This is a genomic window from Neorhizobium alkalisoli (assembly GCF_007829835.1).
In the GTDB taxonomy this organism is placed as follows: Bacteria; Pseudomonadota; Alphaproteobacteria; order Rhizobiales; family Rhizobiaceae; genus Neorhizobium.
This window is the reverse complement of record NZ_VIWP01000005.1, coordinates 399610-455381: the sequence shown is the minus strand read 5'-3', so window position 1 is coordinate 455381 and position 55772 is coordinate 399610. Positions and strand designations below refer to the sequence as shown.

General features: G+C 61.6%; 53 protein-coding genes, 1 tRNA gene, 1 pseudogene and 1 riboswitch (2 of these 56 only partly in view). Of the genes and pseudogenes, 40 read left to right on the top strand and 15 right to left on the bottom strand.

Annotated features, from left to right (window positions below):
- Both FHW37_RS21310 and FHW37_RS21305 read right to left on the bottom strand, forming a co-directional pair.
- Window positions 1-930, bottom strand: the 5' portion of a protein-coding gene (locus FHW37_RS21310) for an ABC transporter ATP-binding protein (protein WP_145640016.1). Its footprint begins 123 nt before the window's first position; 930 of the gene's 1053 nt are visible here — the first part of the coding sequence; the start codon lies at window positions 928-930; its stop codon lies off the left edge, out of view.
- 14 nt (window positions 931-944) lie between these two features.
- Window positions 945-2063, bottom strand: coding sequence for an ABC transporter substrate-binding protein (locus FHW37_RS21305; RefSeq protein ID WP_145640014.1), 1119 nt, complete (start codon window positions 2061-2063; stop codon window positions 945-947).
- 299 nt (window positions 2064-2362) lie between these two features.
- On the opposite strand from FHW37_RS21305, the gene FHW37_RS21300 reads away from it, so the two are divergent.
- The 7 genes from FHW37_RS21300 (at window position 2363) to FHW37_RS21270 (ending at window position 8163) form a co-directional block, all read left to right on the top strand.
- Window positions 2363-3001: a cysteine hydrolase family protein gene (locus FHW37_RS21300; protein WP_246690852.1), complete on the top strand. Its 639-nt coding sequence runs from the start codon at window positions 2363-2365 to the stop codon at window positions 2999-3001.
- Entirely contained in the window at window positions 2964-4442 is a 1479-nt protein-coding gene (locus FHW37_RS21295; protein WP_145640013.1) for an MATE family efflux transporter, read from the top strand. Before FHW37_RS21300 ends, FHW37_RS21295 begins: the two co-directional genes overlap by 38 nt.
- A 37-nt stretch (window positions 4443-4479) precedes the next feature.
- Window positions 4480-5187, top strand: coding sequence for a GntR family transcriptional regulator (locus FHW37_RS21290; RefSeq protein WP_145640012.1), 708 nt, complete (start codon window positions 4480-4482; stop codon window positions 5185-5187).
- A gap of 107 nt (window positions 5188-5294) precedes the next feature.
- Complete coding sequence (locus FHW37_RS21285) at window positions 5295-5555, top strand: hypothetical protein (protein WP_145640010.1); 261 nt, start codon at window positions 5295-5297, stop codon at window positions 5553-5555.
- 121 nt (window positions 5556-5676) lie between these two features.
- The gene (locus tag FHW37_RS21280) at window positions 5677-6150 is read left to right on the top strand and encodes a PepSY domain-containing protein (protein ID WP_145640008.1); all 474 of its coding nucleotides are present in this window, start codon (window positions 5677-5679) and stop codon (window positions 6148-6150) included.
- 4 nt (window positions 6151-6154) lie between these two features.
- Entirely contained in the window at window positions 6155-6820 is a 666-nt protein-coding gene (locus FHW37_RS21275) for a response regulator transcription factor (RefSeq protein WP_145640006.1), read from the top strand.
- The gene (locus tag FHW37_RS21270; protein ID WP_145640005.1) at window positions 6817-8163 is read left to right on the top strand and encodes an ATP-binding protein; all 1347 of its coding nucleotides are present in this window, start codon (window positions 6817-6819) and stop codon (window positions 8161-8163) included. Before FHW37_RS21275 ends, FHW37_RS21270 begins: the two co-directional genes overlap by 4 nt.
- An 11-nt stretch (window positions 8164-8174) precedes the next feature.
- On the opposite strand, the gene FHW37_RS21265 is transcribed toward FHW37_RS21270, so the two are convergent.
- Window positions 8175-8801: a pyridoxamine 5'-phosphate oxidase family protein gene (locus tag FHW37_RS21265; protein ID WP_145640003.1), complete on the bottom strand. Its 627-nt coding sequence runs from the start codon at window positions 8799-8801 to the stop codon at window positions 8175-8177.
- A gap of 105 nt (window positions 8802-8906) precedes the next feature.
- Between FHW37_RS21265 and FHW37_RS21260 the strand changes: the two genes are divergently transcribed.
- From FHW37_RS21260 to FHW37_RS21225, 8 genes are all read left to right on the top strand, one after another.
- On the top strand, window positions 8907-9833 hold the full coding sequence (locus FHW37_RS21260; RefSeq protein WP_145640002.1) for a LysR family transcriptional regulator: 927 nt from the start codon (window positions 8907-8909) through the stop codon (window positions 9831-9833).
- 172 nt (window positions 9834-10005) lie between these two features.
- Window positions 10006-10249: riboswitch (cobalamin riboswitch) on the top strand.
- 176 nt (window positions 10250-10425) lie between these two features.
- Window positions 10426-11442 carry an ABC transporter substrate-binding protein gene (locus FHW37_RS21255; protein ID WP_145640000.1) on the top strand — a complete coding sequence of 339 codons (1017 nt, stop codon included), beginning with the start codon at window positions 10426-10428 and terminating at the stop codon, window positions 11440-11442.
- An 86-nt stretch (window positions 11443-11528) separates the two neighbouring features.
- A complete protein-coding gene (locus tag FHW37_RS21250) occupies window positions 11529-12530 on the top strand; it encodes a FecCD family ABC transporter permease (protein ID WP_246690868.1) in 1002 nt (333 codons plus the stop codon).
- Entirely contained in the window at window positions 12527-13291 is a 765-nt protein-coding gene (locus FHW37_RS21245) for an ABC transporter ATP-binding protein (protein WP_145639997.1), read from the top strand. Before FHW37_RS21250 ends, FHW37_RS21245 begins: the two co-directional genes overlap by 4 nt.
- A 182-nt stretch (window positions 13292-13473) precedes the next feature.
- A complete protein-coding gene (gene msrB / locus FHW37_RS21240) occupies window positions 13474-13962 on the top strand; it encodes a peptide-methionine (R)-S-oxide reductase MsrB (RefSeq protein WP_145639995.1) in 489 nt (162 codons plus the stop codon).
- A gap of 39 nt (window positions 13963-14001) precedes the next feature.
- Complete coding sequence (locus FHW37_RS21235) at window positions 14002-15870, top strand: cytochrome c biogenesis protein DipZ (RefSeq protein WP_145639994.1); 1869 nt, start codon at window positions 14002-14004, stop codon at window positions 15868-15870.
- Between the two features lie 59 nt (window positions 15871-15929).
- Window positions 15930-16607 carry a peptide-methionine (S)-S-oxide reductase MsrA gene (msrA, locus tag FHW37_RS21230; RefSeq protein WP_246690867.1) on the top strand — a complete coding sequence of 226 codons (678 nt, stop codon included), beginning with the start codon at window positions 15930-15932 and terminating at the stop codon, window positions 16605-16607.
- 154 nt (window positions 16608-16761) lie between these two features.
- Entirely contained in the window at window positions 16762-17157 is a 396-nt protein-coding gene (locus FHW37_RS21225; protein WP_145639991.1) for a RidA family protein, read from the top strand.
- Between the two features lie 6 nt (window positions 17158-17163).
- Here FHW37_RS21225 and FHW37_RS21220 read toward each other — a convergent pair whose 3' ends face one another.
- Entirely contained in the window at window positions 17164-18027 is an 864-nt protein-coding gene (locus FHW37_RS21220; RefSeq protein ID WP_145639989.1) for a MurR/RpiR family transcriptional regulator, read from the bottom strand.
- A 183-nt stretch (window positions 18028-18210) separates the two neighbouring features.
- On the opposite strand from FHW37_RS21220, the gene FHW37_RS21215 reads away from it, so the two are divergent.
- Entirely contained in the window at window positions 18211-19299 is a 1089-nt protein-coding gene (locus FHW37_RS21215; protein WP_145639987.1) for a D-TA family PLP-dependent enzyme, read from the top strand.
- A 224-nt stretch (window positions 19300-19523) separates the two neighbouring features.
- Here the strand turns inward: FHW37_RS21215 and FHW37_RS21210 are convergent, their stop codons facing one another.
- A complete protein-coding gene (locus FHW37_RS21210) occupies window positions 19524-19805 on the bottom strand; it encodes a hypothetical protein (protein WP_145639985.1) in 282 nt (93 codons plus the stop codon).
- A gap of 32 nt (window positions 19806-19837) precedes the next feature.
- Here FHW37_RS21210 and FHW37_RS21205 point away from each other — a divergent pair, with 32 nt between their 5' ends.
- The 5 genes from FHW37_RS21205 to FHW37_RS21185 all read left to right on the top strand — a co-directional run bounded on the left by FHW37_RS21205 (window position 19838) and on the right by FHW37_RS21185 (window position 26578).
- Window positions 19838-21319, top strand: a complete 1482-nt coding sequence (locus FHW37_RS21205) for a M81 family metallopeptidase (protein ID WP_145639984.1) — start codon at window positions 19838-19840, stop codon at window positions 21317-21319.
- A gap of 91 nt (window positions 21320-21410) precedes the next feature.
- The gene (locus FHW37_RS21200) at window positions 21411-22928 is read left to right on the top strand and encodes an ABC transporter substrate-binding protein (protein ID WP_145639982.1); all 1518 of its coding nucleotides are present in this window, start codon (window positions 21411-21413) and stop codon (window positions 22926-22928) included.
- A 32-nt stretch (window positions 22929-22960) separates the two neighbouring features.
- On the top strand, window positions 22961-23902 hold the full coding sequence (locus FHW37_RS21195) for an ABC transporter permease (protein WP_186458348.1): 942 nt from the start codon (window positions 22961-22963) through the stop codon (window positions 23900-23902).
- Window positions 23899-24762, top strand: a complete 864-nt coding sequence (locus tag FHW37_RS21190; protein WP_145639979.1) for an ABC transporter permease — start codon at window positions 23899-23901, stop codon at window positions 24760-24762. Before FHW37_RS21195 ends, FHW37_RS21190 begins: the two co-directional genes overlap by 4 nt.
- Before the next feature lies 1 nt (window position 24763).
- Window positions 24764-26578, top strand: a complete 1815-nt coding sequence (locus FHW37_RS21185; protein WP_145639978.1) for an ABC transporter ATP-binding protein — start codon at window positions 24764-24766, stop codon at window positions 26576-26578.
- 27 nt (window positions 26579-26605) lie between these two features.
- Here the strand turns inward: FHW37_RS21185 and FHW37_RS21180 are convergent, their stop codons facing one another.
- The gene (locus tag FHW37_RS21180) at window positions 26606-26986 is read right to left on the bottom strand and encodes a winged helix-turn-helix transcriptional regulator (protein WP_145639977.1); all 381 of its coding nucleotides are present in this window, start codon (window positions 26984-26986) and stop codon (window positions 26606-26608) included.
- 104 nt (window positions 26987-27090) lie between these two features.
- Between FHW37_RS21180 and FHW37_RS21175 the strand changes: the two genes are divergently transcribed.
- Window positions 27091-28104 (top strand): zinc-binding alcohol dehydrogenase family protein, encoded by a 1014-nt coding sequence (locus FHW37_RS21175; protein ID WP_145640178.1) that lies wholly within the window; start codon window positions 27091-27093, stop codon window positions 28102-28104.
- A gap of 11 nt (window positions 28105-28115) precedes the next feature.
- On the opposite strand, the gene FHW37_RS21170 is transcribed toward FHW37_RS21175, so the two are convergent.
- The gene (locus FHW37_RS21170) at window positions 28116-29033 is read right to left on the bottom strand and encodes a LysR substrate-binding domain-containing protein (RefSeq protein ID WP_145639975.1); all 918 of its coding nucleotides are present in this window, start codon (window positions 29031-29033) and stop codon (window positions 28116-28118) included.
- Window positions 29034-29211: 178 nt separating this feature from the next.
- Between FHW37_RS21170 and argH the strand changes: the two genes are divergently transcribed.
- The 5 genes from argH to FHW37_RS21145 all read left to right on the top strand — a co-directional run bounded on the left by argH (window position 29212) and on the right by FHW37_RS21145 (window position 34193).
- A complete protein-coding gene (argH, locus tag FHW37_RS21165) occupies window positions 29212-30636 on the top strand; it encodes an argininosuccinate lyase (protein ID WP_145639974.1) in 1425 nt (474 codons plus the stop codon).
- Window positions 30633-31505 (top strand): amino acid ABC transporter permease, encoded by an 873-nt coding sequence (locus tag FHW37_RS21160; protein WP_145639972.1) that lies wholly within the window; start codon window positions 30633-30635, stop codon window positions 31503-31505. Before argH ends, FHW37_RS21160 begins: the two co-directional genes overlap by 4 nt.
- A 12-nt stretch (window positions 31506-31517) precedes the next feature.
- Window positions 31518-32282 (top strand): amino acid ABC transporter ATP-binding protein, encoded by a 765-nt coding sequence (locus FHW37_RS21155; protein ID WP_145639970.1) that lies wholly within the window; start codon window positions 31518-31520, stop codon window positions 32280-32282.
- Window positions 32283-32320: 38 nt separating this feature from the next.
- On the top strand, window positions 32321-33154 hold the full coding sequence (locus tag FHW37_RS21150; RefSeq protein ID WP_145639969.1) for an ABC transporter substrate-binding protein: 834 nt from the start codon (window positions 32321-32323) through the stop codon (window positions 33152-33154).
- Between the two features lie 163 nt (window positions 33155-33317).
- Window positions 33318-34193 (top strand): polysaccharide deacetylase family protein, encoded by an 876-nt coding sequence (locus tag FHW37_RS21145; protein ID WP_145639967.1) that lies wholly within the window; start codon window positions 33318-33320, stop codon window positions 34191-34193.
- Between the two features lie 6 nt (window positions 34194-34199).
- Here FHW37_RS21145 and tsaA read toward each other — a convergent pair whose 3' ends face one another.
- The 4 genes from tsaA to FHW37_RS21125 are packed head-to-tail and all read right to left on the bottom strand — an operon-like array spanning window position 34200 to window position 37596.
- On the bottom strand, window positions 34200-34727 hold the full coding sequence (tsaA, locus tag FHW37_RS21140; protein ID WP_145639965.1) for a tRNA (N6-threonylcarbamoyladenosine(37)-N6)-methyltransferase TrmO: 528 nt from the start codon (window positions 34725-34727) through the stop codon (window positions 34200-34202).
- Window positions 34728-34739: 12 nt separating this feature from the next.
- Window positions 34740-35537, bottom strand: coding sequence for an ABC transporter ATP-binding protein (locus FHW37_RS21135; RefSeq protein WP_145639963.1), 798 nt, complete (start codon window positions 35535-35537; stop codon window positions 34740-34742).
- Window positions 35534-36565: a FecCD family ABC transporter permease gene (locus FHW37_RS21130; RefSeq protein ID WP_145639962.1), complete on the bottom strand. Its 1032-nt coding sequence runs from the start codon at window positions 36563-36565 to the stop codon at window positions 35534-35536. Before FHW37_RS21130 ends, FHW37_RS21135 begins: the two co-directional genes overlap by 4 nt.
- On the bottom strand, window positions 36565-37596 hold the full coding sequence (locus FHW37_RS21125; protein WP_145639960.1) for an iron ABC transporter substrate-binding protein: 1032 nt from the start codon (window positions 37594-37596) through the stop codon (window positions 36565-36567). Before FHW37_RS21125 ends, FHW37_RS21130 begins: the two co-directional genes overlap by 1 nt.
- 182 nt (window positions 37597-37778) lie before the next feature.
- On the opposite strand from FHW37_RS21125, the gene fdnG reads away from it, so the two are divergent.
- The 9 genes and pseudogenes from fdnG to FHW37_RS21085 all read left to right on the top strand — a co-directional run bounded on the left by fdnG (window position 37779) and on the right by FHW37_RS21085 (window position 48270).
- Window positions 37779-40874 (top strand): formate dehydrogenase-N subunit alpha, encoded by a 3096-nt coding sequence (fdnG, locus tag FHW37_RS21120; protein ID WP_145639959.1) that lies wholly within the window; start codon window positions 37779-37781, stop codon window positions 40872-40874.
- On the top strand, window positions 40871-41854 hold the full coding sequence (fdxH, locus tag FHW37_RS21115; protein WP_145639957.1) for a formate dehydrogenase subunit beta: 984 nt from the start codon (window positions 40871-40873) through the stop codon (window positions 41852-41854). The genes fdnG and fdxH overlap by 4 nt, the downstream gene beginning before the upstream one ends.
- Window positions 41854-42552 (top strand): formate dehydrogenase subunit gamma, encoded by a 699-nt coding sequence (locus FHW37_RS21110; protein ID WP_145639956.1) that lies wholly within the window; start codon window positions 41854-41856, stop codon window positions 42550-42552. The genes fdxH and FHW37_RS21110 overlap by 1 nt, the downstream gene beginning before the upstream one ends.
- A gap of 123 nt (window positions 42553-42675) precedes the next feature.
- Complete coding sequence (fdhE, locus tag FHW37_RS21105) at window positions 42676-43596, top strand: formate dehydrogenase accessory protein FdhE (RefSeq protein ID WP_145639954.1); 921 nt, start codon at window positions 42676-42678, stop codon at window positions 43594-43596.
- Between the two features lie 4 nt (window positions 43597-43600).
- Window positions 43601-45010 carry an L-seryl-tRNA(Sec) selenium transferase gene (gene selA / locus FHW37_RS21100; RefSeq protein WP_145639952.1) on the top strand — a complete coding sequence of 470 codons (1410 nt, stop codon included), beginning with the start codon at window positions 43601-43603 and terminating at the stop codon, window positions 45008-45010.
- On the top strand, window positions 44997-45791 hold the full coding sequence (locus FHW37_RS21095; RefSeq protein ID WP_145639951.1) for a tetratricopeptide repeat protein: 795 nt from the start codon (window positions 44997-44999) through the stop codon (window positions 45789-45791). The genes selA and FHW37_RS21095 overlap by 14 nt, the downstream gene beginning before the upstream one ends.
- A pseudogene (selB, locus tag FHW37_RS21090) lies at window positions 45788-47785 on the top strand (selenocysteine-specific translation elongation factor); the annotation flags it as partial. The gene FHW37_RS21095 and the pseudogene selB, both read left to right, overlap by 4 nt.
- Window positions 47747-47842 (top strand) — tRNA-Sec (locus FHW37_RS33680). The pseudogene selB and the gene FHW37_RS33680, both read left to right, overlap by 39 nt.
- A 29-nt stretch (window positions 47843-47871) precedes the next feature.
- Window positions 47872-48270: a hypothetical protein gene (locus FHW37_RS21085; protein ID WP_246690851.1), complete on the top strand. Its 399-nt coding sequence runs from the start codon at window positions 47872-47874 to the stop codon at window positions 48268-48270.
- Between the two features lie 165 nt (window positions 48271-48435).
- On the opposite strand, the gene FHW37_RS21080 is transcribed toward FHW37_RS21085, so the two are convergent.
- From FHW37_RS21080 to selD, 3 genes are all read right to left on the bottom strand, one after another.
- Window positions 48436-49506 carry a transglutaminase-like domain-containing protein gene (locus FHW37_RS21080; RefSeq protein ID WP_145639946.1) on the bottom strand — a complete coding sequence of 357 codons (1071 nt, stop codon included), beginning with the start codon at window positions 49504-49506 and terminating at the stop codon, window positions 48436-48438.
- A gap of 99 nt (window positions 49507-49605) precedes the next feature.
- Window positions 49606-49986 carry a hypothetical protein gene (locus FHW37_RS34170; RefSeq protein ID WP_145639944.1) on the bottom strand — a complete coding sequence of 127 codons (381 nt, stop codon included), beginning with the start codon at window positions 49984-49986 and terminating at the stop codon, window positions 49606-49608.
- Window positions 49987-50076: 90 nt separating this feature from the next.
- Window positions 50077-51126: a selenide, water dikinase SelD gene (gene selD, locus FHW37_RS21070; protein ID WP_145639942.1), complete on the bottom strand. Its 1050-nt coding sequence runs from the start codon at window positions 51124-51126 to the stop codon at window positions 50077-50079.
- 355 nt (window positions 51127-51481) lie between these two features.
- Between selD and FHW37_RS21065 the strand changes: the two genes are divergently transcribed.
- The 4 genes from FHW37_RS21065 to FHW37_RS21050 all read left to right on the top strand — a co-directional run bounded on the left by FHW37_RS21065 (window position 51482) and on the right by FHW37_RS21050 (window position 55399).
- Window positions 51482-52390 carry an AraC family transcriptional regulator gene (locus FHW37_RS21065; protein ID WP_145639940.1) on the top strand — a complete coding sequence of 303 codons (909 nt, stop codon included), beginning with the start codon at window positions 51482-51484 and terminating at the stop codon, window positions 52388-52390.
- Window positions 52391-52510: 120 nt separating this feature from the next.
- Entirely contained in the window at window positions 52511-53383 is an 873-nt protein-coding gene (locus tag FHW37_RS21060) for a helix-turn-helix domain-containing protein (protein ID WP_246690850.1), read from the top strand.
- A gap of 231 nt (window positions 53384-53614) precedes the next feature.
- Window positions 53615-54592, top strand: coding sequence for an alpha/beta fold hydrolase (locus FHW37_RS21055; protein ID WP_145639936.1), 978 nt, complete (start codon window positions 53615-53617; stop codon window positions 54590-54592).
- 126 nt (window positions 54593-54718) lie between these two features.
- Window positions 54719-55399 (top strand): YoaK family protein, encoded by a 681-nt coding sequence (locus tag FHW37_RS21050; RefSeq protein WP_145639934.1) that lies wholly within the window; start codon window positions 54719-54721, stop codon window positions 55397-55399.
- 22 nt (window positions 55400-55421) lie between these two features.
- Here FHW37_RS21050 and FHW37_RS21045 read toward each other — a convergent pair whose 3' ends face one another.
- Window positions 55422-55772, bottom strand: partial view of a helix-turn-helix domain-containing protein gene (locus FHW37_RS21045; protein ID WP_145639932.1) — the final stretch only. Its footprint extends 576 nt past the window's final position; only the last 351 of its 927 coding nucleotides appear in the window; its start codon lies off the right edge, out of view; the stop codon is at window positions 55422-55424.

The following is a 55772-nucleotide window of genomic DNA, read 5'->3' as shown; positions in this document are numbered from 1 at the left end:
AAAGACTTCGACGCTGGAACCGAGGTCGCGCACGAAAGTGACGGTCGCGGTGGGTGCTGTGCCGCCTGCTTCAGGGCGCGAGAGAAGCGTGCTTTCCGGGCGGGCGCAGATCGTGACCGTGTCGCCGGGATTGAAGCGGGAGGGGGCAGGGCTGGTGACGACGGTGTTTTCGCCGATCCGCACATGCTCGCGGTCGACCAAAGTGCCTTCGGCGAGATTGCTCTGGCCGATAAAGTCGGCGACGAAGCGGTTGACCGGCTTGCGGTAGATCTCGACCGGGCTGCCGACCTGCTGCACCTTGCCATGCGCCATGATGACGATCTGGTCGGCAATGGTCATCGCCTCGCGCTGGTCGTGGGTGACGAAAATGGTGGTGATCTTCAGCTTCTGCTGCAACTGGCGCAGTTCGACCTGCATATGGTCGCGCAGTTTGGCGTCGAGTGCGGAGAGCGGTTCGTCCATCAGGAAGAGAAGCGGCTCCTGCGCCAAAGCGCGGGCGATCGCGACGCGCTGCCGCTGGCCGCCGGAAAGCTGGTCGACCCGGCGCGACTGCATGCCGGGCAGATCGACAAGCTTCAAGAGCTCGTCGATCCGTTCCTGCTTATGGTGCTTCGCCATCGTGCGATAGCGAAGGCTGTAGCCGATATTGCCGGCCACATCGAGATGTGGAAACAGAGCAAGGGCCTGGAACACCATTCCGAAGTTGCGCTCGTTGGTCGGGACGCGGGTTATGTCGCGACCGTCGAGGCGCACCTTGCCACTGGTCGGTTGCTCCAGACCGGCGATAATGCGCATCAGGGTCGTCTTGCCGCAGCCGGACGGGCCGAGGAAGCAGACGAACTTGCCCTGTTCGATCGCAAGCGAGACGTCGGAGACGACCGTGTTTGCGCCGAAGGACTTCGTGAGGTTTGAAATTTCCAGGCCTTGCATGTTTTCGTCCCGACTTACTGACCGAGCATCTTCAGCATCTGCGCAGAAATGTAGTCGGCGTGTTTCACCTTGGCGGCGGAGGCGACGACGATCGGCTTGCCGGTGCCGGAGACGGCGTTGAACTCGTCTTCGGTCAGGTTGAGCTTCGACTTGTCGATCAGCGGTGCTGCGCCGACATTGCGGGCGATCAGCTCATGGCATTCCGGCGTGGCGCTCCAGTCGAGGAAGGCGATCGCGGCTTCGCTGACTTCGCCGACCTTCGGCACGCACCAGGCGTTGTAGCCGAGAACCGCACCTTCCTTCGGGAAGATCGAAGCGACGTCGGTGCCTTCCTTCTTCATGATCATCGAGACGTCGTGGAAATACATGCCGCCGACGACTTCGTCATTCTGGTAGGCGCTCTGCATCGAGCCTTCATCGGTCCACCACAGCTTCGTGTTAGGCTTCAGCTCGCCGATCTTGGCGATGACCTTGTCGATACCGGCTTCGGTATCGAGCACGGACGGGCCGCCGAAATAGACGGAGGCGACGATGTCGAGCAACACGCTGGTGCCGCCGCCCTGCAAGCCCCAGGCCGAAGCACGCGGCTTCCACAGTTCGGTCCAGCTGTCCGGCAGCTTTTCGAATTCGGATGGGTTGGCAATCAGGGTAATGTACCAGGCCATGGCGCCGACGCCATCGACCTTGCCGCCGTCTTCATAAACGAAACCGTTCATCAGGTTGCCGACATTCTTCAGCTTGGATTTGTCGATGGTTGCCCAGAGGCCACGCTGGCGGCCACGGATGACGTCGGCCTGACCGGCGCAGCAGACGTCCATCGGGGCGGATCCTGCCTGGATCGCCTGGCCGAGCTGGACGAGGAACTGGGCGCTACCCGACTGCGGGATCGACTGGACGGCAATGCCGGTCTTCTTGGTGAAGGCCGGGTAGACGTCCTTTGCAAAAGCCTGCTCGAAGAAGCCGCCGAAGTTCGAAACGCGGAGGGTGGTGGCTGCGTAGGAGGGGCGCACGAAGGGTGCGGAAACAAATGTCGCTGCCGCGGCAAGGCCGCCGGCGGCCTTCAGGACCGTTCGGCGCGAAATCGCTGTGTTCATGTCCTGGCTGGAAGGTGAAGAAGGCTTTCTGGATGCCATGCTGTGTTCTCCTAACTGTCCCCTTGATTGGATGGTCTAGGTCTATGCAACGGGCGTGCCAGTCAGAAAAAATGCAATAAAATCATATTTATAATCTCATTTTGCTAGCTTTCGTGCGCTCTAAAAATCCCATTAATTTTGAGGGAAAATAGGCATATGCACAAATAATAAGCTCATTGTATGCAATATTGCATACTGAATTTCGGCGTGTATAATCGCGCCGGAAAGCGCCCCTCCTGACTGAATTTTCGGGCCAGGAAAGGGTGCCAGTCTCTATCAAACGCAAGCGAGTGAAGCTGATGTCTGGAAATCCGATCGTCCCGAAGCCCATGATCGTCGGGCGCCCCGCCCTGATCGTCGTCGATATTCAGAAGTCGGGCTTCATGCCGCGGCCGACGACGTCGCGTCTGGAATTCATGGGCGATCACATCGAGCGCAACTGGCGTGCGAAGTCGGTTGTCGATGCCGCCCGCAAGGCCGGCATCCCGGTCATCTTCGTGCAGGAAGCGCATCGCGACAGCCTGATCGATTTCGGCCGCGAGCTGGATGGTTCGGAAAGCATCCATTGCCTCGAGAGCTCGCCGGGCACACCTTTCCCGATCGAGGAAATGGAAATGACGCCGGATGACCTGCGCATCACCAAGCGCCGTTATTCGGTTTTCTACGGTACCGAGATGGAAATCCTGCTCAAGGCCGTGAAGGCCGAGACGCTGTTCTTCGTCGGCGGCTTCACCGATGTCTGCATCCATTACAGCTTCGCCGATGCGCATCAGGGCGATTATTACTGCCGCGTCATCGAGGATTGCGTTTCCGGCTCCGGCCAGGCTGCGCATGACGCTTCGCTGGTGGCGATGGAATATCTGCAGGCCGGTGCCCGCCGCAATGCGCAGGAGGTGATCGATGCCTTCGCTGCGCAGGCTGCCGCTGCTGCTGCCTGATCACCGAGGCATGACCCAAGAAACACGAAGCGAGCTGCGGTCTCTTGCGGGCATCGCGGCTCCGCTTGCAGTTGCGCAGGCGAGCCAGCTGGTGATGAGCCTTGCGGCGAGCGTCCTGCTCGGGCGCCTCAGCGGCTCCGCGCTTGCGGCAAGCGGCCTCTGCGCGGTCTTCATTCAGGTGCTTGTCGTCGTTTCGCAGGGCGTGATCGCGGGTGCGCATCCGCTGATGGCGGCCGCGAAGGGCAAGAGCGAGGCGGAGGGGCAGGGTGGCGATGGGGCGGCCTATGCCTTTGGCGGTGCCGTTCTGGCAAGCCTCGTCCTGTCGCTCATCTCGGTTGCCATTCTTCTCAACCTTCCGGCCGTTCTTCGGCCCTTCGGCGTCAGCGCGGATATCCTGCGCGATGTGGACGAATTCATCGCCATGGCAGCCTTTGCCGTGCCGGCAATCCTCTGGATCTTGCCGATCCGTCTCTATTTCTCCGTTTCCGGAAAATCCTGGCTGACAATGGCGTCGGTCGCGATCGGTGCGCTGTTTTATGTGCCGGCGCTTTCCATTCTGACATTCGGGGGCTTCGGTTTTGCCGGACATGGGCTGATCGGCGCTGGTATTGCCTATGCCATGGCCTGGTGGCTGATTGCGGCCGGATTGACCGTCTATTCGCTTGCCACGGGACATCTGCCTGTCTCGACCTTCCGCAATGCCCTGCGGAACGCGCCGCAGGCGCTGAAAGACGTGTGGAAGATCGGCTGGCCGATTGCGCTCATCTATGCGGCGGAACTTGGCATGACCCTGATTCTGACGCTGATCACCAGCGGTCTCGGAACCATCGCGATCATCGCCAACCAGATCGCCTATACGCTTAACAATATTGCCTTCAACCCTATCGTCGCCATCGGCCAGGCAACGACCGTGCGTGTCGCTTATCATCTCGGTGCCGGCCGGCCCGTGGCGGCGAGGCTTGCCGGCAATCTCTCGCTGATGACGGCTGCCGGCCTGATGGCGTTTTTCGGTGTCCTCTTCTTCCTGGCTTCGGAACAGATCATCCACCTGCTCCTTGGCGCCGATACGGCCGATCTTTCCGTCATCCAGCCATTGTCGCAAAAACTGATCCTGATCCTTGCGGGCTTTCTGGTGTTCGACGGCATTCAATCGGCCGCGAACGGCGCTTTGCGCGGCCTGAAGGATACGCGGGTGCCGATGATCGTCGGTCTCTGCGGTTATTGGCTGGTCGGCGTGCCGACCGCGATTGTCCTTGCCCTCTGGCTCGATCTTGGCGTCGTCGGGGTCTGGTTCGGCATTCTAGCCGGCATTGTGAGCGTCGCCTGCTGCCTTCTCCTGCGCTGGAGATATATGGCGGGAATTGCAGTTTCACCGACAGATGGCGCAGCCGTTACACGCGATGGTCGAGGCGTGTTGCGCAAGATGACAAGTCCGACGTAAGAATACTCGAAGGAAGATGGCCCCTTTGGATGCAATAATGAAGAAAAGCCCCACGGCTGTCGATGATACCTCTCCCGCCAAGGAAGCCGGATCGCGGCGCAAGCTGACGCGTGCGGAAGAGGTGCGTGCGAAGCTCGCCGACGATATCGTCGACGGCAAGCTGTCGCCCGGAATGCCGCTCGATGAAACCGAGATTGCCGCAAGTTACGGCGTTTCGCGCACGCCCTTGCGGGAAGCGATTCGCGATCTCGCCGCCATGGGGCTGGTCGAAACCCGGCCGCATCGCAGTGCCATCGTGACACGTCCGTCGCCCGAGCATTTGCGGCAGATGTTCCAGGTCATGGCGGAGCTGGAAGCGCTCTGTGCAAGTCTTGCTGCCGCGCATATGAGCCTTTCGGAACGGCGCAAGCTGGAGACTATCCACGAGGGGCTGGCGCAGATCCTCAAGGAAAATGATCCGAGCCATTATCACGTACTCAACGAGAAGTTTCATGCGGCGATCTATGCCGGCAGCCAGAATGCCTATCTGGTCGAAATCACCCTCGCGACAAGGCGACGGCTTTCGCCTTTCCGTCGCGCGCAGTTCCTGACCGCCGGACGACTGGCGAAATCCTATAAGGAACACGATCTCATCCTCGTCGCCATCCTGCAGGGTAATCGCGAGCTTGCGGCGGAAACCATGCGCCGCCACATCCTGACGGTCGAGGATTCCTATGAGGAATATGCCGGTCTCAAGGTGACCTGAGCGAGGTGCGTTTCTGCCTGACAGAATGCTGACAGCCGGGCTCAGCCTTCTGTCAGCGGGCGCGTGGCAATCTCTCTCCTGTCGAACCGAACAGGAGGATTGTCGACATGAAGACCAAGCTTCTTGCTGCATTCACCGCAGCCATCGCTCTCACCGCTTCCATCCCGGTCATTCAGGCGGTTGCGCCGATCGCCGGCACGTCCGCGGCGTTTGCCAGGAACGGCGCCGATGATGGCCCCAACCATGACGTCAACGACGACAAGGGTGGTCGCCGCGGTGGGCGTCACGCCAATGATGACAAGGGTGGCCGCCACGGTGCCCATCATGCCGGTGATGACAAGGGCGGTCGCCGCGCCGGCCATCGCTGAATTTTCACCCACAGCCGAGATCGAACTCCGCCGGTTTTCCGGCGGGGTTCGTGCCGTTTGCGGCCCCGGTTTCTTCATGTCAAAGTGACCTTGCCGCCGCGCCTGTCTTTCCGGAGTGATCATGGGTTCGCCCCGTCACAAAGCCCTGTTTCTATTGCTGATGGCTGCGCTCGCGTTTGCCGTGACGATGCCGCTTTCTCAGGCCTTTGCGAAGGATGGTGACGGAGGCGGCGGTGGCAGCGGCGGAGGATCGAATTCCGGCCATGGCGGCGGTGACGATGGTGATGGAGGCGACGACCACGGCGGGCATGGCCATGACGACGGCAAGGCGGGCGGGGCGAATGCCATGGGGGGCTCGGGGTCGTCCGGCATGGATTACGACCGCGCCCGCGATGCGGTCCGCGACGGCCAGATCATGTCGCTGCGCGCGATGCTGAAATCGATCGATATCAGCCGTTACGGCCGGGTGATCGACGTACGGCTCAGCCGGTCGGCGGCGCGCGATCTCTATCAGTTGAAACTGCGGGACAATAAGGGCGTGATCCGAACCCTCTTCGTGGATGCGAGGAACGGCACGCTTCTGGGGAGCGAGTGAAGCCATGAAGATATTGCTGGCCGAGGACGATGCCAATATCGCCACCCATGTCGTGGAGAACCTGACGGCCGAAGGTTATCTGGTCGAGGTTCTGAACGAAGGGCCGGCCGTCTGGGAACAGGGCGAGATCGGCGATTATGCGGCGATCGTGCTCGATCTCGGCCTGCCGGGCATGGACGGGCTGTCGATCTTGAAGCGCTGGCGGGCGGCCGGGTTGGAGACGCCGGTTCTGGTGCTGACGGCGCGGGGTTCATGGATGGAGCGGGTCGACGGTTTTGATGCCGGCGCCGACGATTACCTGCCAAAACCGTTCCGTAGCGAGGAGTTGATCGCGCGGCTGCGGGCGCTTTTGAGGCGTTCCGGCAAGGTTCAGGCGCGTGTGCGCTCTGCCGATCGGTTCACGCTCGACGAACAGGCGCGCCGCGTCACCTTCGACGGGCAGGAGCTCGATCTCAGTCCGCAGGAATTCCGGATGATCTCGCTTTTCATCGAAAGTCCCGGCGTGGTGCTGACCCCTGCCGAGATCGCCAGCAAGGTGCAGGGGCGCGATGACGATGCGGCCAAGAATGCCGTCGAGGCGATGATCGCGCGGTTGCGGAAGAAGACCGACAGTGCGGCGATCGAGACGCGCCGCGGCTTCGGTTACGTCCTGTCGGAGCGACGGCCATGACGGCGGCATCGCTGCGCTTCCGGCTGGCCGCCGGCGCGCTGGTCTCGATCCTGATCGCGCTTCTGCTCGTCTGGTTCGTGCTGAACGAGATGTTCGAGGATTATCTGGCCGATCAGTATGCCAACGAGATGACTGCCGTCGCCGATGCGCTCGGCGCGCGGCTGACCGTCGATCCCGGTACTCTGACGCTGGCGAGCGAACCCACCGATCCGCGTTTTCAGATGCCGCTCGGTGGCCGTTACTGGCAGGTTTCTCCGGATGGTGCCCAGTCGCCGCTGCGCTCCCGCTCGCTCTGGGACCAGGAATTGTCCCGTCAGAAATTCTTGCCGGATCTCTATTGCGGCTTCTATCAGGCCGAAGGTCCTGACGGGAACCCGATCCTCGTCTCGGTCAAGGAAATGTCCATCGCCGGTAGTGGCGGCGACCAGAAACATTTCACCATCTATACGGCTTTTTCCAAAGGCGAGATGGAGGAGGCGCTGGCCGGCTATTCGCGGCCGCTGATGATGATGCTGTTTGTGACCGGTGCGCTTCTGGTGCTGGCCGCATTCCTTCAGGGTCTGGTGGGGTTGCGGCCGCTCGCGGCTCTGCGCTCCGAGGTGGCCGGCGTGCGTGCCGGTCGCACGGCCAGCATCACGTCGGAAGGGCCAAGCGAGGTGAAGCCGCTGATCAAGGAAATCAACCTTCTTCTCTCCGAGCGCGAAAGCGCCGTCGAGCGGGCGCGGGCGCGGGCGAGCGATCTGGCGCATGGGCTGAAAACGCCGCTGACTGTGCTGGCGCATCTGGTGGAGGGTCTGCCGCAGGACCGGCGCAGCGTCGCCCTGCAGCAGATCGAACTTGTGCGACAGAGGGCTGACCGGCAATTGCAGGCGGCCCGCATGGGCGTCGAGCAGATGGCGACGACGTCCTTGCTCGGGATTTCGGGAAAGCTGGTGAGCGTCCTGTCGCCGGTGACCAAGAGCAAGGGCATAGACTGGGCGCTCGATATCGATCCCGATCTCACCGTGCAGGCGGATCCCGCGGATGTCGCCGAGGCGATGGGCAATATCCTCGACAATGCGGTGAAATTCGCCAGTGGCAAGATAGAGCTCAAGGCGCTTGCAGAGGGGGAGATGATCATCTTGCGTATCGGCGACGATGGGCCTGGTGCCGAGCCCGACCGCTATGCCATGATGCTGAAGCGCGGCATCAGCGGCGCAGGCGAAGAGGCAGGGACGGGGCTCGGTCTGGCGATATCGGGTGACATCGCCTCGGCCTATGGCGGGCAGCTGAGCCTTGCAAAATCGCATCTCGGCGGGCTGGAAGCCGTTCTCAGCCTGCCGATCAGCGCAAGAGCATCCTAGGCTGCACTCCCTCAGTCTGCGGGTTTTGCGAGTTTCGCGCGCAGTTCCGCATTTTCCGCCTCAAGGTGGGCCAGGCGTTCCTGCATCGGGCGAATGGCCGCAACGACTTCCTGCTCGGTGAAGCGCGGCGTGATGTGCTGCGGGCAATTCCAGTCGAAAGCGTCCAGGCGCAGGCGAAAGATGCGTTCGATCTTGGCCTTGTAGGTGGGATCGGCAACGAGCTCGGCCAGAGCGGGGTCGTCCTCGACAGACAGTTTCTCGACATGCGCGAAAATCTTCAGCCGGGTGCGCCGCGGATAATCCATCAGGAACAGGCTGATACGGTCATTGGCGGCGATATTGCCGGTGCTGATATACTGCCTGTTGCCGCGGTAATCGGCAAAGGCCAGCGTCCGCTCGTCGATCACCTTCAGAAAGCCGCGCGGGCCGCCGCGGTGCTGGATATAGGGCCAGCCGGTTTCGGAGACGGTCGCCATGTAAAAGCTGTCTCGCTCGGCGATGAAGGCCTTTTCGTTTTCGGTGAAACGGTCGAACTCGCGATGGCCCTTGAAATCGGCCCAGATGGAGTCCGCGCCCATCTCGGCCTGCGCGGCCTTGACGCTGGGGGTTATGGCGATATCGAGAAATCCGTAAGACATGGCACTCTCCCGCGTTTCTGTTTAGTGATGGGAATATGCAGCTTGTCGGGTTTCGGGATAATATTGTATTTCTGAAAATCATCTTGCCGAAAATCGGGAAAGCGAATGGATCGGTTCGAAGCCATGTCGGTGCTTCTGGAGGTCGTCGATAGCGGCAGCTTTTCCGCGGCCGGCCGGCGGCTGCGCATGCCTGTCACGACGATCGCCCGGAAAATCTCCGATCTCGAAACGGCGCTGGGCGCCAAGCTTTTGATCCGCACGACGCGAAAACTCAGCCTGACGGATGCCGGGACAATCTATCTTGCCGCCGCGCGGCGGATCGTCGATCAGGTCGACGAAGCCGAGCGAGAGGTGGCCGGCGAGTTCACGGTGCCGAAGGGAGAGTTGGTGATTACGGCGCCGGTTCAGTTCGGCCAGCTGCATGTCCTGCCTGTCGTCGCCGATTTTCTGGCGGCATTTCCGGAGATCAGCATCCGCCTGCTGCTGCAGGACCGGAATGTTCATCTGGTCGAGGACCATGTCGATATGGCTGTGCGGATCGGCAGCCTGGCTGACAGTTCGATGATTGCGACCAGCGTGGGTTCGATGCGCATGGTCTTTTGCGCCAGTCCGCAATTGCTTGCCCAGAAGGGCACTCCGAAAAGCCCGGAGGATCTGCAGAAAATGCCGCTGATCGCGTTCGAAGGTCCGATCCCCTCTGCCGGCTGGCGTTTTGTGGATCCTCAGACGAAGCTGCCGATGGTCGTGCCGGTTGCGGCGCGGCTTTCTGTGACGACGGCGGAGGCTGCGGTGCGTGCGGCGCTGATGCATGTCGGGGTGACGCGGCTTCTGCATTATCAGGCCGCTGATGCGGTCAAGGCCGGCACGCTTCAACTGATCCTTGAAACGTTCGAGCCGGAGCCACTGCCGATTAGTCTCGTGCATGTCGGGCGCGGTCAGATGCCGCTGAAGCTGCGAAGCTTTATGGATTTTGCCTTGCCGCGGCTGAGGCAGAGCCTTCTCGATCTGAGCAAGAACACAACGAAGATGTGATGCGCATTGAGGGGTGTTCAGTCCGGCAGGACATAAACGCTGGACAGGCCCGAGGCTTTCGACTACGAAACGTAACGTTATTACATTTCAAAAAATCGCCTGCTGACACTCAAGGATACCCGGCCGCCGCATGCAACCATCCATCATTACCTTGACGCCTCCTTCGCGTTTCGCCATGGTCACCCGTGACGGTTCCCCAAGGGTTGCGACTCGCGGGGAATAACAGGGAACACGGTGCGGTCCTTCCAAAAGGGGACCAAGACCGGGGCTGCCCCCGCAACTGTAAGCGGATTGTCGATCATCCTTGGGCAAGTGGTTTTGAGAACCACAGGCCATGCCACTGCGAATTTCGCGGGAAGGCAGAGGATCGGCGCATATCCGCGAGCCAGGAGACCTACCGTCACAACACGATCCAATCAGCCGGGCGGGGATGCCTGGAAAGGAACAGATATGAACGACCTGACCTTTGGCCGCAACGCGGCACACCTCCCTCTCGATTGGGCTTTTCGCGACTAATCCGCTGCGCGCCGGTTCCGTCGCATCTACGCGGCTGGACGGCGCTCGTTTTCCCCTTTCAGGAGGTTCTCTACCCATGCGCCAAATTCTTGCCACTTCGCTGCTTGCGCTCGGCTTAGCCGGCCTTGCCGGTCCCGTTTTTGCAGCGACACAATATCCGCTCACCATTGAAAATTGCGGCCAGAAGGTTACGTTCGACAAGGCACCGGCCAAGGTCGTTTCGATCGGTCAGGGCATGACTGAAGTGCTCTATTCGCTCGGCCTTGCCGACAAGGTCGCCGGCACGGCGGTCTGGGTCGGGCCGGTTCTGCCGAAATATGCCGAAGCCAATGCCCGCATCAAGCGGTTGGCGGACAATGATCCGAGCTTTGAATCCGTTGCCGGTCTGGAGCCGGATCTCGTTGCCGCCGAATTCGAATGGCATGTCGGTGCACAGGGTTCTGTCGGCAAGCGCGAACAGTTTTCCGGTCTTGGCATCAATACCTATATCGCGCCCACCGATTGCGTCGCCAAGGTCAATACAGATGGTGGCGATGGCGTGCGCAAGGAACTGTTCTCGATGAACCTCGTCTATGAGGAGATCGGCCAACTCGCGGACATTTTTGACGTCAAGGATCGCGGTGATGCGCTGATCGCCGAGCTCAAGAAGCGCGAGGCGGATGCCGTTGCCTCTGTCGCGGGTGCTGCCGGCAAGAATCTGCCGGTCGTGTTCTGGTTCTCCAGCAAGGAAGTGAAGGGCGATGCCTTCATCGCCGGCAAGAACAGCGCGCCCGCCTATATCCTGAAGACGCTCGGCGCCAAAAATGTCGTGTCGACCGAAGAGGAATGGCCGCTGGTCGGCTGGGAAACGATCTCGCAGGCCAACCCCGCCGTGATCGTCATCGCCACGATGGACCGGCGCCGTTATGCCGCCGACGATCCGAAGGTGAAGGTCGATTTCCTCGAGAATGACCCGGTCACCCGCGAACTCGATGCCGTCAAGAACAAGCGTTTCGTGATGATGGACGCCCAGTCGATGAACCCGACGATCCGCACGATCGATGGTATCGAGATTCTTGCCAAGGGCATCAAGTCCTCCGGGCTTGCCCAGTGAACCGAATGGACCGCCTGCCCGTCAGGGGACGCCGCCTTGCCGCCGGACAGAAATTTCCGTCCGGCCTGCGGGGCGGATGGTGGACGATGGCAGCGCTTGCCGTCACCGCCTTCCTTGCGCTCGGGCTGATGATCAGTCTCGCCGTGTCGATCGGCGAGATCTCCATCCCCGTTTCGACGACGGCCAAGGCGGTCGCCAACCGGCTTTTCGGAGCCGGGTTCGAACTCAGCCGCATCCATCAGGGCATTGTCTGGGATTATCGTCTCAGCCGCGCCCTGGTGGCTGCGAGCGCCGGTGCATCACTGGCGCTCTGCGGCACGGTCCTGCAGGCACTTCTGCGCAATCCGCTGGCGGAGCCCTATGTGCTCGGCATTTCCGCCGGCGCATCGAGCGGCGCGGTCTGCGTGATGATCCTTGGCTTCGGTTACGGGATCCTGACCCTGTCCGGTGGTGCCTTCATTGGCGCGGTCGTTGCCTTTCTACTGGTCGGTGTGCTGGCGGCCGGTGCGGGGGCGACCAGCGAGCGGATCATTCTCTGTGGAGTTGCCGGTTCGCAGCTATTTAATGCCCTAACCTCCTATATCGTCACCACGTCGGCCAATGCGGAGCAGGCGCGCGGCGTTCTGTTCTGGCTGCTCGGGTCGCTGAGTGGCGTGCGCTGGCCGGATGTCTGGCTGTCGGTGCCGATCGCGCTTGTCGGGCTTTTCGTCTGTCTGGCGCATGTGCGGGCGCTCGATGCCTTTGCCTTCGGGACCGATGCCGCCGCCGCGCTCGGCATTGCCGTGCGCCGGGTGCAGATCGTGCTGTTTGCGACGACTGCGGCGATGACCGCGGGCGTCGTCAGCATGGTCGGGTCGATCGGTTTCGTCGGCCTGGTCATTCCGCATGCCGCCCGTTTCATCGTCGGGCCGTCGCATGCGCGGCTTCTGCCGGCCGCGGCGCTCGGCGGGGCGATCTTCATGGTCGCGGCCGATATCATTTCCCGCATCATTATTCCGCAGCAGATCCTACCGATCGGCGTCGTCACCGCCCTGTTCGGCGCACCGGCCTTCGCGGTCATTCTTTATCGCGCCCGGAGAAGTGCATGAGCATCACGGTCGACACGGTAAGCTATACCGCCGGCAATACGCTGATCGTCAATGGCGTCAGCCTTTCCGTTGAAAAGGGCAGGGTGCTCGGGTTGCTCGGGCCGAATGGTTCGGGAAAATCCAGCCTGCTCAGGCTGATCTGCCGGTTGCGCAAGGTGCAGAGCGGCGTCATCACGCTTGGCGAGAACGACGTGGCATCGATCTCGCGGGCGGAACTTGCGCGTCGCGTCGCCTTTGTCGAGCAGCAGTCGAACACCGATACGCAGCTGACCGTGCTCGATGTCGTCAAGCTCGGCCGCACGCCGCATCGCGGTCTCTGGGCCAACTGGACTGCTGATGACGAATTCGCGGTCGAGGAGGCTCTGCTGCGGGTCGACATGCTGGAGCGGGCCGAACAGTTTTGGCAGACGCTTTCCGGTGGCGAGCGCCAGCGTGTTCATATTGCACGGGCTCTGGCGCAGACGCCGAGTGAACTTTTGCTGGACGAGCCGACCAATCATCTCGATATCCAGCATCAGCTGGAAATCCTGTCGCTGGTCTCAAAGCTCGGCATTACCTCGATTGTCGCCCTCCATGACCTCAATCTGGCGGCGATGTTCTGCGACAGTCTTGCCGTGCTGCAGAAAGGCGAGGTGGTTGCCGCCGGTACGCCTGAGGACGTGCTGACCGAGGATCTGATCGGCCGGGTTTTTGGTGTGCGCGCCCATATCCAGAAATCGCCCGTCCATGGCCGCTGCAACATCCAGTACCTGATGCGCTGAACCGCGTTTAGGCGCTGCATTTTCACGTTTCGGTGTTCTTACCGTGACGTATGTAACAAAGCTGATGCTTCTCTCGTATGTCTTATCAAGCGATATGTTCAACGGAAACTATCGCTCCGATTTGGCCGATGCCGGTGTTATGCTTCTTGCAGGCTTGACCGGTCTCATGGAGGAGAAGAGCAATGGTGAGCAGACGTCATCTACTCGTGAATACAGGCCTTGGTGCACTTGCACTGAGCCTCGGCTTTGGTGCGAAAAAATCCTTCGCCGCCGAAACCTTTGCCGTGACCCATACGGATGCGGAATGGCGCAAGCTGCTGACGGCGGATCAGTATGCGATCCTGCGGCAGGAGGCGACAGAAAGGCCGAATACCAGCGCGCTGCTGCATGAGGAGCGCAAGGGCAATTTTGCCTGTGCCGGTTGCGATCTGGAATCGTTCTCCTCGACCACCAAGTTCGACAGCGGCACGGGCTGGCCGAGCTTCTGGGCGCCGATCGAAAACACGGTCGGCACGACGCGGGATACATCTTTCGGCATGGTGCGCGACGCGGTCCATTGCGGACGCTGCGGCGGCCATCTCGGCCACGTCTTCAACGACGGCCCGAAGCCGACCGGCCTGCGCTACTGCCTGAACGGCCTTGCCCTGAAATTCCATCCGGCGACTGCCTGATCGATCGACAATCGATTTCCTGACTGACGGAATATTTCCATGCTGCTTTTTCTGCTCGCCTATCTCGGCGGGGTGCTGACGATTGTCAGCCCCTGCATCCTGCCGGTCTTGCCCTTTGTGTTTGCGCGGGCCGGCCAGCCCTTTTTGCGCAGCACATTGCCGATGCTTGTCGGCATGGCGGTGACCTTTGCCGGTGTCGCGACACTTGCTGCAGTTGGCGGCGGATGGGCGGTCGAGGCCAATGAATATGGTCGTTATGCGGCGCTCGTGCTGCTTGCCGTATTCGGTGTCATCCTGCTTTTCCCCTCGCTGTCCGACCGGCTGACGCGGCCGCTGGTTTCGCTTGGTGCGCAGCTGTCGCAATCGGCGGATCGCAGCAGCCGCAGCGGCGGTTCGGCGATTGCCGCGTCGCTCCTGCTCGGTGTGGCGACCGGACTGCTCTGGGCGCCCTGTGCCGGACCGGTGCTTGGCCTGATCCTCACGGGCGCTGCGCTGCAGGGGGCGAATGTCGGTACGACCCTGCTGCTAACAGCTTATGCGCTGGGTGCCGCGACCTCGCTGGCGCTGGCGCTTCTGGTCGGCGGGCGTGTCTATCAGGCGATGAAACGCTCGCTCGGCGTCGGCGAATGGCTGCGGCGCGGTGTCGGTGTTGCGGTTCTTGCCGCCGTCGTGGCGATCGGGCTTGGCCTCGATACCGGTTTCCTGACCCAGGCCTCGATCGCCAGCACGACCTCGCTGGAACAGACCCTGATCGACAGGTTCCAGCCGCAGGATCAGCAGAAGCCCTCCTCGCTCGTCATGGAGAAGGACGGCGGCGCGATGATGATGAGCGGCAACAACCAGATGATGATGAGTGGCAACCAGGCCATGGCGCCGGCCATGATGAGCGGTTCGAACGCCATGATGATGCAGGCCAAGCCACAGGCCGCTGCCGCAGAGGCGCTGCCGGTCGAGGCGACCATGCCTTCGCTGGATGGCGCGGTGGAATGGCTGAATTCGCCGCCGCTTTCGGCTGAAGCCCTGAAGGGCAAGGTCGTGCTCGTCGATTTCTGGACCTATTCCTGCATCAACTGCATTCGCGCCATCCCTTACGTCAAAGCCTGGGCCGAAAAATACAAGGATCAGGGGCTGGTCGTGATCGGCGTGCATGCGCCGGAATTCGCCTTCGAAAAGAAGATCGACAATGTGAAGAAGGCGATCGCCGATCTCGGTATCACCTATCCGGTTGCGGTCGACAACAACTATGCGATCTGGCGCGCCTTCAATAACCAGTACTGGCCGGCCCATTACTTCATCGACGGTGAAGGTCGCGTGCGCCACCACCATTTCGGCGAGGGCGAATACGACCAGTCGGAGCGGGTGATCCAGCAGCTGCTTGCCGAGGCCGGCAAGGCGAATGTCGCCAGCGACATCGTCAATGTGAGGGCAACCGGCGCGCAGGCCGCATCCGACGAGAAGGACGTGCAGTCGCCGGAAACCTATGTCGGTTACGAACGGGCGGAAAACTTCGTGGCCCAAGGCGGCACAGTCAACGACGCCGCGCATGTCTATGCCGCTGCCGAGCCGCGGCTCAATGAATGGGGCCTGACCGGCAACTGGACGGTCAAATCCGAAAATGCCGGGCTCAACGACAAGGACGGCAGCATCTATTACCGTTTTCACGCCCGCGACCTGCATCTGGTGCTGGGCCCGGATGCGGATGGCAAGCCGGTGCGGTTCAAGGTGACGATCGACGGCAAACCACCGGGCGAAAACCACGGCGTTGACACGGATGCCGATGGCAACGGCACCGTCACCGGCCAGCGCCTTTACCAGCTCGTTCGCCTGGCGGGACCGGTTGGCGACCATACATTCGAGATCCATTTCGAGGATCCCGGCGTCCAGGCTTATGCGTTCACATTCGGCTGAAGGAGATCGACATGACGCGCACTTTTAATGACAAGAGAAAACCCCTGCGGCTCGCCTTGATGGCCGGTGCGGCACTGATCGCGGCTGGCACCGCCTTTCATCTGACGGCGTCGGCGGCCGAGGAGCCAAAGATCATCCCGGCGCCGGCTCAGGATGAGCAGGCTGGTTCGGGCACGGAGACGGCAGTGTTTGCCGGCGGCTGCTTCTGGGGTGTGCAGGGCGTCTTCCAGCATGTGAAGGGCGTCGTCAGCGCCACGTCCGGTTATGCCGGTGGCGCCAAGGGGACCGCGCAATACGAGACGGTCAGTTCCGGCTCGACCGGTCACGCGGAATCCGTACAGGTCGTCTTCGATCCGAAGACGGTTTCCTATGGCCATCTGCTGCAGATCTATTTTTCCGTCGCCCATGACCCGACCCAGCTCAACCGCCAGGGGCCGGATCGCGGCACGCAATATCGCTCTGCCGTTTTTCCGGTAAATGATGAGCAGGCGAAGGTGGCCAAGGCCTATATCGGCCAGTTGAACCAGGCCCGTGTCTATGATGCGGCGATCGTCACCAAGATCGAACCGGGCAAGGCCTTTTATCCGGCAGAAGCCTATCACCAGAACTTTCTGCAGGAAAATCCGACCTATCCCTATATCGTCATCAACGATCTGCCGAAGGTCGAAAACCTCAGGAAGATCTTTCCGGCAGATTACCGTGCGGATGCGGTTCTCGTCGCCAAGGCCGGCAACTGATCTTGAAGCCTGGTACCCTCTGGTGCCGGGCTTTACCTTATGATCCGGCATTAATTTTCTTGTCGCCCGCCGTTTTCGAGCTGGAAACATGCATATCGAATGCTGTAGGCAGGAATCCTGAAAATAAATTACGGAATTCCTCAGGAGCGACAGAATGAGCGAGAAGAAGCTGATCCGTTTTGCAACTGCCGACGCCCAGGCGGGCGGGCAGCGGCGTCCGTTTGCCAAGGCCGTGCGCGCCGGCGATTTCGTTTACGTGTCCGGCCAGGTGCCGACGGTCGACGGCGAAGTGGTTGTCGGCGGTATCGTCGCCCAGACCGAACAGGTCGTCGCCAATATCAAGGACGTCCTGGCGCTGGCCGATTGCACGCTGGCTGATGTCGTCAAGGTCAATGTCTGGCTGGACGATGCGCGCGATTTTTCGAGCTTCAACGCCGTCTTCCAGAAGCACTTTATCGATCACCCGCCGGCTCGCTCCACCGTGCAGTCGCCCTTGATGGTCGATGCCAAGGTCGAGATGGACGTGATCGCCTACAAGCCGCTCGACTAAAAATCGTCAGTCGCCGAGGAGCTGGCGGTCGTCGCCGTCGCGGTTGCGCACCAGCTCTTCCTTGATGCTGCGCAGCGCCTTCAAAGAGGTGTTGCGGTCGGCATAGGCGACCATATTGGCGAGGATGTCGATCGCGGCCAGAAAAGCGTAACGCGTCGAGGTCGGGCGAAAGATGTTCTTGCCCTCGGGCAGGTCGATGCCGATCACCACGTCCGCAGTGGCCGCCACCGGCGAGCCGTGCTGGGTGATGACGACGATCGGGATGCCGCGCTGGCGCATCAGTTCGAGGCAATGGACGAGGCCCATATCCCGGCCCGTAAAGGACGACCCGAAGACGACCGTTCCCGGCTGGACCGAAGCGGAAATCATCAGGTTCATATTGTGGTCGTTCGATGCGTTCATGCGGCAGCCGAGGCGGAAAAGCCGGTTGTGCAGCTCGTTGACGATCATCGCCGAATTGCCGCTGGCGCCGAAGGCCTGGATGAAATCCGCGCCGCGCAAAAGCTGGGCGGCCTTTTCGATGGCGGCTAGGTCAAGCTGGCGGTGCAGTTCGAACAGCGCGTTCTGCGCCTTGGAGACGATGTCCTGCGCGACTTCCTCGGCCGTTGCGGTTGGCGCCTCCGGCGTGAGGTAGCGCATGCCGACATAGGCGAGTTTTGCCAGCTGTACCTTGAAATCGGAATAACCCTGGCAGCCGAGCCTGCGGCAGAAGCGGGTGACGGTTGGTGGTGAGACGCCCGCCTTTTCGGCAAGCTCCACGATTGAGGAATTGACGACGAAATCGACGTTTTCCAGCGCGAACCGGGCAAGTTTCGTCTCCAGCGCGGAAAGCCTGTTTCCTTCGTCGGACAATGCGTGGAACAGGTCCATTCGGTCTCTCCCCGTAAGATGCCAGCGACGTTGGCTTGCTCACTTCATGAAAATGAATTTCACTTGAGCCGGTTTTGATACCATAATACTCAAGAGCATTCGCCAAACCAGCCATGTGGGCGAAAATAAAAAACAGGTTCTTCCCTGCGCCGCGGCGCGCCCTTTCTAAAACGAGGTGTCATCATGAACTATCCGTGGCCCGAGCCAGGCACGTCGCTGGATGAGGTCGCAACGCCCATGCCGGTCATCGACGAAGACCGGCTGGCCGCCAATATCGCGCGGGTCCAGGCCTATTGCGCGGCGCATGGAAAGGCGTTTCGCCCGCATATCAAGACCCACAAGATCGCGGCCGTCGCACGCCAGCAGATCGAGGCGGGTGCGGTCGGGCTGAACTGCCAGAAGGTGACCGAGGCGGAAGTGTTTGCCGATGCCGGTTTCAACGACATTCTCATCACCTACAACATTCTCGGCGCCGCCAAGCTGGCACGTCTCAAGGCACTCAATGCGCGGGTCGAAAAGCTCGCCGTCGTTGCCGATAGCGAAGTGACGGTGGCGGGTCTGGCAAAGACTTTTGACGCTGCGCGGCCGCTGACGGTTCTGGTCGAATGCGATACCGGCGCAAAACGCTGCGGCGTACAGACGCCGGAAGCCGCCACGGCACTGGCCGAAAAGATCGCTGCGGCGCCGGGCCTGCATTTCGGCGGCATCATGACCTATCCGGCCGTCGGCGGCGCCGAGAAGGTCGAGGCCTTCATGGTGCGCACCATGGCGCTTCTTGCAGAGAAGGGGATGGATTGCCCGGTGCGCACGAGCGGTGGTTCGCCGGATCTGTTTTCGGCGCATCTCGTGCCTTCGGCCACCGAACACCGCGCCGGCACCTATGTCTATAACGACCGCAGCATGGTGCGGGCCGGCCATTGTACGGCCGATGATCTCGCCATGCACATTCTGGCGACCGTCGTTTCCCGCCCGGCGCCGGATCGCGCCGTGTTGGACAGCGGTTCCAAGGCGTTGACCTCTGACCTGCTCGGCTTTTCGGATTATGGCGCGATCGCTGGTTTCGAAGGTGCCCGCGTTATCTCGCTTTCGGAAGAACATGCGGTCGTCGATCTCTCGGAGTGCACAAAGCCCTTCCCGGACATCGGTTCGGTCGTGAAGGTCGTGCCGAACCATACCTGCGTCGTCACCAACCTGTTCGATCGCATGGTCTTCCATCGCGGCGGCAAGGTCACCCGCGTTGAAAATGTCGATGCCCGCGGGACCGTCTGGTAAGGCGGGTTCACGAAAATATTTTCATCCCGCCGTTTCGGCAGAATGAGTGATTTTCATCGGATCGTGAAAAAGGGCGCCCTTAGGAGCGCCCTTTTTTCATGTGCGCCGCAGCGGCGTTTTCCATCCTTTGCCTGTCGGAAGTGTTTTAGGCGACAGAAGGGATTGATCTTGAAAACAAAATAACCGGGCCAGGATTTTTGCATGCGCGAAGATCGTCTGCCTCATCATGAAAATTTTCCCGTATTTAACCGATTAAGAAAATAAATTACAGAAAATGCGTGAAAACTGGTGATGAAGTTGACTTGCACTGATTTTGACGCATTATGAAGAAAATAAATTACACCGCAAACGGTGAACGGGTGAACTAAAACGAGGGCGAATTTTCCTGAAGCCAGACCCGGATCCTGCAATTGCCTGATGAGGGCGAATGCCGGGAGGGTTCCGCCGAAGTGCCGGGCAGAGTTCGGTTGCGGGCGGGAGGTGCTGGTTTCGGCGCGTTCGGACATCCGCGATCCGCTTGCCATTCGGAAGCATGAGCATGCGCATCTTTACCGCCTCGCTGGCGACGGAAACCAATACGTTCTCGCCTGTGCCGACGGATATGAACGCCTTCAAGGCGGCGTTCTACGCCGGTCCCGGCGAGCATCCGGAGACGCCGACGCTCTGTTCATCCGTCGTGCCGATCCTGCGCCGCCGTGGCCGCGCGGAAGGGTTTACCGTGATCGAAGGCACGTCCTGCTGGGCGGAGCCGGCCGGGCTCATCCAGCGCCAGACCTATGAAACTCTGCGCGACCAGATTCTGGCCGAACTGACGGCCGCCCTGCCGGTCGATGGCGTCGTGCTCGGCCTGCATGGCGCGATGGTGGCGCAGGGGTATGACGATCCGGAAGGCGATTTTCTCTCCCGTGTGCGGGCCATTGTCGGGCCGGACGTGCTGATCGCGGCGGAATTCGATCCGCATAGCCACCTGACGGCAAAACGCGTCGCCAATCTCGACCTGATGGCCGCCTTCCTCGAATTCCCCCATACGGATTTCGAACAGCGCGGCGAACATGTGGTCGAGCTGGCGCTGCGGACGTTGAAGGGCGAGATCAAGCCGGTCATCTCCACCTTCGACTGCCGGATGATCACCATCTTTCCGACCAGCCGCGAGCCGATGCGCTCCTTCGTCGACCGCATGCACGCGATGGAAGGCAAGGACGGCATTCTCTCGGCTTCCGTCATCCATGGTTTCATGGCCGGTGACGTGCCGGATATGGGCACGCGCATCGTCGTCGTCTCCAACAATGACAAGGCCAAGGGCGATGCGCTGGCGGCTGCCCTCGGTCGCGAGCTTTATGCGCTGCGCAAGGAAACGGCGATGCCGATGTTCGATACCGAAGCCGGTCTCGACAAGGCTGTCGCCATCCGTGCGGCCAATCCTGAAAAGCCGGTGACCATCGCCGATGTCTGGGACAATCCCGGCGGCGGTGTTGCGGGCGATGCGACCCATATCCTGCGGCGGATGATGGAACGCGGCATGGACGATTTTGCCGTGGCGACCATCTGGGATCCGATTGCGGTCAGTTTCTGCCATGCGGCGGGCCTGGGGGCCGAACTTGACCTGCGGTTTGGCGGCAAGTCCGGTCCCCAGGGCGGCGAACCGCTCGATCTGCGCGTTACCGTCCAGGCCGTGTTCGATGCCGGTTGGCAGAGCTTCCGCAACAGTCGCGTCACGCTTGGCAGTACGGCGGTCATCCGTCCGGTCGGCACCAATATCGATATCGTGCTGATCACCAGCCGCACCCAGACCTACGAGCCGGATATCTTCTCCAATCAGGGCGTCGATTTCGCGGAAAAATCCTGGCTGCTGATCAAGTCGACCAACCATTTTTACGCAGGTTTTCAGCCGGTCTCGTCGGAGATCGTCTATATCGCCGCACCCACTTCTTATCCCACCAATCCGGCAACCACGCCCTACCGCAAGGCCAGCCTCGAGCTGTGGCCGCGCGTTGCCGATCCGCTGGGACTAGACGCCTGACCCCGCGGCCGAAAGGAAAGCGGCCGCGGACAGTATTCGAGAATGAACGGAAAACCGTCAGCAATGACGACAGACAAAGGGGACTGAAACCATGAAAAAGAGTGCACTTGTTCTGATGACGCTGGCAGCCCTTGCCGGTACAAGCAGCCTGGCGCTGGCACAGGCCAGCGATGGCGTTCTGACCGTTGCGACGATCGGCGAGCCGCCGACGCTCGACGTGATGCAGACGGCGACCGATATCGTGCTGACCATTGACCAGCACATTTTCGAGACGCTTTATACCTATGACGCCGAGTGGAAGTCCGTTCCGCTTCTCGCAGCCGGCATGCCGACGATTTCCGAGGACGGCCTCACCTACAGGATCCCGCTGCGCGAAGGCGTAAAATTCCATGACGGCAGCGATTTCGATGCCAAGGATGTCACCGCCTCGCTGAAGCGCTGGATGGCGGTCAATTCCAAGGGCAAGCAGGTTGCCGGCATCGTCGAAAGCCTGACGGAAGATGGCGACCATGCCGTCGTCTTCAAGCTGAAGTCGCGGTATGCGCCGCTGCTCGCCACCCTGTCGCAGGCCTCCGTCATCATGCCGTCGGAAGACGTCAAGGACACGCTGACCGATTTCGTCGGCACCGGCCCCTACGCCCTCAAGGAGCGCAAGCCGGACCAGTATACCCAGCTCGTCCGTTTCGACGGCTACAAGTCTCCCGAAGGCGCGACCAGCAACTATGCCGGCAAGCGCGAGGCGATCGCCAAGGAAATCCGTTTCGTCCCGGTTCCGGACGCCAATGCCCGCGTTGAAGGCCTGATTTCCGGCCAGTTCGATTATGCCGACTCGCTGCCGGTCAGCGCCTATGAGCGCGTCGAAAAGAGCGGCAAGGCAAAGCCTGTCATCTTCAAGGATGCCGGCTGGGCATCGATGAACATGAACATGAAGGAAGGCCTGCTCGTCAAAAAGCAGCTGCGTCAGGCCGTGCAGGCCGCGCTCAATGCCAAGGACATGATGCTGGCCGCCTTCTCGGACGACCGTTTCTACAGCGTCGATGCCTCGATCTTCCCGAAGGGTTCGTTCTGGCATACCGAAGCCGGTGTTGCCCGTTACGGCGAAGGCGATCCGGAAGCGGCCGCAAAGCTGCTCAAGGCAGCCGGTTACGACGGCACGCCGATCCGCCTTTTGACCAGCCGCCAGTATGAGTTCCACTACAAGATCGGCGAAGTGGCCAAGGCCTATCTCGAAGCGGCTGGCTTCAAGGTCGATATGCAGGTTGTCGACTGGGCAACGCTGACGACCCGCCGCGCCGATAGCAAGCAGTGGGACATCTTCATCACCCATTCCAACTTCCCGGGTGATCCGACCACGATCAACACCATTACCGATACCTATCCGGGCTGGTATGTTTCCGACCAGAAGACCAAGGCCGTTGCCGCCTATATGGATGCAACGACCGACGACGCCAAGAAGAAGGCCTGGGACGGTATCCAGACGGTCATCTATGACGATGCGCCGCTCTATAAGGTCGGCAACTTCAATGCGGTTTCCGGTCTCGCCAATGGCGTTTCCGGTTACGAGCCGACCTACTGGCCGCATTTCTGGAACGTCAGCCCGAAGAAGTAATTTCGGAAACCAAGGACTAGACCATGGCAAGGATCGCACGGGCACTGTTAAAACGGCTGGGGGGCATGGCCATCGTGCTCGCCCTCGTCGTGACGGTGGTTTTCGTCATCGTTCGCGTGACACCGGGCGATCCTGCCGCGGTCATGCTGGGGTCGGATGCGACCCCGGCCGATATCGCGCAGCTGCGCACCAAGATGGGGCTCGATGCGCCGCTGATCACCCAATATGCCCAGTTCGTGCTCGGCATATTCAAGGGTGATCTCGGCCAGTCGATCTTCCTCAATCAGCCGGTCACGACAGCGCTTGCCACGCGTGCCGAGCCGACCTTTTTCCTGACGCTGTTCTCGATCTTGATCGCGGTCGGCATCGCGCTGCCGGTCGGCATTCTGTCGGCCGTCAAGCGCGGCACGATCTTCGACCAGATCGTCGTGACGCTGACCATGGTCGCCGCCAGCGTGCCGAGCTTCTGGCTCGGGTTGATGCTGATGCAGGTGTTTGCCGTGAGCATGGGCTGGTTTCCAGCCTCCGGTTACGGCGGACCCGATACGCCTTTCCTTGAGCGGCTGCACCATCTTGTGCTTCCGGCCGTGGCACTCGGCATCGTCAACTCGGCGCTGATCACCCGCTTTACCCGCGCCTCGATGCTCGATGTTCTCGGTGACGATTACGTCCGCACCGCCAAGGCCAAGGGGGCGGGGGCTGCCCGCGTCATCCTCAAGCACGCGCTCAAGAATGCGATGATCCCGATCATCACCGTCATCGGCCTGTCGATCGCCATGCTGGTTGCCGGTGCCGTCGTGACGGAAACCGTGTTCGGCCTGCCGGGCATCGGCAATCTCGTCGTCTCGGCGGTGCTGCGGCGCGACTATCCGGTCATCCAGGGCGCGCTTCTCGTCGTTGCCGCCATTTACGTCCTCATCAACTTCGTCGTGGACATGCTCTATATTCTCGTCGACCCGCGGGTGCGCCTATGACTACGATGGCCTCCGTCTCCATGCCTTTCGCCGCAAAACTGCGCCGCCTGTTCGGCAACCGGGCCATGCTGCTCGGTGCGATCATTCTTGCAGTCGTCGTGCTTGCCGCGCTGCTCGCGCCGTGGATTGCGCCCTATGCGCCGAACAAGCTTTCGATCGTCAACAAGCTGAAGCCGCCATCGGGAACCAACTGGTTCGGCACCGATGAATTCGGCCGCGACATCCTTTCGCGGGCGATCTTTGCGGGCCGCATCTCGCTGCTCGTCAGTCTCGGCGTCGTCTGTCTCTCGACCGTGATCGGCGTGTTTCTGGGCGTTATCGCCGGTTTCTTCCGCAGTCTCGATGCGCCGATCTCGCGGCTGCTCGATGCGATGATGTCCTTTCCCGACATCCTGCTGGCGATCGCGCTGGTCGCCGCACTCGGGCCCTCGCTGACGACGGTCATCCTGGCGCTCGGCATCACCTATGCGCCGCGTCTTGCCCGCATCATCCGCGGCTCGACGCTGGTCCTGCGTGAACTGCCCTATATCGAGGCGGCGGTCGCCATGGGCCTGCCGACATGGCAGATCCTTCTGCGCCACGTCCTGCTCAATCTTGCCTCGCCGATCCTCGTGCAGGCGACCTTCGTCTTCGCCTCGGCCATGCTGGCGGAAGCGAGCCTTTCCTTCCTCGGCGTCGGCGTTTCCACCGACATGCCGACCTGGGGCACGATGCTCGCCTCGGGCCGTGAATACATGAACAATGCCCCCTGGCTGATGCTGTTTCCGGGACTTGCGATCGTCTTTTCGGTTCTCTCGCTGCAATTGCTGGGCGACGGCCTGCGCGATCTCGTCGATCCGCGACTTGCCAAGGAGAACTGAGATGAGCGACATCACGACCAAGAACGTCGGGCCGGTTCTCAAGATCGAAAACCTGACGACCTCGTTCAAGACCTCGCAAGGCTGGAAGCCGGTCATCCGCAATATCAGCCTCGAAGTCGGTGCCGGCGAAACGGTGGCGATCGTCGGCGAAAGTGGCTCGGGCAAAAGCGTCACGGCGCTGTCGACCATGCGTCTGCTGCAGCCGGGCCGGTCGCGCTCGGAAGGCCGCATCCTGCTTGAAGGCAAGGACCTGCTTGCCGCCAGCGAAGCCGAGATGCGGCAGGTGCGTGGCGGCTCGATCGGCATGATCTTTCAGGAGCCGATGACCTCGCTCAACCCGGTCTTCACGATCGGCAATCAGGTGGCTGAGGCGCTGGTCCTGCATCGCGGTCTTTCGTGGAAGGCGGCGGAAGCGGAAACGCTGCGGCTGATGGAGCGGGTGCGCATCCCGGCCGCCAAAACCCGCCTGCACGAATATCCGCACAAGTTCTCCGGCGGCATGCGCCAGCGCGTGATGATCGCCATGGCGCTTGCCTGCCGCCCCAAACTGCTGATCGCCGACGAGCCGACCACGGCGCTCGATGTGACCATCCAGGCGGAAATCCTGCATCTGCTGCGAGATCTGCAGAAGGAAGAGAACATGGGCGTTCTCTTCATCACCCACGATATGGGCGTCGTGGCCCAGGTTGCCGACCGCACGGTCGTGATGTTCCGCGGCGACATGATCGAGACCGGCGCCACCGATCAGGTGTTTGCCGCACCGAAGGCGGTCTATACGAAGTCGCTGCTCGCCTCCATTCCGCGCCTCGGCACGATGGGCGATGCCGTCTCTCCGCGCCGTTTCCCGGAAGTCGATCCGGCGACGGGCGAGGCGGAAGAGGGCCGCGAGATGAGCCCGGTTTCGCCGACGCTCGAACCGATCCTGAAAGTTTCCGATCTCGCCGTGCGTTTCGACCTGCCGAATGGCCGCGTGCATGCGGTCGAAGGCGTGTCCTTCGACCTGCGTCCCGGTGAAACCCTGTCGCTGGTCGGCGAATCCGGTTGCGGCAAGTCGACCACGGGCCGCGCGATCATCCGGCTGATCAATCCGACCGCCGGCTCGATCACCGTCAACGGACAGGATGTCACCAAGGCCGGTACGCGCGAGCTGCGCGGCATGCGCCGCACCTCGCAGATGATCTTTCAGGATCCGTTCGCCTCACTCAACCCGCGCATCACCGTTGGGTCCGCGATTGCCGAGCCGATGCTGGCGCATGGGATATTGAGCAAGCGCGATGCCAAGGCACGTGTCGCCGAACTTTTGGAACAGGTCGGGCTTACCGCCGCGATGGCCGATCGCCATCCGCACGAGTTTTCCGGCGGCCAGCGGCAGCGTATCTCGATTGCGCGTGCACTGGCGCTCGATCCGAAATTCATCGTTGCCGACGAGGCGGTTTCCGCGCTCGACGTGTCAGTCAAGGCTCAGGTCTCCAACCTTCTCCTAGACCTCCAGGAAAAGCATGGCCTCTCCTATCTCTTCATCAGCCATGACATGGCGGTGGTGGAGCGGATGAGCCACCGGATCGCAGTGATGTTCCTGGGCGAAATCGTCGAGATCGGCCCACGGGCGGCGATCTTCGACAATCCGCAGCATCCCTATACGCGCCGGCTGATTTCCGCTGTGCCGATCCCCGATCCGTCGCGCCGCGGCCTTACTCAGCCGCCGTTATCGGAAGAGATTAAGAGCCCCGTCCGGCCGTTCGACTACGTACCGCCGAAACGGGTCTATCGCGAAGTCTCGCCGGGGCATCTGGTGCAGGAAATTGTCGGCGCTTAAGCGCGCTGCGCTTAGCTCCGGGCGGTCTCAGGCCGCGTCCTGATCTGCGGGGGCGAGGATTTTCGGTTTTCCATAAAGGCCGATATTCTCGTCGCCCCAGCTTTTCAGTGCCAGAAGAATGGCTTCCATGCTGCGGCCGAGCGGTGACAGGCTGTATTCCACCTTGGGCGGCACCTGCGCATAGACCTTTCGGTCGATCAGCCCGTCTTCTTCCAGTTCCCGCAGCTGATTGGTTAGCATGCGCTGGGTCACATCCGGAATATGTCGGCGGATCTCGCTGAAACGCAACTTGCCAGACATTAGGTGAAAGAGGATGACGGATTTCCATTTGCCGTCGATCAGGCCGATTGCGGCCTCGACCGAGCAACCCGGACTGCAGTCGAAACGGGAATGGCGCAGCTTTGCCATCACGGTATCCTTTTTGACACTATAGGCTGATTTTGTGCGTATTGGCTTTTCTCAAAGGTAGATCCATCTTCCGCTCATATCAAGCGTAGAGAAGGAAACGTATGATGAAGGCTGTTGCCTACAAGACCGCAGGACCGATCGAGGCCGAGGCCTCGCTTGCCGATGTCGAACTGGAAAAGCCGAAAGCGAGCGGCCGCGATATTCTGGTTGCGGTCGAGGCGATCTCGGTCAATCCGGTCGATACGAAGATCCGTAAAGGCGTCTCTCCGGAAGCCGGCCAGTGGAAGGTTCTGGGCTGGGATGCGGTCGGCCGCGTCGTCGAGATCGGTGACAAGGTGACCTCGTTCAAGTCGGGCGACGAGGTGTTTTATGCCGGTTCGCTGATCCGGCCGGGTGCCAATAGCCAGTTCCATCTGGTCGATGAGCGGATCGTCGGCCACAAGCCGAAGTCGATCTCCAATGCCGAGTCAGCCGCCCTGCCGCTGACGGCGATCACCGCCTGGGAAATGCTGTTCGACCGGCTCGATATCAGGAAGCCGGTTGCCGGTGCGGCAAACGCGATCCTGATTATCGGTGGCGCCGGCGGCGTCGGTTCGATCGCCATCCAGCTCATCCGGGCGCTGACCGACCTGACCGTCATTGCCACCGCCTCACGGCCGGCAACACAGGCCTGGGTGAAGGAACTCGGCGCCCATCATGTTGTCGACCATACCAAGCCGCTGGCCGAGCAGGTGAAGGCGCTCGGCATCGGCGCGCCAGCCTTTGTGTTTTCGACCACGGAGACGCATCGCCATCTCGCCGAGATTATCGAGCTGATTTCGCCGCAGGGTCGGTTTGGACTGATCGACGATCCGGCTGCACTCGACGTTCTCGGCTTCAAGCGCAAGGCCGTGTCGATCCATTGGGAGCTGATGTTCACCCGTTCGATTTTCGAGACGGCCGATATGGATGAGCAGGGCAAGCTGTTGAACGAGGTCGCGGAGCTGATCGATAGCGGGCGGATCCGCACCACGGTGACGGATATCATGAAGCCGATCAACGCCGAAAATCTGAAGCGTGCCCATGCCGTGATCGAAAGCGGCAAGGCACGCGGCAAGATCGTGCTGGAAGGCTTCTGATTATTTTTATCTCAGCGATCGGCGCGTTCGGGATCGACCGCGCCGATCTGGCCAACCAGCCAGTCCTTGAACACTTCCATGGCGCCGCTAGTGCCGGCAAATTTCGGCGTGCTGAACCAGTAGCCGTAATCGCTGCGGTAACCGAGACCGGATGGGTTCACCAATCGGCCGGCTGCGAGATCGTCGGCGATTAGGCCGCGCGGCACCAGCGCCATGCCCTGGCCGGCCAGGGCAGCGCGGATCACCATCGTGTAATAACCGAAACGCGTTGTGTGACGCACCATCAGATCCCGCCGGTCATGGAATGCGGCCAGATGTTGCCAGTGGAACGGGGTCTGTGGATGTTCGAGCATCACCCCTTCCGCCAGATCCTCGATCGATCCGGGCGTGCCGGTCTTGGCGAAATAGTTTGGCGCACTGACGACCACCACGTCGCGACCGAAGAGGTAGGTGCTGTTGTCGCTATGCTGTGGTGCTGCGGCAAATTCGAAGATGCCGTCCGGCAGTTCCGACTGCGATGGCGAGATGAACGTGGTGAACTGCACCTCGATATCGGGATTGCTTTCGGCAAACTGTTGGAAACGCGGCAGCAGCCAGCGGTCGCCGAAGATCGGCAGGACCTGCAGCCGCAACACGCCGGGGCCGGGTTTCAGCCGGGCGACGAGCAGGGCTGCATCCTCCATGGCCTTCAACGCCGTGCGCGCATGCTCGATATAAATCCGCCCCGCCTCGGTCGCCACCATCCCGCGCGAGGTGCGCAGAAAAGCTGGCGTGCCGATCAGTTCCTCAAGGCCGAGAAGCTGTTTGCTGACCGCGCTCTGCGAAAGGGCCGTGCTTTCCGCCGCCGCACTTGTGGATCCCCGTTCGGCGACCGCCAGCAGCACCTGAAGGGCTGCCGTCGAGGGAAGGCGGTGGCGGCGATTCTCCATTTGGTCTGCTGTTTCCTGTCAGTCTGGCTCGGCTCGCGGGCCGTATTTTGTCGTCAATAATGATCGACGGAAGTGCCCTAGTCAATTTTGTCATAGGTGCAAGGAAATAAGTTCGCTTGCTCAACAGACGGGCACATGTGATCCCTGCCCATTATCTCTACAGAAAACAGGTTTGCGCATGTCGGCATCCGCACAGCTCTGGGGTGGACGTTTCAAGTCCGGTCCTTCCGAAGCTCTCGCCAATCTTTCCCGCGCTCCGGCCAGCTATTTTCGGCTTTACCGTGAGGATATTGCAGGCTCGCGTGCGCATGCCTCGGAACTGAAGCGCGCCGGCGTGCTCAATGAAGGCGAGTTCAAGACGATCCGCGCCGCGCTCGATGCGATCGAAGCGGATGTCGCTGCCGGCCGCGAGACGCCGATTGCCGGTGACGAGGATGTGCATACCTTCCTCGAACGGCTTCTGATGGGTCGCCTCGGCGCACTCGGTGGCAAGCTTCGTGCCGGCCGTTCGCGCAACGACCAGACCGCCAATAATACCCGTCTTTACCTGCGCCGCATGGCCCGCGAACTTTCCGCCGGCATTATCGCTGTCGAAGAGGCGCTTGTCGCCCAGGCGACCCGGCATGTGGAAACGGTCATGCCCGGCTTCACCCATCTGCAGCCGGCCCAGCCGATCGTACTCGGCCATCACCTGATGGCGCATGCGCAGTCGCTGCTGCGCGATCTGGAGCGTTTTCAGGATTTCGATCGCCGCTTCGACCGGTCGCCGCTGGGGGCCGCCGCACTTGCCGGCTCCGGCATCGTCAATCGTCCGGATCTGTCTGCCATCGAACTCGGTTATTCGGCAGCGTCCGAAAACTCGATCGACTCAGTTGCCTCGCGCGATATCGTTGCCGAATTCCTGTTCATCACCGCCCTTGTCGGCGTCAATCTTTCGCGGCTAGCCGAAGAGATCTGCATCTGGAGCTCGAAGCAGTTCAGCTGGGTGAAGCTGCATGACAGCTATTCGACCGGCTCCTCGATCATGCCGCAGAAGAAGAACCCCGATATTGCCGAGCTTTCGCGCGGCATGTCCGGCACGATGATCGGCAATGTCGCCGGTTTCCTCGCCACCATGAAGGCAATGCCGCTTGCCTATAACCGCGACCTCGCCGAGGACAAGAAGGTCCTGTTCGAGACGATCGATACGCTGGAACTGATCCTGCCCGCCTTTGCCGGCATGGTCGAGACGCTGGAATTCGAGGTCGAGAAGTTGCGCGCCGAAGCGCCGCGCGGCTTCACGCTCGCGACCGAAGTGGCCGACTGGCTGGTGCGTCAGGACGTGCCGTTTGCAGAAGCTCACGAAATCACCGGCGCCGTGGTACGCTATTGCGAAGAGCGCGGCCACGACCTTTCCGGCCTGACGGAAGACGACCTGCCGAAGATCGATCCGCGCCTCAACGGCGGCCTGCTGCAGGCGATCACGCTGGAGCACGCGCTTTCGAGCCGCACCGGTTACGGCTGCACGGCGCCTGACGCCGTTCGCCAGCAGATCGGCCGTTTCGAACAGGCGCTCGAAGCCTGCCGCAAGTTTGCCGGTGTCAAGGAGACGGAAGCGCGATGAGCACAGCGGACGGAATGTCGACGGTCGATCGGTCGAAATACGAAATCGCGCATCTGAAACTGGTGCCGAAGCGGCATATCGGCCGCACGATCTCGGCCGCCGTCGTCATCGTCCTGCTTCTGGCGCTGGTGCGTGCCTTCAGCGTCGGCCAGATCGAATGGAGCTATGTCAGCCAGTTCCTGTTCGCGCCGGTCATTCTCGAAGGCCTCGTCAACACGCTGATCATGACCGTCGCCGCCATGGTGATCGGCATCGTGCTCGGCGTCGTCATCGCCATCATGCGCATTTCCGGCAATCCGGTCCTGTCGTGGATCGCCATCGGTTACGTCTGGATCTTTCGCGGTGCGCCGGCGCTGCTGCAGCTGATGCTGTGGTTCAACCTCGCGCTGATCTTTCCGACGCTCGGCATTCCCGGCCTGTTCGAATTCCGCACCGTCGACATCATGACGCCCTTCGTGGCGGCCATGCTGGGCCTCGGGATTTCGCAGGGTGCCTATACGTCGGAAGTGGTGCGCAGCGGCCTTCTGTCCGTCGATGCCGGCCAGTATGAGGCGGCTCGCACGATCGGCATGACGCAGCGCAAGATGCTGCGCCGGATCGTTCTGCCGCAGGCGATGCGCGTCATGGTGCCGCCGATCGGCAATGAAGTGATCGGCATGGTCAAGCTCACCTCGCTTGCCAGCGTCATCCAGTATTCGGAAATCCTGCACAATGCGCAGGTCATCTATTACGCCAATACGCGCGTGCTGGAACTGCTGCTCGTCGCCAGCTTCTGGTATCTCGTCGTGGTTTCCATCCTGTCGGTCGGCCAGCAGCGCATCGAGCGCTATTTCGCCCGCGGATCGAAATCCATCCAGGCATCGATGTAAGGGGCGGGCGATATGGATATTCTCGTCAAGGCAATCGACGTTTCCAAAAATTTCGGACCGTTCAAGGCGCTCGATCAGGTCAGCATGGAAGTGGCGCGCGGCGAAGTCGCCTGCATCATTGGCCCCTCCGGCTCCGGCAAGAGCACGTTCCTGCGCTGCATCAATCTGCTTGAGCGCATGGATGGCGGCGCCATCTGGGTCAATGACGCGCTGATGGGTTACCGCCGCGACGGTAACAATCTGCACGAACTCTCCGATGCCGAGATTTCGCGCCAGCGCCGCCGCATCGGCATGGTGTTCCAGCGTTTCAACCTCTTCCCGCACAAGACGGCGCTCGAAAACATCATGGAAGGCCCGGTCCAGGTTCTGGGCGAGCCTGCGGATCAGGCGCGTGAGCATGCGCTGTCCCTGCTTGCCCGTGTCGGGCTTGCCGACAAGGCCAATCATTATCCGGTGGAACTTTCCGGCGGCCAGCAGCAGCGTGTGGCGATTGCCCGCGCCATGGGCATGCGGCCGGACCTGATCCTGTTCGATGAGCCGACCTCGGCGCTTGACCCCGAGCTGGTTTCGGAAGTGCTCGACGTGATGAAGGATCTCGCGGCCTCCGGCATGACGATGATCGTCGTGACCCACGAGCTCGGTTTTGCCCGCAATGTCGCCAACACGGTCACCTTCATGGAAGCGGGCAAGGTCGTCGAGACCGGCCCTGCCTCGGAAGTGCTGAGCGCACCCAAAAGCCCGCGTACGGCGGAATTCATCCGCGCCGTGCATAGCTGATTTATTCGAAACCCAACAAGAACAGGATAGGGGATATCATGACCAAAGCACTCGCCCTGATCGCAGCCGTTGCTGCCTTCACCGCCACCTCCGTCTCGGCCGAAGGCCTGCCGGAGCGCATCAAGACCGCTGGCAAGATCATTATTGCCAACACGCCGAACTACCCGCCGATGGAATACAAGGATCCGGCCACCAACGAGCTGAAGGGCCTCGATATCGATCTCGGTCTGGCGCTCGCCAAGCAGCTCGGCACCAAGGTCGAATGGTCGGATATCGGCTTCGAACAGATGGTCTCTTCCGTCACGACCGGCCGCGTCGATCTCATCCATTCGGGCATGACCGATACGGAAAAGCGCCGTGACGCGCTCGAATTCGTCGATTACATGCGCTCGGGCGCCCAGTTCTACACGACGATGAACCACAAGGACGCAATCAAGACCGAAGCCGATCTGTGCGGCAAGTCGGTCGGCATGAGCCGTCGCACTACCTTCCCGGATGAAACCGCCAAGTGGAGCGCCGCCAACTGCGAAGCCAAGGGCCTGCCGGCCGTCAAGGTCGTCGGCACCGAAGGTTCGGCCGATGCCCGCACCCAGCTGAAGCAGGGCCGCGTCGATGCCGCCGTGCAGGGTTCGGAAACCGTTCCCTACCTGATCGCGCTGGAAAAGGACGCCTATTACTCGGTCGGCAAGCCGTTCACCGCCGTCTACCAGGGTATCGGCTTCTCCAAGAAGGATACCGAACTGCGTGACGCCTATGTCGGTGCCCTCAAGGCCCTGATGGCAAGCGGCGAATACAAGGCGATCTTCGCCAAGTACGGCCTGGAAGATGCTGCACTCGAAGGCATCTACCTGAACGGCGCTCCGGCCAAGTAAGCCAGTTTACAAGAACGGGATGCCGTCCAGCCTGCGTAACGTCTTTCTTGTTGGGGGCAGGGCGGCAGCGGACCATCCCGTTATGCCAAAGAAGCCGGGCCATCGTTCTTCAGGACATGGCACGGCTTCTCATCTTCGAATATCAGCCGGAACTGTCTGTGCGATGACCCACGATCTTGTCCCCCGCCCGCTCAACCCGGCGCCTGCCACGCCCGACATGGTCTGGCCGAACGGTGCGAAAAGCGCGCTCTTCGTCGGTTTCGACGTTGATGCCGAGACGGCGTGGATCGGTAACAATCCCTCCAATGTCGATCGCATGGTGACGACCTCGCATGGCGGTTACGACGCCCGCGTCGGCATTGCGAAAATCGTCCAGCTGATGGATGAGCTGGCGATCAAGGCGACCTTCTTCATTCCCGGCTGGACGGCGCTGGCGCATCCGGCCCAGTGCGAAAGCATTCTGAAGGCCGGCCACGAGATCGGCCATCACGGTTATCTGCACAAGCTGCCGGAGCGCGACAAGCTCGACGCCGCCTTCGAGGAAATCGATCTCGGTTACGAGGCGCTGCAAAAGGTGCTCGGTGTTCGGCCGATCGGTTATCGCGCGCCGTCGGGCGAGAATTTTCCGGAACTGCTCGGCTATCTGGCAAAATCCGGCATGCGTTATTCCAGCTCGTTTCGCGATGACATTCTGCCCTATCGCCATGCCGGCGGGGCGGATCATGCGGGCCTTGTCGAGATCCCGGTCAATTTCGCCTTCGACGACTGGAATTTCGGCATGACGAGCCGTACCAGCTCGCGACCCATTTTCGGCCGCGATGCGGTGCTGCAGATGTGGATCGACGAATTCGAGGCGACCCATGCCTGGGGTGGCGTGACGACGCTGGTCCTGCACCCGCAGGTCTCCGGCCGGCCGATGCGCTGGTATTTGCTGCGGGAGTTTTTGCTCTATGTTCAGCAGAAATCCGATGTCTGGATCGCGACCGGCGAACAGATCGCCGATCATTATGCTGCGCAGGAGAAGGCGCGCGGCGTCTGATTCCAGTCAGGCCTTCTGGCAATAATGCGCCGTCGGGGCGTTCTCGTCGGTCTGGAAATCGCCGGGCTGCGGCGGGGCGATCGGCTTGAACAGGGTGCGGTCCGGTTTCAGGTCGAGAAGCGGCGTGCCGTCGAGGCAGTCCATGCCGCGGACGAGCAGAACATTGCCCTCGACACCTTCCAGCTTGACGATCGAGGTGCCGATCGGGTTCGGCCTGACCGGCGAGCGCAGGGAAAACGTGCCATGCACTTTGCCATTGCTGGCCGGGCTCTGCAGCACTAGATCGCGGCGCGACTTGTCCAGCCAGTAGAGGATCTCAAGCCGTTCGAAGACTTCGACGCCCTTCAGCGCCGGTACCCAGGGCTCATAGATTTCGATGCGGCAGATGGGGCCGTCGTGGCGGCCCTGGCGCGGGGTTTCCATGCGCAAGGTCCAGGGCGTGGAGATGCGGCCGATGAAGGTCAGGCCCGCATCGGTCGGCTCCGGCGGCGTCACCGACACTTCGTTTTCGCGGATTTCGTTCTCACGCACCATCGGGTTTCTCTCTCAGGTTTCTGGCAAGGTTTTGGCAGGGTTGAGGCGGGGTGAGCAGCTCAAAATATCGCTGCCCGGCAGCGTGCCGATCACCACGTCGATATCATAAAGCTGTTTCAGGCGCTCTGCGGTCAAGACATCCTTCGGCGCTCCGAGCGCCACGAGTTTCGTCTCGTGCAGCAGGGCGACACGATCGGCGACCATGAAGACATGGTCGGGATTGTGGGTCGAGAGCACGATCGCCATTCCTTCCGAGGCAAGTGTCTGGATCTGGGTGAGAACCCGCATCTGGTTGCCGTAATCGAGGCTCGCGGTCGGTTCGTCCATCACGAGGATTTTTGGCTCCTGCGCCAAGGCGCGCGCGATGAGCGCCATCTGCCGTTCGCCGCCGGAAATTTCCGTATAGGGGCGGGTGGCGAGATGCGTCATGCCGAGCCGTTCAAGCGCCTCGCCGGCAATGTCCCGGTCCTTGCGGGAGGGCGTTGCGAAAGGTGTCAGGCGGGCCGCGCGGCCCATCAGCACGACGTCGGCCACGGTGAAGGGAAAGAGTGCAGCATGCGCCTGTGGCACATAGGCGATGTTTTTTGCCCGCTCGGCGCGGCTGAATGCGGAAAGCGGCCTGTCGTCGAGCAGGATGTCGCCGGCCTTGGGCGCAAGAAGGCCGAGCATGGTCTTGAACAGCGTCGTCTTGCCGGCGCCGTTGGGGCCGAGAAGGGCCAGGACCTCGCCCTGCTTGATTGTAACCGTCACGCCGCTGCCGACCGTGCGGGCACCGTAACCGAAGGCGAGGTCGCGGGTTTCGAGCGTCATGACCATCCCCTTCTGCCGGAGGCGAGAAGCCAGAGGAAAAAGGGCGCGCCGACGACGGCGGTCAAAATGCCGAGCGGGATTTCGATCGCGGCAATGCTGCGCGCCAAAGTATCGACGACCAGCATATAGGCGCCGCCGAGCAGGATCGAGGCGGGCAGGAGTTTTCGAAAGTCCGGCCCGACCAGAAGGCGGGCGATATGTGGAATGACGAGGCCGATCCAGCCGACGATGCCGGCGATCGAGACGGAGGCGGCGGTGATCAGCGTGGCGCCTGATATCAGGGCGGCGCGGGTGATCCTTGTATCGACGCCGAGCGTCTGCGCCTCTTCGTCGCCGAGGGTCATGACGTTCATGCGCCAGCGCAGGAGGATGAGCGGTAGAAGGCCGATCAGCGTGGCGGGCAGGATGGAGAGGACATCGGCGCGGGTGACGGCCGTCAGGCTGCCGAGCAGCCAGTAGGTCATCGCCGGCAGCTGGTTATAAGGATCGGCGAGGATCTTGATCAGCGAAATGCCGGCCCCGACGACGGCGCCGATCGCGACACCGGCCAGAACCAGCGTCAGCACCGGATCGCGGTCGCGGATCGCCGTTCCGACCGCATAGACCGCGCCGACCGCCAGAAGGCCGCCGCAAAAGCTCGAGATCTGGATGATCACGACCGGCTGGTCGAAAAAGATCGCCAGCACGGCACCGAGGCTGGCACCGGCCGAGACGCCCAGAATGTCGGGCGAGACGAGAGGGTTGCGGAACAGACCCTGATAGGTGGCTCCGGCGGATGCAAGGGCAGCGCCGATCAGGATGCCGGCCAGAACACGCGGCAGGCGGACGTTCCAGATGACGGTCTGCTGGATCGGGTCGACGCCATCCGTATTGCCGGTGAGGCCGGAGATCAGGACATTCAGGACGGAGGCGGGCGACAGCGCGTATTTGCCGATCGCCATCGACAATAACGCCAGAACGATCAGGCCGATCGTGCCGAGGACGATCAGCCTGAAAATTCCGTTTTCGTTTTTTGTCTCGTCCTGCATCAGGGTTTTGGTGTCGCACCCTTCAGGAGGCTGTCAAGCTGCGCGTCGCTGAGATCGACCTGATAAAAGAGCTTGAAGAAGCTTTTCGTGTCTGACTTCAGGTCCACATTGAACGCTTTCGGGTAGAGCAGGGCTTCCAGCCAGCTGACGCCGAGCAGGCGGTTGATGCCGGGCGGCGAGTCGAACCAGCCGAAGGGCAGGGAAGGCGTGGTATAGACCTTGCCGGCCTTGACCGCGGCGATATTGGCCCAGCCTGCATCGCTCTTTGCCGTTGCGGCGAATTTCGGGCTGGCGGCGAGGATGATGTCGGGGTTCCAGCCGAGCACCTGTTCCAGCGAGACATTGGTGAGGCCGCCCTTGCCGGCGGCGGCTGCGACATTGGCGGCGCCGACGGCTTCGAGGATTTCGAGGTTGATCGAGCCGGCAAGCCCGGTTTCCAAACCTTCCGGGCCGCGGCCGTAATAGACTTTTGGGCGATCGGCAGCCGGGATTTTTGCGAGGCCGTCGTTCAGCGTCTTGAGGCCGGTTTCGGCATAGGTGGCAAGCTCACCGGCGCGGGCCGATACGCCGAGAAGGTCGCCGACCTGGCGCAGCGTTTCAGGCGTTTTCGCAAAACTGCCGTCGATCAGCACATAGGGAATGCCGGTCTGGGCCTGAACCTTGTCGGCCAGCGAGATATAGGTGGCATTGACGGTGCCGACATCGACGATCAGGTCAGGCTTGGCGGCGAGCACGGCCTCCATATTGGCGGTGCCGCCCTGGCCAGTCAGCCGGCCGAAGGTCGGAAGATCGCGCACGGCAGGCATCAGAAATTCCTTTTCCTGCGCGCTTGGCTCACGCACCCAGCCGGTCAGCTTGTCTGGCGCCAGAACATAAACGAGCACCGAGGCCGGCGGACCGGCTGTCAGCACACGCGTGACATGGTCCGGAATTTCGACGGTGCGGCCACCGGCATCGGTGAACGGACGTGCGAAAGAGGGGGCAATAAGGGCGAAGAGAAAGGCGATGGTCAGGGCTAGAAGTCGAGACATGGGGCGCTTCCCGTTAATCTAAAGATGACGAAATATATCGATATATCCGTTCAGATATTTCGTCCAGATTTTGACGAAAACTATTGTTTTTTCAAGACTAAAACCAAACGTGACTTGCGCTCGAAAAGGGTGCGGCATAAGGTCCGGATTCAGCATGATTTTCAATGCGGAGACCTGCTTTTATGAATATGGACCTGTCACGTCGCAGCTTCTTGAAGCTGACGGGTGCAGGTGTTGCGGCAACCTCTCTCGGTGCGATGGGCTTCGGTGAAGCCGAAGCTGCCGAAGTGGCGCATGTCAGACCTTTCAAGCTGACCACCACGACCGAAACCCGCAATACCTGTCCCTACTGTTCCGTCGCCTGCGGCATCATCCTCTATTCGAAGGGTGACCTTCGCAAGGGTGATAAAGCCGAAATCGTTCACGTCGAAGGCGACGTCGATCATCCCACAAACCGCGGGACGCTCTGTCCCAAGGGGGCGGCACTCAAAGACTTCGTCAAGTCGCCGACCCGTCTGAAATACCCGATGCTGCGCAAGCCCGGTTCGGACAAGTTCGAACGGATCTCCTGGGATCAGGCTTTCGACCGCATCGCCCGCCTGATGAAGGACGACCGCGACGCCAATTTCGTCGCCAAGAACGCCGCGGGCGTTCAGGTCAACCGCTGGGCGACGACCGGCATGCTGGCCGCTTCGGCCACCACGAACGAAACAGCCTGGGCAACGTTCAAGTTTGCCAAGGGATTGGGAATAGTCGGTTTCGATAATCAGGCGCGCGTCTGACACGGCCCTACGGTGTCCAGTTTGGGCCCAACATTTGGCCGTGGTTCGATGACGAACGCGTGGACCGACATCAAGAATACCGACCTCGTCGTCGTCATGGGCGGCAACGCGGCGGAAGCACACCCCTGTGGTTTCAAGTGGGTGACGGAAGCGAAGGCCCATCGCGGCGCCAAGCTGATCGTCGTTGACCCGCGTTATACTCGCACGGCCTCCGTTTCGGATTATTACGCGCCGATCCGCCAGGGATCCGACATCGCGTTCCTCAACGGCGTGATGAAATACTGCATCGATAACGGCAAGGTGCAGTGGGAATACATGAAGGCGTTCACCAACGCTTCCTACATCGTCAAGGACGGTTTCGGCTATAAGGATGGCCTGTTCACCGGCTATGACGAGAACAAGCGTGACTACGACAAGTCCACCTGGGACTATGTCATGGACGATGACGGCTTTGCAGTAACCGACCCGACGCTTCAGCATCCCCGCTGCGTCTGGAACCTGCTGAAGGAGCATCTCGCTCCCTATACGCCGGAACTTGTCGAACAGGTCTGCGGCACGCCGAAGGAGAAATTCCTGAAGGTGGCCGAGATGATCTCGGAATGCTCGTCGCCGACCAAAACGATGACGTCGATGTATGCGCTCGGCTGGACCCAGCATTCCAAGGGTTCGCAGAACATCCGCGCCATGGCGATGCTGCAGCTGATCCTCGGCAATATCGGGGTTCGCGGCGGTGGCATGAACGCCCTTCGCGGCCACTCGAACATCCAGGGCCTGACCGATCTTGGTCTGATGTCGCATCTTCTCACCGGCTATCTGACGATGCCGACCGAGAAGGATGTCGATTTCACGACCTATATGTCGACGCGTCTGTTCAAGCCGCTTCGTCCGGGTCAGACCAGCTACTGGCAGAACTACAAGAAGTTCATGGTCTCCTTCCAGAAGGCCATGTGGGGTGATGCAGCCCGGGCCGACAATGACTGGGCCTTCAACTACATCCCCAAACTCGATGTGCCGGCCTATGACATCCTGCGGATGTTCGAGCTGATGCATCAGGGCAAGGTCAATGGCTATATCTGCCAGGGCTTCAACCCGGTTCTCGCCTTCCCGAACCGCAACAAGAACGTCGCCTCCCTCTCGAAGCTGAAATGGCTTGTGACGATGGATCCGCTCGAAACGGAAACATCGCGCTTCTGGGAAAACCACGGCGAGTTCAACGACGTCGATACGAAGTCGATCCAGACCGAAGTGATCCAGCTGCCCACGACCTGCTTTGCGGAGGAAGAGGGTTCGCTGACCAATTCGGGCCGCTGGCTGCAGTGGCACTGGGCCGGTGGCTCGCCTCCGGGCGAGGCACAGCACGACACGTACATCATCGCGCAGATCTTCCTGCGGATGCGGGAACTGTATCGCAAGGAAGGCGGCGCCTTCCCCGATCCGATCCTTAACATGTCGTGGGATTACGCAGATCCGAACGAACCGACGCCGGAAGAGCTGGCCAAGGAGATCAATGGCCGTGCGCTGACCGATCTCATGGACCCGACCGATCCGACCAAGGTTCAGGTTGCCGCCGGCAAGCAGGTCGTCAACTTCTCGCAGCTCAGGGACGACGGTTCGACCATGGCCGGTTGCTGGATCTATTCCGGCGCCTTCAACGAGCAGGGCAACAACATGGCCCGGCGCGACAATCACGACCCGGACGAAACCGGCGCCTATCTGGGCTGGACCTTCGCCTGGCCGCTGAACCGTCGCACGCTCTATAACCGTGCCTCGGCCGACCTGAACGGCAAGGCCTGGGATCCGACCCGCAAGATCATCGAGTGGGACGGAACGAAGTGGTCGGGTTATGACGTTCCGGACATCGCGCCGAACGCCAAACCGCAGGATGTCGGTCCCTTCATCATGAACCAGGAAGGCGTTTCGCGTCTGTTCGCTCGCGGCATGATGCGTGACGGTCCGTTCCCGGCCCATATGGAGCCCTTCGAATCGCCGGTCGAAAACGTCTTTAACCGCAAGATGCGGGGCAACCCCGTCGCCCGCGTGTTCAAGACGGATGCGGACCAGCTCGGTACGTCGGACGAGTTCCCCTATGCGGCGACCTCGTATCGTCTGACCGAACATTTCCACTACTGGACGAAGCACAACCGGGTGAACTCGGCGCTTCAGCCGGAATTCTTCGTGGAAATCTCGGAAGAGCTGGCGAAGGAAAAGAAGATCGAGAACGGTGGCTGGGTTCGTGTCTGGTCCAAGCGTGGTTCGGTCAAGGCAAAGGCTCTGGTGACGAAACGTATCCGGCCGCTCATCTGCGATGGCAAGCCGGTGCATATCGTCGGTATTCCCCTGCACTGGGGCTTTACCGGTTCGGCGAAAAAGGGCTTTGGCCCGAATTCGCTGGCTGCCTTTGTCGGTGACGCCAATATCGAGACGCCGGAATCCAAGGCGTTTCTCGTCAATATCGAACCTTCGACTGCACCCAAGGACAAGGAGGCATCCGTATGATGGACAGCCCTCGTACCGCCGTCAGCAATCCGCCGGTGCAGCCGATGGAAACCAATCTGACGGCCAAGGACATGATCAAGCGTTCGGCGTCCGGCGATTTGCCGGCGCCCGAGCGTCAGCTCACGCCGGTCGCCAAGCTCATCGATGTCTCCAAATGCATCGGTTGCAAGGCCTGTCAGTCCGCTTGCATCGAGTGGAACGACACCAATCCGGAAGTCGGCGAGAATATCGGGGTCTATACGAACCCGCATGATCTCTCCGAAAACATGTTCACCCTGATGCGCTTCACGGAATGGGTGAACCCGGAGACCGACAATCTCGAATGGCTGATCCGCAAGGATGGCTGCATGCACTGTTCGGATCCGGGCTGTCTGAAGGCATGCCCGTCGCCGGGCGCGATCGTGCAATATTCGAACGGTATCGTCGATTTCATCCACGAGAACTGCATCGGCTGCGGTTATTGCGTGAAGGGCTGTCCCTTCAACATTCCGCGCATCTCCAAGGCGGATCACCGTGCCTATAAATGCACGCTCTGTTCCGACCGCGTCGCCATGGGCCAGGGCCCGGCCTGCGCCAAGGCCTGTCCCACCCAGGCGATCGTCTTCGGCACCAAGGAAGACATGAAGAAGCATGCGGAAGAGCGGATCGCCGACCTGAAGTCGCGCGGTTACGCCAATGCCGGCCTCTACGACCCGCCGGGCGTCGGCGGCACGCATGTCATGTACGTGCTGCACCATAACGACAAGCCGCATATCTATGCCGACCTGCCGGACAATCCGTCGATCTCGGCAGTCGTCCAGACCTGGAAGGGCGCGACCAAATATGCCGGTCTCGCCGTGATGGGTCTCGCCGCTGCCGGCACGATCCTGCACGGCCTGTTCGGCAAGGCGAACCGCGTGTCGAAGCACGAGGAACAGGAAGCGCAGGAAGCTGTCGAGGAAGCCGTTGATCACGCCGACAAGCGTGCGGAGGATGCCTGATGAGCGCGTCACCCAAGGTCGCCGCCAAGATTGGCGGTGAAGATACCATCCATCGCGGACCACCTGTCGAGGTGGTCCGGTATGGGCCCGGCAAGCGGATCAACCACTGGGTCACGGCGATCAGCCTGATCCTGCTGTTGATCTCCGGTCTTGCCATGTTCCATCCGTCGCTGTTCTTCCTGACCGAGCTTTTCGGCGGCGGGCAGAACACGCGCTGGATCCATCCGTGGATCGGCGTCGTCCTGTTCTTCTCCTTCTTCATCCTGTTCGCGCAGTTGTGGAAGCTGAACATTCCGAACCGGGACGACGTCAAATGGGCCTCGCAGATCGGCGACGTCATCAATGGCCATGAAGAGCGGCTGCCGGAACTCGGCAAATACAATGCCGGCCAGAAGTTCATCTTCTGGGGCATGGCCTCGCTGATCATCGTGCTGATCTCGACCGGCATCATCGCCTGGGAACAGTATTTTGGTCATCTGACCAGCATACCGACCCAGCGGATCGCGCTTCTGATCCACTCGCTGGCGGCCGTCGCGATCATCCTGATCTTCATCCTGCATGTCTATGCGGCGATCTGGACCCGCGGCACTATCAGCGCCATGACGCGCGGCACCGTGACCGGCGGCTGGGCCTGGCGCCACCATCGCAAGTGGTTCAAGGACATGGCTGGACGCGGCAAGATCGATCCGGCAGAATGATTTCGATCCGCTGGCATCGCCTTCGATGTCAGCGGATTGGATTTTTCCAATTGCGCCTGCACGGCTCTGCCGTGTCTCTCGCGCCAAGAAGAATGCTGTGGCCGGTCGGCCCTGCGAGGTGAAATGTCCGTATCTTCCATTCAGCCCGATCCTTCGATGATCGGCGGCATCTCCAAGGCGCCTTTTGCCCTGATGCCAAATCCGGCCCGCCTTTTCGAAGAGCGCGCCATCCGCTTCGACAAGCTGGCAGAGACCAGCCGGCTCGGAGCCTATCTCAAATTCCTGAGCGGCATCGTCCGTATCCAGGCGGAACTCGCCTCCGAACTGCCGGCTGTTGCGCCGGTGGCGGCAGAGCGAGTGGAGCTTGCCCGCGAAGGTGCAATGCCGCCGATCGATCGCGATGCGCTTGTCGGCTCCACTGAGCTACGCGCGACGACCCGCAAACTTCTCGAGCGTGCTGAGGCCGTCGAAAAGCCGGAAGCGGCGGCCGAAGCGCTGGCGCAGGTGACCGCTGCCGATGACGAGACGATCGACTGGATGATCGGCAATGTGCTGGCCGACAATCTGCCGGTCGAAAGCCTCGCGCACCATCTTTATGTCGCGGCCGCCGTGCAGCTGCATCTGGCGTTGCTGTCCGCCGGGCTCGATGGCACGCGGCTGGTGCCGGTCTCGATCGGTGTCTGCCCCGCCTGTGGCGGCAAGCCGGCGGGTTCGATGGTGATCGGCGTCCATGGGGCGGAAGGCGCGCGTTACGCCGTCTGCGCCTGCTGCGCGACACGCTGGAACGAGGTTCGGGTCAAGTGCATTGCCTGCGGCTCCACCAAGGGTGTCGGGTATCGCGCGGTCGAAACCGGTGACGAGGAGGCGACGGTCAAGGCCGAGGTCTGCGACACCTGCCATAGCTGGACAAAGATCCTCTATCAGAACAAGAACCCGTCGCTGGAAATGATCGCCGACGATGTCGCGAGCCTTGGGCTGGACCTTCTGATGAAGGATACCGAATACCGCCGCGCCGGTTTCGATCCCTTCCTGATCGGGTATTGAGGCCATGGCGGGGCTTTCCGATCTGCGCGCTTTGCCTTCGGTCGACCAGATGCTGAAGGCGCCGGCCATGGCGGCGCTTCTCGACCGTCACGGTCGGGTCACCGTCACCGATGAGCTGCGGCAGACGCTGACGGAGATCCGCGAGGCGGTGAAGGCCGGCGGTTCCGTGCCTGACGAAGCGGGCGTTTTCGCCTCGCTGATGAGCCGGCTTGCCTATCGCGAAAAATCCAACCTGCGGCCGCTCTTCAACCTCACCGGCACGGTGTTGCACACCAATCTCGGCCGGGCGCTTCTCGCTGAAGAGGCGATCGCGGCGGCTGTCGATGCGATGCGTGATGCGGCGGCACTCGAATTCAACCTCGATACCGGCCGGCGCGGTGAGCGCGACAGCCATTTGCGGGAACTGCTCTGCGAACTGACCGGCGCCGAGGACGCAACCATCGTCAACAACAATGCCGGCGCGGTGCTGATCGCGCTCAATGCGGTCGGCACGATGGGGGCGGGGCGTCAGGCGATCGTGTCGCGTGGCGAGCTGATCGAGATCGGCGGCGCCTTTCGCATGCCCGACATCATGGAACGCGCCGGTGTGCAGCTGGTCGAGGTGGGTACGACAAACCGCACCCATCCCAGGGATTATATCAAGGCGATCGGGGCCGAGACGGCGCTGATCCTCAAGGTGCATACGTCGAACTATCGGATCGAGGGATTTACCACGGAGGTCAAGGGCGGCGAGCTTGCCCGCATCGCCCATGATTTCAACACGGTGCTGCTCAATGACCTCGGTTCCGGCACGCTGGTGGATCTGTCGAAATACGGGCTTGCCCGCGAACCGACCGTGCGCGAAGCGGTGGAGGAGGGGGCCGATCTCGTCACCTTTTCCGGCGACAAGCTGCTGGGCGGACCGCAGGCCGGTTTCATCGTTGGCCGCAAGGACCTGATCGCCGAGATCAACCGCAATCCGCTGAAACGGGCGCTGCGTGTCGACAAGATCCGCATCGCCGCGCTCGAGGCGACGCTGAAACTCTATCGCGATCCGGACAGGCTCGGCGCAAGGCTGCCGACGCTGCGCATGCTGTCGCGCCGCCAGGCCGAGATCCGCGAACAGGCGGAACGGCTGTTGCCGAAGGTAGCCGCCCTCTTGCAGCCGCAGGGCTGCACCGTGGAAATCTGCGCCTGCTCCAGCCAGATCGGCTCCGGCGCGCTGCCTGTCGATACGATCCCGAGTGCGGGCTTCAGGATTACCGCATCGGGTGGGGCAGCGCTGGAAGCGCTCGCCGCGCATTTCCGCTCCCTGCCACGGCCGATCCTGGGTCGTCTGCAGGATGGGGCGATGGTGCTTGATCTTCGCTGCCTTGCCGACGAAGAGGCATTTCTGAAAAGTCTTGCCGAAGGTTCGGGCCATGCGTTGGCTTGACCGCGTTCTCGGCCGTTCTTCCGAACCGGCGCTCGAAGCCGATCCCATGACGCAGGCCCTCGCTGCCGCCAATGCCGGTGACTATGAGCGGGCGCTGTCGATCTGGGAGCCGCTGGCACGGGCCGGCGTGGCGCGCGCGCAGAACAATATCGGCGCCTGTTTTGCCGAAGGGCTCGGCGTGCCGGTCGATCGCAGTCTGGCGCTGCAATGGCTGCGGCTGTCAGCCGAGGCCGGCGATCCAGTCGGCGAGCGCAACTATGCCGCCTTCCACATGCAGGATATCGAGGGTACGGATGCCGATTACGGCATCGCTGCCGATTTCTACCGCCGCGCGGCGGAAAAGGGCGATGGCCCGGCACAGGACATGCTGAGCTGGATGCTGATCGAAGGCGAGGTCATGCCGGCCGATCCGCTCGCCTCGCGCCAATGGGCGGAAAAGGCGGCGGGAGCCGGGATCGCGACCTCGATGACGCGGCTCGGCATGTTTTATCACAATGCCCATGGCGTCGAACGCGATGCTCAAAAGGCCGCCCATTGGTGGCAGCTCGCCGCCGAGAAGGGTGAGGCGGACGCACAGGCCATGCTTGGGGCAGCCCTGCATATGGGCTCCGGCGTCGAGAAGGATAGCATTGCTGCACTCGTCTGGCTGATCCGGGCGCAGGCAGGTGGCAGCGAGCTCGCAAAACCGTTCGTTGGGCCGGTGCGGGACAGCCTTTCCGCGGCCGACATCGCTGAGGCCGAACGCCGGGCGGCAGGCCCGCTGCCGGAGGCAAAATCATGATCATCGGCACGGCCGGCCATATCGACCACGGCAAGACGACGCTGGTAAAGGTTCTAACCGGCGTCGACACCGACCGGCTGAAGGAAGAAAAAGCCCGCGGCATCACGATCGAGCTCGGTTTCGCCTATGCGAAATTCGTCGGCGAGGCGGTGACCGGGTTTATCGACGTGCCGGGCCATGAGCGTTTCGTGCACACCATGCTCGCCGGTGCCGGCGGCATCGATTACGCGCTGATTGTGGTTGCCGCCGATGACGGCATCAAGCCGCAGACGCTGGAACATCTCGCCATTCTCGACCTGCTCGGCATTTCCCGCGGGGTTGTTGCGCTGACCAAGGCCGATCTCGCCGACGAGGCGCGGCGGCTGGAGGTTATGGCCGAAATAGAGGTGATGCTGGCGCCGACGGCGCTGGCCGGCGCAGAGATCATCCCGGTTTCGGCTGCGACCGGCGAGGGGATCGACGCGCTCAAAGAGCGCCTGGCTGATGCTGAGCGGGCGACCGACCGGCTCAGTTCTGCCGGGCGTTTCCGGCTGGCCGTCGATCGCTGTTTTACGCTGTCGGGTGCCGGTACGGTCGTCACCGGCACGGTGCTCTCCGGCTCGGTTTCGGTGGGTGATCAGGTGACCGTCTCGCCTTCAGGGCTTTCCGCCCGTATCCGTTCCATCCATGCCCAGAATCGACAGGCGGAGCGTGGTTTTGCCGGGCAGCGCTGTGCGCTCAATCTGGCTGGCGACGGTATTTCCAAGGATGCGATCGAGCGCGGCGACATGGTGCTCGATCCCGTCCTGCATGCACCGGCGGAGCGGATCGATGCCGAGCTTGCGGTTCTTTCGTCCGAGGCAAAACCGGTCGGCGAATGGTTTTCCGCCCGGCTGCATCATGCCAGCGCCGAAGTCGGCGTGCGGATCGTGCCGCTCGAAGATCCGGTCGCGCCCGGCAGCCGTGGACGGGTGCAGCTGGTGCTGGACAAGCCGATCGCGGCGGCCGTCGGCGACCGTTTCATCCTGCGCGATGTGTCGGCGCAAAGAACGATCGGCGGCGGCAAGTTTCTGGATCTGCGTGCACCATTGCGAAAACGCCGGACGCCGGAGCGGCTGGCGCAGCTTTCCGCCGCAAGTCTGCCGGATGCCGGTGAAGCCCTGGCCGCCGCACTCGAAATTTCACCATTCCTTGTCGATCTCGATGTTTTTGCGCGCGACCGGGCGCTTTCGGGGGACGAGTTGCAGGCTGCGGTCAGGGCCGCATCGGTGTCCGTTATCGAGGCTCCGTCCGCCCGCTTCGGCCTCTCTGCAACGCAGCGTCAAGCGTTTTCGCAGGATGTGCGGCGGGTCCTTTCGGGTTTTCATGGCGACAATACCGATCTTCAGGGCATCGGCCGCGAGCGCCTGCGCCTGCAGGTGACGCCGCGGCTTCCAGCGCCGGCCTTTCTAGTCGCGCTTCGTGCCGAGCAGGCAGCGGGGGCGGTGGTTCTGGAAGGTGCCTTCGTGCGGTTGCCCGGCCATGAGGTTCGGCTGAACGAGCGCGAAGAAGCACTGTTTGCCCGCATCCTGCCGCATCTTGAAGGCGAAGAGCGGTTCCGCCCACCGCGGGTGCGCGACTTTGCCGAGATGTTCGGCATCGACGAGCGGGAAATCCGGGCGGTTCTAAAACTCTCTGCCCGGCTCGGCCGCGTCGATCAGATCCGCCACGACCATTTTTTCCTGCGCGACACGACGGCCGAGATGGTGGAGATCATCCGCGATGTCGCGGCCAGGGCGGAAAACGGGGAATTTGTCGCCGGTCTCTTTCGCGACCGGGTCAACAACGGTAGAAAGGTGGCGATCGAAATTCTCGAATTTTTCGATCGTCAGGGTGTAACGCTGAGGCGCGGTGATATCCGCCGGGTCAACCCGCACAGGCTCGATCTTTATGGCGGGCCTGGTTCATTTTCCGGTTCCGCTCCAGGCGCCGGTCAAGGAAGAGAGTCGTCCCCGGTGGGGCGTCCGGACTTCAAATCCGGGTGGGGCAGCGAGGCTGTCTTGGGTGGGTTCGACTCCCATTCTCTTCCGCCAAATCCTTCTCCTCCAGACGGAGAGCATTCTTGATCGCTCAAATTCCCAAAACCAAGCCGCAGGATACGGATTTCGACGACTGGGTCGTCGCGACCTATGAGGATGTCGGCTCCTTCACCATGCTGTTCGTGCTGGTCTCGATTGGTGAGACGAAAGTGGAGATGCTGCGTTCCGCCTATCTGCATGTCGTCGGCGACGAATTGCGCTGGCCGGATATGGTCGCGCTGTTTGCCGGTGCGCGCGTGCCGTGGTCGGGCGCTGTGTTTTATCGGGCAGGGCGGGAAGGTCTGGTCGAGGATGGCGAGGCGAAGGCGCGGCTTGCGGCACTGGTGCGCAAGCTGCATGAGGATCGGTCGTTGATCCGCGATGGTGAGTTTTTCAATGCGGACGGGTTGCGGCTGTCGATCGAGGAGATCAGGCCGCATTGAGTTTTTTGGGGGGGCTTTGCCCCTCATCCGCCTGCCGGCACCTTCTCCCCGTTCTGACGGGGAGAAGGAAACGCGCGGCACCCTCCCTGCCTCAATCGGGGCAAGTCCCCTCTCCCCGTCTAAACGGGGAGAGGGCTAGGGTGAGGGGCAAATGCAGCCCTCTGATCAGGCCGTCACTTCCTTCGACGAAATCGCATAAGCAAAGGTCTGCGGGTTGAGGCAGTCCAGTTCGCCGCGCGAGGTCATTGCAGCCGGGTACATCAGAAAGCCCTGGGAGAGTGTGCCGCCGGGCAGGGTGAGGTCGCGGGCCGAATTGTAACCGACCCAGTTCATTTCCCAGTTGCCATAGGCCTTTTCGCGGAAAGCCTTGACCGCATCATTGTCGAGGGCAAGGTTTTCCTCCAGCACGACCTTGCGGACGTCGGCCGGGTCGACGGCCATCCAGCCCTTGCCTTCGAGATAGACCTCGGCGCGGCAGTGCTGGGCCTTGGTGATATCGCCGGAGCGGCCGAGGCTCTTGAAATCGGCACTATCGGCAACGCGGATGCCGAAGACGTCACGCGAGGGCAGGCCGGCAGAGCGGGCAAGCGCCACGAAGAGGCTGGAAATATCGGCGCATTTGCCGCCGAAATAACCGCTTTCTAGCATGTCCTTGACATTGCCGACGCCGCAGCCGGCGACCTTGGCGTCGCGGAACGTGTTGTCGATCACCCAATCATAGATAGCGCGCACCTTGTCTTCCGGCTTGTCGCGGCCGGCGACGATTTTCATCGCCGTGTCCTTGACGATGCCGTCGATCGGCATGCTCGGCGTGCCCTTGAGTTCGTGGGCCAGTTCTTCCGGCGTGGCAGTGACGATGATTTTGGGATCGCGATTGCGGGTCATGACGCGCTGGGTGACTTCCACCACGCGCTGGGCCTGATCGGACCAGGTGACATGGGCGATGTTCGCGCCGGAGGCAGCGTCGATCTCGATCTTGATATCGGCGTCGGCGGAAACGAAACGCGGTGCTTCTGCCTTCTGGTATTCGCCGGCCGACTGGATCAGCGGAAGCCAGAGATCGGCGCGGCCTTCGCTGCGCTGCAGGTCGACCTTGGTCGTGACATCGAAGCTGCGCCATCCTGCCGTGCCTGCCGCGGTGCCGTCCGCTCGCGCCGCTCGAATGCCCTGTGAAAGACAGGTCGTTGCCAGGGTGGCAGTGGCGGCGGTCGTGAGGAATTGGCGACGGTTGAACATGGTGCAGGCTCCTAAAATGCAGGCTCGGATTAATCCGTCCGGATTACATTCGCTTTGCCGCTTTTAGAACCGGAAAATGATCGACGATCACAAATTTGATCAGCAGGAGGGAGGCGGGGCCGAGGCGGGCAGTTCCAGCGCCAGATCAAGGCCGCGCGCCGTTGGCGGCTGCCAGGTCGTGGAATGCTCCGTGGCGCCCTGCGGGTTGGTGCCGATATGGGCGCCGCCCGTTCCGCCGGTCCAACCGGTCGAGCCCGCATTGCCGGGTGCCGTGCCATCGGCGCTCGTCCTGTCCGGCTGGGTCGCGGGCTCTGCCTTGTTCGCCGCCGCATTCGTCTGGGCGGCCTGGCAGTTCTGCTTTGTCGATGCCGGTGTCTGGGCAAGCGCAGGTCCGGCGGCGGAAACCGCCAGGCTGCAGAGCGAAGCCGCGATCACCGCGGATGAGATCGTAATCGAAAAGCGGGATGGAAAATGGCGCATGACATGCTCCTCTTTTCAGCCGATAACGATCACAAACTGGGGTTGTTCCCGGTGCATCGAGGGCAAAAGCTCATCAGAGCGCCTTTCCGTTCAACCGACCACGACGATCCCTGCCTGTCCTTCCTTTGCCTTGCCGATCACGGTCGCGAGCGGATAACCGGCCGCGCGGATCTTTTCGACCAGCGCTTCCGACTTCTCAGGTGCGCAGGCGACGAGCAGGCCGCCGGAGGTCTGCGGGTCGGCGAGCAGCATTTTCTGCCATTCCGGCATGTTTTCCGGCAATGCGATATCCGCGCCATAACTTGCCCAGTTGCGGTGCGAGGCGCCGGTGATGAAATTCTGTTCGGCCAGGGTTTCCGCATGGGTGAGAAAGGGCAGGGCGGTAAGCGAGAGTTCCAGCGAGAGGTTTGACGCGCGGGCCATTTCGAGACCATGGCCCAAAATGCCGAAACCGGTAACGTCGGTCAGGGCATGCACGTCCGGATCGGCGGAAAGCTCGGTGCCGACCTTGTTGAGAAGCGTCGTCGAGGCAACCATTTCCTCGTAAGCGCCGTCCGGCAGGGCATTTTTCTTGATCGCCGAGGAATAGATGCCGATGCCGAGGCCCTTGGTCAGGATCAGCGCGTCGCCGGGTCTTGCGCCGCCATTACGGCGGACCTGTTCGGGGCGACAGATGCCGATGACCGCAAGACCGTAGATCGGCTCGACGGAATCGATCGAATGGCCGCCGGCGACGGGAATGCCGGCCTCGGCGCAGACCGAGGCGCCGCCTTCCAGAACCTTGGCGATCTTTTCCGGCGCGAGCTTGTTGATCGGCATGCCGAGAATGGCGAGCGCCAGGATCGGCTTTCCGCCCATGGCATAGATGTCGGAAATGGCGTTGGTCGCGGCGATACGGCCGAAATCGTAAGGGTCGTCGACCATCGGCATGAAGAAATCGGTGGTGGCGATGATGCAGGTATTCTCGTCCACCTGCCAGACCGCCGCATCGTCGGCCATTTCATTGCCGACCAGAAGCTGGGCGAAAGGTTGGGCGGCTGGCTGGCCGGCGAGCAAGGATTGCAGAACGGCAGGGGCGAGCTTGCAGCCGCAGCCGCCGCCATGGGCGAGTTCTGTCAGGCGGGGAACGGACATATCCATGATGACCTCCGGGGGAAGAATAGGAGTGTCACTCAGCACTTTGGGTTTGCAAGTGCAAGCTCTGATGATGGGCGAGAACAATCTTGTGATCCTGCGCGGCTGCCGAGGTTTCGCAACGGCCTTGGGCCAGACAGCCCGAGAAACTGCGCTTTCCTACAAGAAAGGCGCCCTTGCAATCGGGTAGGGTTGCCGCAGCTGAAAGACTTCCGCGCCGGTGCCAGATCCTCGCGCATCGCGCCTTGTGCAAACTGCCCCGGCATTGCGTGCCCATGCCGGCTGAACTATGGTGCGGGCAGGGCCCGGCTTTGACTGCGACCATTGAAATGCAATCAGGCATGCCAGCTGGGAGGTGTCTTTGGAGTCGATTTGCCCGGAAGCGGGCGCGGTGGGGCGGTATTTCGGTACGCCTCAGGCCGACTGTCTGACGACGATCCCGGTTCGCTCCGCCCCGTTTTCGGTAACCCGGATCACGCGTGATGTCGTAGATGGCGATGTCTTTCGTGTCGAGCTTCCCGCCCAGCCGGCCTATTTCCTGATGCTTTATGTCGAGGATACGGTCCATTCCGACACGCTGGCGGATGGAACCGAGACGCCGCTTCGTCGCTATGAGCGCGGCTCCGTCTGCCTGGTCGACATGCAGGACGGTGCCTGCATCACGCTTTACAGCTCGCTGAAGGCGCTTGGCTTCGTGCTGCCGCGGCAGTTGCTGGACGAGGTGGCGGACATGTCGCTTCTGACGCGGCCGAACCGCCTGCGCTGTCGTCGCGCCTGGCCGGACGAGGTCATGGGCAATCTCGGCATGGCGATGGCGCCTCTGTTCGATGCGCCGTCGGCCAGCCCGCCATCGCTTCTGCGCCATATCGCGCTGGCCGTCTGCGCCCATCTTCTGCACGATTATGGTGACGAGACGATGCGCAATGGCGTGTCGGACAGCGCCCTGTCGATCCAGCAGGAAAAGAGCGCCAAGGAATTCATGCTTGCCAATATGGCGGGCGATATTTCCGTCGCCGAGATCGCGGCGGCGGCCGGCCTCTCGGCCAATCACTTCTCCGAGCAGTTCAAGCGCGCGACGGGGCTCACACCCTATCAATGGCTGACCCGGATGCGGATCGATCAGGCCAAGGATTTTTTGCGTTCGCGCCGGCTGGCCTTGCCGTTGATTGCCGATCGCTGCGGATTTACCGACCAGAGCCATTTTACCAAGGTCTTTTCCCGCGAGACCGGAATGACCCCGGCGGCCTGGCGGGCTGTCCATCTTCAATAGTCCCCGCCTTCATAGCAGCTTGTGCACTTTGCGAAAAAAATCCGGTGCATTTTACCATTGGCCGTTCTATAGTCCCGGTGCTGGCCTTGTTCGAACGTGTTAGAGACCGTGCTCATGGACATGTCCTCTTCAGATTTTGCAGAACGTCCGGTCGGGCCACATATCTCGTCCGTACGGATGTCCGCGATCACGGTGACCCGCATGCGGTCGGAGCGCGAGGATCTGCCGATCGCGCCGCCGAATGCGCCGGACGAAGCCTTTTACGTCATCACCCAATTGGCCGACATGCGGCATCATCGTCTGTGGCGGGGCGGCAATCTCGTTTATGACGGTGGTCATACCCGCGGTGCGCTGGCGATTACCGATCTTCGCGAAGAATGGCAGTGCCAGCATCTTTCGGCCTTCGACAATGTCCGTTTCCAGATCCCGTTTGCGCATATCCGTGCCTTTGCGCTGGAGATCGGCCGGCCGGAGTTTACCGGCCTGAATTGCCCGGCCGGCACGCGGGACGATGTGGTGCTGGGGTTGACCCAGGCCCTGTTGCCGGCGCTCGATGATCCGAATGCCAGCAGCCGCCTCTTTCTCGAACAGGTGACGCTGGCAATCCTCACGCACCTGACCCAGACCTATGGCGGGATCTATCTTTCCGGGCCGCGCAAGGGCGTGCTTGCGCCGTGGCAGGAAAAGCGGGCGACCGAGTTTCTCGCCGCCCATATCAATGTCGATTTCTCGATCGCCCAGCTTGCCGAGAAATGTGATCTTTCGCGCAGCTATTTCATCAAGGCTTTCCGGGCGACTTTCGGGCGCACGCCCTATCGATGGCTACTCGAATATCGGGTCGCGCGGGCCAAGGATCTGCTCCTGTCGCAGATGCCGATCGCCGAAGTTGCCGTCGCCTGCGGTTTTGCCGACCAGAGCCATATGACCCGCGTCTTTTCCGATATTGCCGGCGAACCGCCGGGCAATTGGCGGCGTCTTAACCGCCTGCAGTAAAGCCGTTTTGCCTTATCCTGATCCTCGCAAAGCGCGTGGAGGGCTTTTTGCGTCCGCCTGTTTCGCGTAAGTATTCCCTTACGTTCCTGCCTTTGTTTGATCGGTGATCGCAAAAGGTCTCAAACGTCCAAAACGCGGCAAGATCGAACAAGAAGTTTGCCGACGATCTCCTTACGTCTTTAGCCCCAAGACAGCCCGACCCGGGCGACCGTTCTTTCATCGGGGGCAACCATGTCAGACGAGTTCAACATTCCTCTCTCGCGCCGGCATACGCTGATTGCCGGTGCTGCACTGTCGGCTGCGACGGCGATCCCATCCTTCGCCTTTGCCGCGTCCACTTCCGCCAAACCCAAAGGAAACACAGAAATGACCGAGAGCTTTGTAAAGACCAAGGACGGCGTCGAAATTTTCTACAAGGACTGGGGTCCGAAGGACGCACAGCCGATCGTTTTCCATCATGGCTGGCCGCTGTCGTCCGACGACTGGGATGCCCAGATGCTGTTTTTCCTCGCAAACGGCTATCGCGTCATCGCCCATGACCGCCGTGGTCACGGCCGCTCGGCGCAGGTTTCGGATGGTCATGACATGGATCATTACGCCGCCGACGCTTCTGCCGTCTACGAGCACCTCAACCTGAAGAATGCCGTCCATATCGGCCACTCGACCGGCGGCGGCGAAGTCGCCCGTTATGTCGCCAAGTTCGGTGAGCCGCAGGGCCGCGTCGCCAAGGCCGTTCTGGTTTCGGCCGTTCCGCCGATCATGGTCAAGACCGCCTCCAATCCGGGCGGCCTGCCGATCGAAGTGTTCGATGGCCTGCGCAAGGCGCTTGCCGATAACCGCGCCCAGTTCTTCCTCGACCTGCCGACCGGCCCGTTCTACGGCTTCAACCGTCCGGGTGCGAAGATTTCCCAGGGTGTCATCCAGAATTGGTGGCGTCAGGGCATGATGGGCAGCGCCAAGGCCCATTATGAAGGCATCAAGGCTTTCTCTGAAACCGACCAGACGGAAGACCTGAAGAAGATCACCGTTCCGGTTCTCGTCATGCATGGCGACGATGACCAGATCGTTCCGATCGACGATGCGGGCCGTCTGTCCGTCAAGCTCGTCAAGAACGGCACGCTCAAGGTTTATCCGGGCTATCCGCACGGCATGCTGACCACGCATGCGGATGTTCTCAATCCCGATCTGCTGGCTTTCGTGAAGGCCTGATCGAACCCGCGAAGGGGCTTTAAGCTCCTCCTCCCAAGCCTACCACCGCGCCAGACGCGGTGGTAGGTTTTTGCAATTCGGCCGTCCTGTCGGCTGCAATACCCATCTCGATAAGGGCCCATATCGATGAAAAACATTCCGCTCGCCGTGCTGCTTGCCCTCAATGCCGGTTATGTCGACACGAGCGGCTTTCTGGCGCTGCAAGGTCTCTTCACCGCGCATGTCACTGGTAACTTCGTGACGCTCGGCGCCACCGTCGCGCTCGGCACGGCCGGTGGCCTTGCGAAGATTCTGGCTCTGCCGGTCTTCTGTCTCGTCGTTTTCCTGAGCCGTCTCACCGGGATATTTCTGCAGAGCCGGAACTGGCCCGTTCTGCGGCCGTTGCTGGTGGCAAAGCTCGTTCTGCTGATCGGTGCTGCGGTTCTTGCGGTGACGCACGGTCCGTTCGATGACGGCAATGCGCTTGCGACCGTCGTCATGGGCATGATCCTGGTGACCGCGATGGCGATCCAGAATGCGCTGCACCGGCTGCATCTGGGCAAATCCCCGCCCTCGACGCTGATGACCGGCACAACGACGCAGATCATGATCGATCTCGCCGAAATCGTCTCGGGCAGCAAACCGGAAGAAAAGGCGGCGTCCTCCGCCCGGATCAAAAAGATGCTGGTGAGTGTCGTGGCTTTCGCCGCCGGCTGTGCCCTGTCGGCCGGGGCCTTTATCGAGGCATCGGTATGGTGCTTCGTCGTGCCGCCGGTTTTCGCGCTGCTTGCGCTCGTTGCAAAGACTGCGACGCCGGAAGGCGACTGAGTGAACTTAAGGGCCAGTTAACTCAGGACCGGCTGGCGCGTTGCCAGTCGGCGGGGCCAAGGCCCGTCGCATTACGGAAGGCCTGCTCGAATTCGATGAGATCGGCAAAACCGCAGGCCTTGCCGACCGCAACCGGCGACAGGCCGGCTCTTCCGAGCAGGCTCTGGGCCTTCTCGATCATTCGCCGGGTTGCCCAGCGATGCGGCGTCATGCCCACCGTTTCGCGGAATGCTTCGATGAAGGCGCGGCCGGACATGCCGGTCTCGCCGGCAAGCGTTTCGATGCCGGTCCCGCAGGGCGATGCGTCGAGTATTTCCTTGGAGCGGGTTTCCTGTCTTTCCGAAAGCCGGCGGCGGCGGTCCGTGCTGCCGAA

Excerpts from the sequence above, each read along its gene's own strand:
- FHW37_RS21280 (WP_145640008.1), top strand. The coding sequence starts at position 5,677 with ATGGGTTCGCCCCGTCACAAAGCCCTGTTTCTATTGCTGATGGCTGCG.
- FHW37_RS21125 (WP_145639960.1), bottom strand. The coding sequence starts at position 37,596 with ATGTCTCGACTTCTAGCCCTGACCATCGCCTTTCTCTTCGCCCTTATT.
- FHW37_RS21225 (WP_145639991.1), top strand. The coding sequence starts at position 16,762 with ATGAGCGAGAAGAAGCTGATCCGTTTTGCAACTGCCGACGCCCAGGCG.
- FHW37_RS34170 (WP_145639944.1), bottom strand. The coding sequence starts at position 49,986 with ATGCGCCATTTTCCATCCCGCTTTTCGATTACGATCTCATCCGCGGTG.
- FHW37_RS21095 (WP_145639951.1), top strand. The coding sequence starts at position 44,997 with ATGCGTTGGCTTGACCGCGTTCTCGGCCGTTCTTCCGAACCGGCGCTC.
- FHW37_RS21270 (WP_145640005.1), top strand. The coding sequence starts at position 6,817 with ATGACGGCGGCATCGCTGCGCTTCCGGCTGGCCGCCGGCGCGCTGGTC.
- FHW37_RS21275 (WP_145640006.1), top strand. The coding sequence starts at position 6,155 with ATGAAGATATTGCTGGCCGAGGACGATGCCAATATCGCCACCCATGTC.
- FHW37_RS21050 (WP_145639934.1), top strand. The coding sequence starts at position 54,719 with ATGAAAAACATTCCGCTCGCCGTGCTGCTTGCCCTCAATGCCGGTTAT.
- selD (WP_145639942.1), bottom strand. The coding sequence starts at position 51,126 with ATGGATATGTCCGTTCCCCGCCTGACAGAACTCGCCCATGGCGGCGGC.
- selA (WP_145639952.1), top strand. The coding sequence starts at position 43,601 with ATGGCGGGGCTTTCCGATCTGCGCGCTTTGCCTTCGGTCGACCAGATG.
- FHW37_RS21185 (WP_145639978.1), top strand. The coding sequence starts at position 24,764 with ATGAGCGACATCACGACCAAGAACGTCGGGCCGGTTCTCAAGATCGAA.
- argH (WP_145639974.1), top strand. The coding sequence starts at position 29,212 with ATGTCGGCATCCGCACAGCTCTGGGGTGGACGTTTCAAGTCCGGTCCT.
- FHW37_RS21130 (WP_145639962.1), bottom strand. The coding sequence starts at position 36,565 with ATGCAGGACGAGACAAAAAACGAAAACGGAATTTTCAGGCTGATCGTC.
- tsaA (WP_145639965.1), bottom strand. The coding sequence starts at position 34,727 with ATGGTGCGTGAGAACGAAATCCGCGAAAACGAAGTGTCGGTGACGCCG.
- FHW37_RS21150 (WP_145639969.1), top strand. The coding sequence starts at position 32,321 with ATGACCAAAGCACTCGCCCTGATCGCAGCCGTTGCTGCCTTCACCGCC.
- FHW37_RS21265 (WP_145640003.1), bottom strand. The coding sequence starts at position 8,801 with ATGTCTTACGGATTTCTCGATATCGCCATAACCCCCAGCGTCAAGGCC.
- FHW37_RS21235 (WP_145639994.1), top strand. The coding sequence starts at position 14,002 with ATGCTGCTTTTTCTGCTCGCCTATCTCGGCGGGGTGCTGACGATTGTC.
- FHW37_RS21170 (WP_145639975.1), bottom strand. The coding sequence starts at position 29,033 with ATGGAGAATCGCCGCCACCGCCTTCCCTCGACGGCAGCCCTTCAGGTG.
- FHW37_RS21295 (WP_145640013.1), top strand. The coding sequence starts at position 2,964 with ATGCCTTCGCTGCGCAGGCTGCCGCTGCTGCTGCCTGATCACCGAGGC.
- FHW37_RS21205 (WP_145639984.1), top strand. The coding sequence starts at position 19,838 with ATGCGCATCTTTACCGCCTCGCTGGCGACGGAAACCAATACGTTCTCG.
- FHW37_RS21190 (WP_145639979.1), top strand. The coding sequence starts at position 23,899 with ATGACTACGATGGCCTCCGTCTCCATGCCTTTCGCCGCAAAACTGCGC.
- fdxH (WP_145639957.1), top strand. The coding sequence starts at position 40,871 with ATGATGGACAGCCCTCGTACCGCCGTCAGCAATCCGCCGGTGCAGCCG.
- FHW37_RS21110 (WP_145639956.1), top strand. The coding sequence starts at position 41,854 with ATGAGCGCGTCACCCAAGGTCGCCGCCAAGATTGGCGGTGAAGATACC.
- FHW37_RS21080 (WP_145639946.1), bottom strand. The coding sequence starts at position 49,506 with ATGTTCAACCGTCGCCAATTCCTCACGACCGCCGCCACTGCCACCCTG.
- FHW37_RS21260 (WP_145640002.1), top strand. The coding sequence starts at position 8,907 with ATGGATCGGTTCGAAGCCATGTCGGTGCTTCTGGAGGTCGTCGATAGC.
- FHW37_RS21210 (WP_145639985.1), bottom strand. The coding sequence starts at position 19,805 with ATGTCCGAACGCGCCGAAACCAGCACCTCCCGCCCGCAACCGAACTCT.
- FHW37_RS21290 (WP_145640012.1), top strand. The coding sequence starts at position 4,480 with ATGAAGAAAAGCCCCACGGCTGTCGATGATACCTCTCCCGCCAAGGAA.
- FHW37_RS21245 (WP_145639997.1), top strand. The coding sequence starts at position 12,527 with ATGAGCATCACGGTCGACACGGTAAGCTATACCGCCGGCAATACGCTG.
- FHW37_RS21180 (WP_145639977.1), bottom strand. The coding sequence starts at position 26,986 with ATGGCAAAGCTGCGCCATTCCCGTTTCGACTGCAGTCCGGGTTGCTCG.
- fdhE (WP_145639954.1), top strand. The coding sequence starts at position 42,676 with ATGTCCGTATCTTCCATTCAGCCCGATCCTTCGATGATCGGCGGCATC.
- FHW37_RS21250 (WP_246690868.1), top strand. The coding sequence starts at position 11,529 with ATGGCAGCGCTTGCCGTCACCGCCTTCCTTGCGCTCGGGCTGATGATC.
- FHW37_RS21215 (WP_145639987.1), top strand. The coding sequence starts at position 18,211 with ATGAACTATCCGTGGCCCGAGCCAGGCACGTCGCTGGATGAGGTCGCA.
- FHW37_RS21055 (WP_145639936.1), top strand. The coding sequence starts at position 53,615 with ATGTCAGACGAGTTCAACATTCCTCTCTCGCGCCGGCATACGCTGATT.
- FHW37_RS21285 (WP_145640010.1), top strand. The coding sequence starts at position 5,295 with ATGAAGACCAAGCTTCTTGCTGCATTCACCGCAGCCATCGCTCTCACC.
- msrB (WP_145639995.1), top strand. The coding sequence starts at position 13,474 with ATGGTGAGCAGACGTCATCTACTCGTGAATACAGGCCTTGGTGCACTT.
- FHW37_RS21135 (WP_145639963.1), bottom strand. The coding sequence starts at position 35,537 with ATGACGCTCGAAACCCGCGACCTCGCCTTCGGTTACGGTGCCCGCACG.
- FHW37_RS21145 (WP_145639967.1), top strand. The coding sequence starts at position 33,318 with ATGACCCACGATCTTGTCCCCCGCCCGCTCAACCCGGCGCCTGCCACG.
- FHW37_RS21175 (WP_145640178.1), top strand. The coding sequence starts at position 27,091 with ATGAAGGCTGTTGCCTACAAGACCGCAGGACCGATCGAGGCCGAGGCC.
- FHW37_RS21200 (WP_145639982.1), top strand. The coding sequence starts at position 21,411 with ATGAAAAAGAGTGCACTTGTTCTGATGACGCTGGCAGCCCTTGCCGGT.
- msrA (WP_246690867.1), top strand. The coding sequence starts at position 15,930 with ATGGCCGGTGCGGCACTGATCGCGGCTGGCACCGCCTTTCATCTGACG.
- FHW37_RS21300 (WP_246690852.1), top strand. The coding sequence starts at position 2,363 with ATGTCTGGAAATCCGATCGTCCCGAAGCCCATGATCGTCGGGCGCCCC.
- FHW37_RS21160 (WP_145639972.1), top strand. The coding sequence starts at position 30,633 with ATGAGCACAGCGGACGGAATGTCGACGGTCGATCGGTCGAAATACGAA.
- FHW37_RS21060 (WP_246690850.1), top strand. The coding sequence starts at position 52,511 with ATGTCCTCTTCAGATTTTGCAGAACGTCCGGTCGGGCCACATATCTCG.
- FHW37_RS21305 (WP_145640014.1), bottom strand. The coding sequence starts at position 2,063 with ATGGCATCCAGAAAGCCTTCTTCACCTTCCAGCCAGGACATGAACACA.
- FHW37_RS21155 (WP_145639970.1), top strand. The coding sequence starts at position 31,518 with ATGGATATTCTCGTCAAGGCAATCGACGTTTCCAAAAATTTCGGACCG.
- FHW37_RS21220 (WP_145639989.1), bottom strand. The coding sequence starts at position 18,027 with ATGGACCTGTTCCACGCATTGTCCGACGAAGGAAACAGGCTTTCCGCG.
- FHW37_RS21255 (WP_145640000.1), top strand. The coding sequence starts at position 10,426 with ATGCGCCAAATTCTTGCCACTTCGCTGCTTGCGCTCGGCTTAGCCGGC.